Here is a 55,356-nt window from a genome sequence, read left to right on the forward strand (position 1 = left end):
GCCGGTTCGCCCGCGGGCGCCATGAGAAGGGGATGACACGGATGCGCGCCATGGTGATCGACGATTCCCGGGCGATGCGCATGATCCTCAAGCGCATCGTCACCAAGCTGAACTTCGAGGCGGTGGAGGCGGGCGACGGCAAGGAAGCGCTCGACCTGCTGACCGCGATGCCCGAGGTGCCGGAGCTGGCCCTCATCGACTGGAACATGCCCAACATGAACGGGCTCGAGTTCGTCACGCACGTCCGGGCCGACCCTCGCCTGCGCGAGATGACGCTGGTCATGGTCACCACCGAGAGCGAACAGAGCCAGATCGTCCGGGCGCTCGCCGCGGGCGCCCACGAATACGTGATCAAGCCCTTCACCGAAGGGGCCATGATCGAGAAGCTGGCCCTGCTGGGCCTCGTCCCGACCGGAGCGAACTCATGAGCGTCGAAGTCGAGGTCAACGAGAACGACCTCGCCGAGATGGTGGAACAGGTGTGGGAGTCGTACCTGGATCCGGAGGGCGTGAGCCCGCTGATGCAGACCTACGACGAGAACCAGGCCTCCGAGGTGCACTCGTCGGTCTCCATCACCGGTTCCTGGACCGGGCACGTCGTCTACGCGTCCTCGCTGCAGGCGGCCCGGCGGGCAGCCGGCGCCTTCCTGGCCATGGAGCCGGACGAGGTGAGCGAGGAGGACCTTTCCGACGTGCTCGGCGAACTCGCGAACATCATCGGCGGCAACGTCAAGGCGATGCTGCCGCCCGGGGCGCTCCTGTCGCTGCCCCAGGTGGTGCTCGCACCCGAAACGACGGCGCGCTATCCCAACACCCAGCGGATCACCGGGGTCTACGGGATGTGGGACGGCGAGCCGGTGTCAATTTCCATGTGGCAGAGCCGCGGAGACAACAAGGAGGGCGCGGAATGAAGATTCTCATCGCTGACGACAGCCGGGTGATGCGGCAGATCGTGATCCGCACCCTGCGGCAGGCCGGGTTCGGCGACCATGAGCTGATCGAGGCCACCAACGGGCGCGAGGCCGTGGACATGACCAAGTCGGAGAATCCCGACCTGGTGCTCTCGGACTGGAACATGCCCGAGATGACAGGCATCGAGGCCCTGCGCCAGCTGCGCGCGGCCGGCAACGACGTCAAGTTCGGTTTCGTGACGTCCGAGAGCACCGACGAGATGAAGGAACAGGCCGAATCGGCCGGTGCCCTGTTTTTCATCGTGAAGCCGTTCTCGGCTGAACGATTCGATGAGGTCTTCGCTCCTATTCTGGGATGATTACGACATGTCCGACGTCTCGGTTCTTCCAGGCACCCTGGCCGTGCGCAACCTCTTCGAGGACCTGCTCGGCCGAGAGGTGACCGTCAGCCCCGGTGAGCCCATCAGCGCAGATGAGATCCCCACCTCGACGGTCGCGATTTTCACCGACACCGCCCAGAACGTGTACGCCGTTCTCGGCATGGATCTCAAGCTGGCCGCCAACGCCGGCGCCGCGCTCGGCCTGCTGCCGGCCGGCGCCGCCGAGGACAGCATCGACGAGAAGCAGCTCTTCCCGAATCTCGCCGAGAACGTCGGCGAGCTCTGCAACGTGCTGACCAGCCTGCTCAACCGCGAGGGGGGCCCGCACATCAAGCTCTACCAGGTGATCTATCCGGGCGACCCGCTGCCCGGCGACGCCCGGGCCCACCTGATGGCGCTCGGCCGCCGGGTCGACCTGCTGGTCGAGGTCAACCGCTACGGCAAGGGAAAGTTCAGCCTCTCTCTGGCGCCGTGACACTCCGCTCGTACGGAACGGGTCTGCCCTGGTGGCAGGCCCGTTCCTTTTTGGTTCTAAGCAAGTTGCCGAACCGGTCGAAGCAGATTATGAGCTCGCTTACGGACGGGAGTACGTCATGACTTCGCCGCTCTCCGGATTCTCCGGCGCCAGCGCCGCCTCCTCCGTCTCCGGCGCCGACAAGGAGAAGAGCAAGAACCTCGGCGACAAGGACACGTTCATGAAGCTCTTGGTGGCCCAGCTGAAGTACCAGGACCCGAGCAAGCCGGCCGACTCGACCCAGTTCCTGGCCCAGACGGCGCAGTTCACCCAGGTCGAGAAGCTCGAAGGCATCGTCGACATGCTCAAGGGTCAGCAGCTCATCACGGCCAGCTCCCTGGTCGGCAAGTCCGTGGAATACATGGACGCGGGCGGCGCCAAGCTGACCGGCACCATCTCGGCGGCCAAGCTCAACGGCGACGCCGAACCGCTCCTTCGGATCGGGACCACGGAAGTGCCCCTGTCGAAGGTCATGGAAGTCCAGGAGAACCAACCGGGCGCGAGCGCCGCGACGCCCAAGCCGTAGTCCTCGACGAGAAGGATCCATCCATGCTGCGTTCCCTCTATTCCGGCATCAGTGGCCTGCACGCGCATCAGCAGATGATGGACGTGACCGGTAACAACATCGCGAACGTCAACACCGTCGGTTACAAGGCGAGCTCGGTCCAGTTCCAGGACACCCTCAGCCAGATGACCGCGGCCGCCGGCGCTCCTCAGAACGGCGGCGCCGGCACGAACCCGGGCCAGGTCGGCCTCGGTGTCCGCAACGCCGGCATCACCTCGAACTTCAGCCAGGGCTCGGCCCAGACCACGGGCAAGGCCGGCGACATGATGATCCAGGGTGACGGCTTCTTCATGACCCGGCGGGGCAACGAAGAGCTCTACAGCCGGGCCGGATCCTTCTTCTTCGACGCCAACGGCACGCTCGCGACGGCCACCGGCGAGCCCGTGCAGGGCTGGACGGCCGACGAGAACGGCGTGGTGAACCCGGCGGCCAAGCCGGGCGACATCAAGATGCCGCTCGGCAAGAGCATCTCGCCCGTGGCGACCAGCACGGTCGAGATGAAGGGCAACCTCACCAACGACATGCCGGAAGGCGTCACCGACCCGACGACCATCCCGGCCATCGAGATCCCGTTCAAGGCCTTCGACAAGACGGGCAACCCGATCAGCCTGTCGGCGAAGTTCACGCGGACCACCACCGATCCCACGGCCTCCGTGCAGGACTGGAAGGTGACCCTCACGAAGTCGGGTGATGCCGGGCCGAGCACGCCGGTCACGGCGACCATCCAGTTCAAGGACGGTAAGCCGGTCGCCACGCCGCCCGCGACGAAGGCGATGCTGGAGTTCACGGGGGCCACGGCGATCGACCCCAACATCAGTGACACCTTCTCGGTCGACGCCGGGGACCTGACGATGTTCCACGGCCTCACCGAGGCCCGGGTCTCCGACTCCAACGGCAACGCGGCCGGCACACTGGCCTCGCTGTCGTACACGGTCTCGGACACCGGGCAGATCATCGGCGCCTTCAGCAACGGCCAGAAGAAGGTGCTGGGGCAGGTCGCCCTGGCCACCTTCAAGAACGTCAACGGTCTCGAGAAGACCGGCGACTCGCAGTGGCGGGCCACCGTCAACTCCGGTCTGGCCCAGGTCGGCCAGCCCACCAGCGCCGGGCTCGGTCAGGTGATCAGCGGCGCGCTGGAGATGTCGAACGTCGACCTGGCCCAGGAGTTCACCAACCTGGTCGTGGCCCAGCGCGGCTTCCAGGCCAACTCCCGGATCATCACCACCTCTGACGAGATGCTTCAGGAGCTCGTCAGCATGAAGCGCTGACAGCTTTGCTCGCACGGTTAAGGGTTCGGCCGCCGGCCGGGACAGGCGCAACCGCGCCTGTCCCGGCCGGTGCCGTTTACCGCGCGGCCGGCGCGGGGCTTCTGCACCCGTACGGCGACCGGTTCGATCTCATCGGCAACCGGGATCAGGCCGAAACACATAAGGAAGGGCCACGGACGGCCCACCAGCCAGCAAGGAACACTCCACCACCCAAGGACGGATGCAAGTGATCCTCGTAACCCGCATCAACGGTGCCGTGTTCGCCCTGAACCCGGACCTGGTCGAGCGCGCGGACTGCACGCCCGACACGGTCATCACGCTGGTCGACGGCACCAAGTACATCATCGCCGAGTCCGTGCCCGAGTTCATCGAGTCAGTGCGGCACTACCGCGCCTCACTGATCGCCCAAGCAAGTCGCCTCGAGGCCGAGCCCACCAACACCCACTCCTCCGCTCCGTCGTCCGACGACGACGGCGACGCCAAGGTGCTCACGCTGCACCGGAATGGACGCTGATGGACATCTCAACCATCGTCGGTGTCGTCGCCGGCCTCATCATCATCTTCACCGTGCAGATCCTCGAGGGCGGTTCGCCGGCCTCGATCATCCTGATCCCCTCGATGCTGCTGGTGTTCGGCGGCGCGTTCGCGGCCGGTATGGCCGGTGGCGTGCTCAAGGACGCGACCGGCGCCGGCAAGATGCTCCAGAAGGCCTTCCTGGCCAAGGTGGCGCCGCCGACGCAGCTGGTCGAAGAGATCGTGAAGCTGGCCGAGCGGGCCCGCCGCGAGGGCCTGCTGGCCCTCGAGGACGCGGTCAAGACCGTCCAGCACCCGTTCCTCAAGCGCGGTCTGCAGCTCGCCATCGACGGCACCGACCCGGACGAGCTGCACGACATCCTGCACGCCGAGATCGCGGCCAAGAAGAAGGCCGACAAGGCCAGCTCGAAGCTGTTCGAGAACATGGGCGGCTACGCCCCCACGATCGGCATCATCGGCACGGTCATGGGTCTCGTGCACGTGCTCGAGAACCTCGACAAGCCGGACACGCTCGGTCACTCCATCGCCGCCGCGTTCGTCGCGACCCTGTGGGGCGTGCTCAGCGCCAACGTCATCTGGCTGCCCATCGCCGCCCGCCTGGCCCGCCTCAGCGGTGTCGAGGCCGAGGAGATGGAGCTGGTGGTGGACGGCGTCCTGGCGATCCAGGCCGGCTCCAACCCGCGTCTGGTCGCCCAGAAGCTGCGCAGCCTCCTCCCTCCGGACGAGGCCAAGAAGGCCGAGGCGGCCGCGAACACCAAGAAGGCGGCGTAAAGCATGAGTTCCGGCGGCGGCAAGCGCAAGCAGCGCCATGAGGAGCACGAGGAGCACGTCAATCACGAGCGCTGGCTCGTGTCGTACGCCGACATGCTGACCCTGCTGTTCGTCCTCTTCGTGGTTCTGTACTCGATGAGTGACGTCAACATGAAGAAGTTCGCCCAGCTGGCCTCCGGTCTGTCCTCCGGTTTCGGCGCCCAGAGCGTCGCCTTCCAGGGCCAGGCCGGCCCGATGGACGGCTCGGGCAACGCCGCCGAGATCGTGCAGATCGACCCGGGCGCCAACCCGGGCGACGGCAAGGCGGGCTCGTCCAGCCTCACCGCCGCGCAACAGCAGGCGGTCAAGGCCGCGATGGCGGCCGAGAGCCGGGCCCAGGCCTCGAAAAACGCTCAAGCGGCGACCAAAGAGGCCGAGAACCTGAAGAAGATCGAGAACAAGATCTCCGACTCCCTGGCCAAGCAGAAGCTGCTCGGCTCGGTCAAGTTCACCATCGACCGTCGTGGCCTCGTGGTCACGATCCTGACCAACGAGATCGTCTTCGCCGGCAACCGGGCCGATCTGCAGCCCGGCGGCCGCAAGATCCTCGACGCCATCGCCCCGACGCTGGTCAAGCTGCCCAACCGCATCGAGGTGGACGGCAACACCAACCAGCTCAAGGCCAAGACCACGTTCTACCCGAGCGGCTGGGAGCTCTCCGCGGCCCGCGCCTCGACCACGGTGCGTTACCTGGTCGGGCACGGCCTGGCCAAGGACCGCATGAGCGCCGTCGGCTTCTCGGACACCAAGCCGCTGATCGACCCGAAGGACCCGCGGTCGATCACCATGAACCGCCGCGTGGACGTCGTGGTGCTGACCACGCTGACCGCCGACCAGGCGGCACTGCTGCCGGCCGCGGCCGGCGCCGACGCCAAGTTGCACACCGGTGAGACATCGGTGCAAGCCGGTAAGTGACCTCAGACCGGTACCGCCACCACCGATAAACCTTGCGAAGCCAACAACAACCGAGCCACTTAGCAACGCACGACTGAGAGGAGCTTTCAGATGAGCAAGGACGAGACGACCACCGCTGCCGCCGACGCCCCGAAGAAGTCCAAGAAGATGCTGATGATCATCGTGATCGCCGCAGTCGTGCTGCTGGGCGGCGGAGGCGCCGGCGCGTTCTTCATGATGAAGGGCGACAGCGCCGAGGCCGCGCCGGTCAAGGGCACGGTGGTGGCTCTGGACGACGCGATGACGATCAACCTGGCCGACGGTCACTACCTGAAGCTGAACTTCTCGCTGCAGCAGACGGCGGACGCCGGCGCCGAGTCGGTCGACACCAGCGAGGCCCGCGAGCTGGCGATCGACGAGTACACCGGCAAGACCCTGGCCGAGCTCTCCACCGAGAAGGGCCGCGAGGAGATCAAGAAGGACCTGACGGCGAAGATCGTCAAGGCCTACACCGAGGAAGACAAGAAGATGGTGATGGGCGTCTACTACACCGCCTTCGTCACCCAGTAACTGAACAGCTAACACAGCCACGAGGGCGGGTTCACTTCGGTGAACCCGCCCTCTTCGGTCGTAAGCCCGTAAAAACGCCCCTCCCGCTCAGCCGTTCCGGAAACGAGCCGATGGGGACAACGTGACCAACGCCGCACGTACCTCAGGCCGGATCTCGCGCCGCGGCCATGGCGGCGGGCCCGCGCCGTACGACTTCCGCAAGCCCATCAAGCTCTCCCGCGAGCACGTCCGCACCTTGCAGATCGCGTTCGAGACGTACGCGCGCAGCTGCGGCACCCTGCTCACGACCCGGCTGCGGGCGGTCAGCAACGTCACGCTGGCCTCGATCGAGCAGCTGAACTACGACGAGTACGTCGCCGCCCTCAACAATCCGACGGTGCTCGCCGTGGTGGTGCTCGACCCGCTGCCCGGCTCGGCCCTGTTCGAGATCGCCACCTCGGCGTCGATGACCGCGATCGATCACATGTTGGGCGGCCCCGGCGGCCCCCAGCCGGAGCGGCCGCTGACCGAGGTCGAGATGCCCCTGCTGCGCGGCCTGCTGGAGCGGATGCTCGGCGAGCTGCGGTACGGCTTCGAGACGCTGGTCGACATGCACCCGAAGCTCAAGGAGATCGAGTACAACGCGCAGTTCCTGCGGGCCCACCAGCCCGGAGACGCCTGCGTGATCGCGTCGTTCGACATGAAGATCGGCGCCGAGGAGACCAGCCACACGATCTGCCTGCCGTTCAACACGATCCTGCCGGTGCTCTCCAAGACCGAGACGATCGTGCTGAGCCCGGCCGAGCGGGCCGCCAAGGACGCCGCGCTGAGCAACCTCACGGCCGGCCTCTCCTCGGCCCCGCTCGACGTCGCGGTGCGATTCCAGCCCATCCGGATGCGGACCGATGACATCGTGGACCTGCGGCCCGGCGATGTCGTCCCGCTCGGCCACCCGACGAGTCAGCCCCTCGAGGTGACAGTCAACGAGACCGTTTTCGCCCATGCAGTGCCCGGTAATCAGGGGGCCCGGCTCGCCTGTCTGGTCGTGCCCGCCCCCAAGGAGTCCTCGCCCAAGGAGTCTGGTCGCCCATGACCGCGCCCACCATCACCGCGCCGCAGCTGGCGCTCGCCCGTAACGCGGCCGAGGCCGCGCTGGGCGTCCTTCCCACCAGCCGGCCCCTGGTCGCTGCCGAGCCGATCGCGGCGACCGCGGACGCCCTGACCGAGGGGCAGGCGGTCACCGCCCGGTTCAGCGGCGCGGCCTCCGGCGAGGTGGTCGTGGTGGTCGGGCAGGACCTGGCGGACGCGCTCAGCCAGAGCCCGCTGGGCGAGCTCGACCTGACCGCCGCGGTCCGGCCGGCGCTCGAGGCCGCGGCCCGTGTGTTCGGGCCGGTCGTGCTCGACCCCGGCGTCGTGATGGAGCCGCAGGTGGCGCTGAGCGCGCTGGCGGCCAAGGACGACGCCGTGGCGGTTCCGCTGGTCGAGGGCAACCAGGTCCGCGCCGTGCTGGCGCTGGCCCTGAACCCGTGGCCGTCCGGCGACGGCGCGGGCGGTGGGGTGGCCCGGCGCGAGACGGCCGGTCCGCCCGCGGTGCAACTGCGCGGCGGGCTGGACATGCTGCAGGACGTCGAGATGGAGGTCTCGGCCGAGCTGGGCCGCACCCGGATGAGCGTGCGCGAGCTGCTGTCGCTCACGCCGGGGGCGATCGTCGAGCTCGACCGGGCCGCCGGCAGCCCGGCCGACCTGCTGGTCAACGGCCGGCTGATCGCCCGGGGCGAGGTCGTCGTGGTCGACGAGAACTTCGGCATCCGGGTCACCGAGATCGTCTCGCCCGGCACCGAACGGGAGTAACGGCCTTGTTCGAGCTCGTGCTGAGGGTCGGCTTCTCGCTCTTCGTCATCCTCGGCATGATGTGGGGCCTGGCGAGGCTCGTACGCCGTCCGCTGCTCGGCCGCGGGCACGGTGACCTGGTCGTGCTCAACCGCCAGCAGCTGTCCCGGGGCGCCGCGCTGGCCGTGGTCAAGGTGGCCGACCGGGCGATGATCCTGGGCGTCACCGACCAGCAGGTGAGCCTGCTCGGCGAGGCCGAGATCGAGGCCTTCGAGCACCACCCGGCCGAGCACCGCGACCACCTGGCGGTGGACGCCGAGCTGGCCGCAGAGCTTGCCAACGGTCCCGGCGACTTGCCCGGGCGGCACCCGGCGGCGCCCAAGCACGGCCGGTTGGACGGGTCGCTGCTGTCGCCGCGCACCTGGCGCTCGGCCCTGGAATTCCTGCGTGATCGGACGAGTCACCGATGATCAAGCGCGCGTTGGTGTTGTTGTTCGCGAGCTTCGGCCTCGCGCTCGTGCTGCTGCCCGGGGCGGCCGCGGCCGAGCCCCAGCGCGCGCCGGCCCCGGTGACGTACACGGTCACGACCCCGGAGCGGGCGCCGGCGCCGCCCACCCCGCCCGGGCGTCCCAGCCGGCCCAACATCAACGTCAACATCAACGGCACCAACCCGGACGGCAGCCGCCCGGCCACGTCGCTGATCGTGATGCTCGGCCTGACCGTCCTCTCGGTGGCGCCGGCGGTGCTGTTGCTCTGCACGTGCTTCACCAAGATCTTCATGGTCCTGGGCATCACCCGCAACGCGCTCGGCCTGACCACCATGCCGCCCAACCAGGTGCTGGCCGGCCTGGCCCTGTTCATCAGCCTGTTCATCATGGGACCGACCGTCTCGGCCATGAACGAGCAGGGCGTGCAGCCCTATCTGAAGGGCGACAAGACCCAGTCGCAGGCGTTCAACGACGGTGTCAAGCCGCTGCGGGACTTCATGTGGAAGACCACCCGCGACGACGAGGTGGCGCTCATGCTCCGCCTGGCCGGCGACGACAAGCCCAAGAACCGCAACGACGTCGAGCTGACCACCCTGGTGCCGGCCTTCGTGCTCTCCGAGCTGCGGCAGGCGATGATCATCGGGTTCGTCATCTTCATCCCGTTCCTGCTGATCGACATGGTGGTCTCGGCGTCGCTGATGTCCCTGGGCATGATGATGCTGCCACCGGTGACTGTTGCTTTACCCTTCAAGCTTTTGTTGTTCGTGCTGGTCAACGGGTGGGGGTTGATCCTTCAGGCGCTGGTGGCGTCGTATAGATGAACCTGAACGTCCCGATCGCCGAGATGCTCGCGCTGCTGCTCGGCGCGGCTCGCACCGGGGCGTGGATGATGCTGTGCCCGCCGTTCAACTCGCGGCTCATCCCCGGACCGGTCAAGGCGCTGCTGTCGATCGGCCTGACGCTGCCGGTCGCCCCGCAACTGCGCGGCGCGCTGCCGTCGCTGCAGACCTCGGACATCATCTTCAGCGTCGCCCTGCAGATCTTCGTGGGGGCCGGCCTGGGCTTCATCACGGCCATCCTGTTCGCGGCCCTGCAGGCGGCCGGTGACCTCATCGACCTCTTCGGCGGTTTCACGCTGGCCATGGGGTACGACCCCCTGTCGCAGAACCAGAGCTCGATCTTCGGCCGGTTCTACAACCTCGTGGCGGTCACCCTGCTCTTCGCCACCGACGGGCATCAGATGGTGCTGCGAGGCTTCCTCCAGTCGTTCAAGACGGTGCCGCTGAACTGGACGTTCTCGCCCAGCACGTTCACCGAGCTGCTGATCAAGGGGCTCGGCGAGATGTTCGTGGCCGCCCTGCAGATCGCCGGCCCGCTGATCGCCGTCCTGTTCCTCACCGACGTGGCCTTCGGCCTGCTCAACCGGGTCGCCCCCGCGCTCAACGCGTTCCAGCTGGGCTTCCCGGCCAAGATCTTCATGGTCCTGCTCATCTCCGGCATCGCGATCACGGCCCTGCCCGGCATCCTCGACGGCGTCGTGGAGCGCGCGGTCAACGCGGTGATCCAGCTCAGCGGGGGATGAGGCCACATGTCGGACAAGACCGAACAACCGACACCCCAGAAACTCAAGAAGGCCAAGCGCGAAGGGCAGATCGGCCGCAGTCAGGACATCGGCGCCTGGTTCGGCATGCTGGCCGCGAGTGTCATGCTGCCGCGCACCCTCTCCTCGGCCATGGAGCACGCCGAGAAGCTGCTGGCCCAGCTGCCCGACGTGATCGCCGACCCGCAGCCGGCCCAGGCCATGGCGCTGCTGAAGCAGGCCATGATGGGCACGATGTGGGCCGTCCTGCCGCTCTCGCTGACGATGATGGTGGTCGGCATCGCCGCGGCCGGGGCGCAGGGCGGCATCCGGGTCGCCACCAAGCTGTTCATCCCGAAGTTCAACCGGCTCAACCCCTGGCCCGGCCTCAAGCGGATGCTCGGCCCCCAGGCCCTCTGGGAGGGAACGAAGGCGCTGGTCAAGACGGGCGTGCTGGCGGGCGTGCTCTACTCGACGACCAAGGACGTGTTCCCGGCCCTGATGAGCGCCGGGCAGCTGCCCTTGGCCGCGCTGTTCGGCACTGTCGTGGACGCCGCTCTCAACCTGATCCGGGCCGCCTCGGTGGCCGGCATCGCCATGGCCGCCGCCGACTACTTCGTCGTACGCCGCCGCACCAACAAACAGCTGCGGATGACCAAGGAAGAGGTCAAGCAGGAGTACAAGAACTCCGAGGGTGACCCGCTGATCAAGGCCCAGATCCGGGCCCGGCAGATGGCGATGGCCCGCAACCGGCAGATGGCCGACGTGCCGACCGCGGATGTCGTGATGGTCAACCCGACCCACGTGGCGGTGGCACTGCGCTACGAGCCGCAGAAGGGCGCGCCGCGGGTGGTGGCCAAGGGGCAGGGTCCGCTGGCCACCAAGATCCGTGAGCTGGCGACCGAGCACCGGGTGCCCATGGTCGAGGACAAACCGCTGGCCCGGGCGCTGTACGGCGGCGTCGAGGTGGGCCACGAGATCCCGGCCGAGTTCTTCGGCACGGTGGCCAAGGTGCTGGCGTTCGTCATGAGCCTGAAGGCGAAGGGGTCGGCCGCCGGGCTGCACCGCAACCCATCCGCCTCAGAAGCCGCATAACTGAAAAGTTGGGAGATTTCCTCACATCGGTACCTCGAACGGGGGAAGATCGCCTTGTGGGTCAGCCCGTCCTCGCTCAGTGAAGGCGACGGATCGCCGAACAGAGAAACGCCAGGACGGCTACGACCGCGCAGGGATGGCTCCAACGTCCACTCCTGGAAGGTGCCGTGAAGAACCGCAACATCAGCAAACTTGCCGTACCCGTCGGGGTCATCGGCATCATCCTCATGATGGTCGTGCCGATGCCGACCTTCCTGCTGGACACGCTGATCGCGCTCAACATCACCGCGGCCTTGCTGATCCTGCTGACCAGCATGTTCGTCCAGAAACCGCTCGACTTCGCCGTCTTCCCGGCCCTGCTGCTGGTGGCCACCCTGTTCCGGCTGGCCCTCAACATCAGCGCGACCCGGCTGGTGCTGCGCGACGGCGATGCCGGCAAGGTCATTCACGCGTTCGGCAGCTTCGTCGTCGGTGGCAACCTGGTCATCGGTCTGGTCATCTTCCTGATCCTGGTCATCGTCCAGATGGTCGTGGTCACCAAGGGCGCCGAGCGGGTGGCCGAGGTCGGCGCCCGGTTCACCCTCGACGCCATGCCCGGCAAGCAGATGGCCATCGACGCCGACCTCAACGCCGGCCTGATCGACGAGGAACAGGCCAAGAAGCGGCGGGCCGAGGTCGGCGCCGAGGCCGAGTTCTACGGCGCGATGGACGGTGGCTCGAAGTTCGTCAAGGGCGACGCCATCGCGGCCGTCATCATCACGCTGATCAACCTGGTCGGCGGCTTCGCCATCGGCGTCGCCCAGCAGGGCATGGCGGCCGGCGACGCGATGAACCACTACAGCCTGCTGAGCATCGGCGACGGCCTGGTCTCGCAGATCCCCGCCCTGCTGCTGTCGGTGGCCACCGGTCTGATCGTGACCCGCTCGGCCACCTCGGGCGACATGGGATCGACGGTCACCGCCCAGCTCAGCCAGAACAAGCTCGCGCTGCGCATCGCCGGCGGCGCCGCCCTCGCCCTGTGCGTGATCCCCGGCCTGCCCAAGGTGCCCTTCCTGGTCGTCGGCGTGGCCGTCCTGGTGGCGGCTCAGCGGATCAAGGACCCGGTGCCCGAGGCCGAAGCCGCCGCCGCGGCCGCCGCGTCCGAAGAGGTCGACATGCCGCCGCCCGACTCGCCCGAGCAGCTGCTCGGCGAGATGCGGGTCGACCCCCTGGAGCTCGCGCTCTCGCCCGACCTGGTCGACCTGGTCGACGCCAGCAGCGGCGACCTGCTCGACCGGGTACGCGCGCTGCGCCGCAAGATGGCCATGGAGCTCGGCGTGATCATGCCGCCGGTGCGCACCCGGGACGACCTGGACCTGCCCCTCTCGTCGTACGCGATCCGGATCTCCGGGGTCGACGCCGGCACCGGCGAGGCCCCGCCCGGCACGGTGCTGGCCATCGGCGACGGCCTGCAGGGGCTGCCCGGCAAGGCGGGCGTCGAGCCGGTCTTCGGCCTGCCCGGCAAGTGGGTGCCGGCCGAGCTGCACTATCAGGCCGAACTCTCCGGGGCCACGGTGGTCGACCGGGCCAGCGTGATCATCACGCACCTGGCCGAGGTGGTGCGCACCAACGCCAGCCGCCTGCTCGGCCGCGAGGACGTGCGCGCGCTGACCGAGATGGTCAAGCGGACCCACCCCGTCGTCGTCGAGGAGCTCACCCCCGCGGTGCTCAGCCTCGGCCAGATCCAGAAGGTCCTCCAGGCGCTGCTCGACGAGGGCGTGCCGGTGCGGGACCTGGTGCGCATCTTCGAAGCGCTCTCTTTGCGAGCCAAGGTCACCATCGACCAGGACAGCCTGGTCGAGGCGGCCCGCGCGGCACTGGGGCCCGCCATCGCGGCCCAGTACACGACCGCCGGCCGGCTCACGGTGATCACGCTCGACCCCATGCTCGAGCAGCAACTGCTCGAATCTCTGCGGCCCAGCGAGACGGGTGCCTTCATGGCGATCGACGGCATGCGTGCCGAGTCGATCGTCAGCGAGACCGCCCGGCTCACCGAGACCGCGGAACAGCAGGGCCTGGCCCCAGTGCTGGCCTGCTCGCCACAGCTGCGGCTGCCACTGATGCGACTACTGCGCGCCGGGTCGCGCCGGGTGCAAGTGCTGTCGTACGGCGAAATCTCTGGTTCCACAGCACAGATCGAAACGATTGGGGTGGTGAACGGTGCCTACGCGGGTGCTGCTTGAGGGGCCGGCCATCGAGCCGTTGCTGGCTCAGGTACGCGATGAGTACGGCTCCCGTGTCCGGATCATCTCTGCCGACAAGGTCCGCAGTGGCGGGGTCGGTGGCTTCTTCGCGAAACAGCATTACGAGCTGTCCGTGGAGGTTCCGGACCCGAACGAGGACAGGAGTGACATGGCACAGCGCACGAAGACGGCCGACAACGGTCAGCACAGCCTGGAACGGCTCCTGGAGCGGGCCGAGTCGCAGGACCGGATGGAGGAGCCGAGCCGGGGGACCGCGCGTCCCTTCGGCACGTCCTCGCCGCGGTCGGTGACGCCGGCGACGTTCGGCATCTCACGGCCGGCCGAGACGCCGGCCCGTCCGGCGGCCGAGAACAACTTCGGGGCCGACGAGGGCCGCAGCGCGGCGCTGGGCGACACCGGGGCCGCCTTCGCCGAGCTGATGGCCGGTCTGGACGCGGGCAACACGGCCGACCGCTTCGCGTCGCGGCCCAAGCCGGCGCCGCGGGAGGACACCCCGACCGTACGGCCGTTCCGCCCGGCCGCCGCCAGCGAGTCGCCGGTCAACGCCACTCCGCGGATGCCGGCCGCGCCACCGCCGTCGGTGGCCCCACAGTCGCCGCCGCCGTTCGTCGCGGCCGCACCGGTCATCACGCCGCCGCCGACGATCGTCCCGCCGACTCCCGCGCCGGAGCCGATGGCCGCGCCGGCGATGATCGCGCCGACGTCACCCGCGCCGACCTCGCCCGCGCCCAGCCTGGCCGAGCGGATCGGCGGGCTGGCGGCCAGCGAGGTCGAGGTGGACCCGGTGCCGCCGGCCCCTGAGCCCGAGCCGGTCGCCGAGACGTACGGGTTCCGGCAGGCCGCGCCCGTTTCGGCGGTCCCGGCTCCCACGCCGGCTCCGGCCGTGCAGCCCGAGCCGGCCGTGGCCGACAACGAGCCGGTCGTCCGCAATCTCATGTCGGTCGGCATGCCCGAGTCGATGGCCCGGCAGATCACCGGCAGCGACACGTACGCCGGTGTGCTGAGCGTGCTGGCCGCCCGGCCCGCCGCGGCGGGCATCCCGGACGGCCCGGGCGAGATCCTGGTGCTGGCGGGCGACATCAACCTGGGTGTCACCATCGGCCGCCAGCTGCTCGACGAGATCGGGGTGCCGGAGAATCACCTGCTGCTGGCCGCCCAGTCGACGGCCGGAACCGGGCTGCACTCGTCCCGGCTGATCAGCACCCCGGACGCCGCCGAGCAGCGGGCCGAGAAGCTGCACAGCGCCGAGGAGCCGTGGGTCGTGGTGCTGGAGGCCCCGGTCGGCGGCACCGACCCGATCTGGATCAACGAGATGTGCGATGCGATCGGCGCCACCGCGGTCTGGGCCGTCGTCGACGCCACCCGCAAGACCGCCGACACGGCCCGCCACCTGCGGTCGCTCGGTGAGGTCGAGTCGCTGGTGGTGCACGGCGTCGAGCTCACCGCCGACCCGGGCTCGGTCCTCGGTCTCGACCTGCCGATCCACTCGCTGGACGGCAAGCCGGCCACCCCGCACGCCTGGGCCGCCATGCTCTGCGCGCGGATCGCCTCCGACGTCATGCCGGTGGCCGCGGCTCCGCGGCGGGTCACCCGCTCGGTCCGGCCGTGATCCGTCCGTCGGTCCTGCTGTTCGCGCTCCTGATGAGCGCGCCGGCGCTGTATCGCTACGTTCTCGACGAGGTCGACATCACCGAGGTGCTGATCCGGTTCGTGATCGCGGTGCCGATCGCCGCTCTGCTGCTGGCAGGGCTGCGGTTCGTCACGGCGGGTTACGGCCGGCCGGAGGGGAAGCCGGAAGGCACACCAGTGACACCGAGTCCGATGGACGAGCCGGGCAAGCCGGCCTGACGGACACGTACGAAGAGGGGTGATCGCGTGAGCGATCACCCCTCTCGGCGTTGTGGCGGAGCGTGCTAGGCGGTGGTGTCCAGGCGGCCCGAACCCGGCGCGGCCGGTCGGATGGTCGGGACGGTGAGCTCGGCCGGCGCGGCCGGTCCGGCGTCGCGGCGTCCGCCGCCGGGGAAACCGGCCGCCGAGAACTGCTGGCGGGCCTGCTCCTGCTGCGCGTTGCCCTGGCGCAGGTCGAGCGAGGTGTTGCCGAAGCCGGCCTCGTCGAGCTGGCGCCGCAGATCGTCGAGCGCGTTGCGCAGCGCGTCGTGGCCGGCGTCGGTGCTGCCGGTCAGCTGCACGTTGATGTCGCCGTTGCGGATCTCGGCCACCACCTGCACCGGACCCAGGTCGACCGGGTGCAGGTGCACGGTCAGGCGGTGGATGCCGTCAGCGTCCAGCTTCAGCGGCACGATCCGCATCGCCAGCTGGGCGGCGGGCGGCGAGAACGGCTGCGCAGCCGGCGCCGGAGCCTGGGCGCCCGCCGCGGGTGCGGCCGGAGCGGCCGCCTGCGGTCCGGTCACACCGGCCAGGCCGGCCTGGCCGAGCGCGCTGGTGGCCGCGCCGTCGGGCGCCACGCCGGGCGCGGCAACCGGGTTGACCGGGTTCGCCGTGACCGGGCCGGCCGTGGCGTCGGGCGCAGCCTGGTCGGGCGCCGGTGCGGGCTGGGGCGTCGCCGCGTCGGGCGGTGCGGGCGTTCCCGCGTCGGCCGGGGCGGGAGCGGTGGGTGCGGTGGCGGTCGTGGCATCGGTGGGCGGCGCGAGGCCGGCCGGCCGGGGTCCGGCCACCACGGGATCGCCGGGAGTGGCCGGTGCGATGAGAGCGGAGGCAGCGTCGGCCGCCGCGGCCGGCCCGGCCGGAGTCGCGGTGCCGGTCGGGTCGGTGCCGACCGCCTCTCGGGGCGCGGCGGCCGCGTTGCTCTGCGCCAGCTGGGCGGCCAGAGCCGGTGGCAGGGGCGTGCCGCCCGTCGGCGTCGCGCCGGTGGCGTTCGGGGCGCCGTCGGGCGGAGCGTCGGCGGCGGTGGGCGTGCTGGTTCCCGGTACGCCGGGTGCGGGTGGGCCGCCGGCCAGGGAAACCCCGCCGACGGGCTGATTGCCGGGCTTGGCCGCCGTCGGCGCGGCGGCATCGGCCGGTGCCGGCTGCGGGGTCGTGGCCGGCTGGACTGCCCCGGCCAGGGCCGCGGTGGTCACCGGGGTGCCGGTGGCCTGGGCTTCCACCGTCTTCGCGCCCTCGTCGGCCGGGCCGGCTTCGCCTTCGCCCTCGGTCGGCGCCGGGCGGGTGTGGTCGTCGTTTCCCGTGCGCTCGGTGCCGGCGCGATCGGCCCGGTCGGCTCGGTCGGCCCGATCGGCGCGGCGGTGGCCGGCCCGGTCCGTGCGCGACCGGTCGTTGTCGGCGCGACCGGTGGTCTCGCGGTCGCCGGTACGGTCGTCGGCCCGGTCGGCGTCGGCCCGGCGCTGGTCGGCCCGGTCGGCGGCGTTGGCGGCCCGGTCGGCGGCGGCCCGGTTCGCCGCGTCCCGCTGAAGAGCGCTGCGTCCGGCCGTGTCGGCCCGGCGGTCGGCCGCCCGGTCGGCCGTCCGCTGCTCGGCCGCCTGGTCGTTGGCCCGGTCGGCGGAGCGCTGGCCGGCCGCACGGTCCGCCGTACGCCGGTCGTCGTTGCGGGCCTGCTCGGCCGAGAGCGCGGAGCCGAACTCCTCCGCGCCCTCGCCCTTCTTGGCGGGGCGCCGGCCGACATCGGACACCGACGCGCGATCGGCCCCGCTCACGGAATTCGGCATTCTCATGCGGATCTCCTGCTCAGCTCTTCCTCAACGGTGCCCGGTCAGCCGCCCAGCGCGGCCAGGGCCTTCTGGACCTTCGGGACGTACGCCTGGGTCTCCGAGAACGGCGGGATGCCGCCGTACCGGTGCACCGCGCCGCCGCCCGCGTTGTACGCGGCCAGGGCCAGCGGCAGCGACTTGAACTCGCGCAGGTTGCGAGCCAGCAGCTTGGCGCCGCCGTTGATGGCCTGCTCGGGGTCGAAGGAGTTCTTCACGCCGAGGCCGCGGGCGGTCGACGGCATCAGCTGCATCAGGCCCTGAGCGCCGGCCTTGCTGACGGCCTGTGGGTCGTACCCGGACTCGACCTTGGCCACCGCGGCGAGCAGCTTGGGCGAGACGCCGTACCGGTTGCCCGCCTTGACGAACAGGTCGCCGTAGGGCACGCCGGCCAGCGAGGCGCTGCCCTGCAGGCTGGCCGGACGCACGGCCGCGACGCCGTTCGGGCCGGCCGCGGCGGAGAAGTCGGAGACGACGCGGCGGATGTGCGTCGGCTTCTCGTACACGCTCTGGATCTTGACGTGGTCGCCCGGCTTGGGGGCCGCGATCATCTTGTTGTCGCCGACGTAGATGGCCACGTGGTCGACGGGGGAGTCGAAGGCCAGGATGTCGCCCGGCTTGGCCTGGGCCAGGTTGGCCACCGGCTCGCCTGCCTTGGCCTGCTGGTGCGACAGCCGCGGCAACTTGATGCCCAGATCGGAGTAGGCCCGCTGGACCAGCGACGAGCAGTCGAGGCCGCGGTCCGGGTCGGTGCTGCCGAAGACGTACGGGGTGCCGAGGTACTTCTTGGCCGCGTCGACCACGTTCTGACCGGTGGCCTGGCTGTTCAGCCGCATCGCGGGCACGCCCTGACCGGTGGCGCCGGCCAGGGCCGAGGCGAAGGTCGAGCCGCCGGCGCCGGCCGCTCCCGTGGTGGCGGTGCCGGTGGTGCCCGGCGCGGGGTTGACCGGGGTGAGTCCGAGGTGCCCTTGCAACTCCTGGATGCGGTTGAGCACCCCGGAAACACCCATCATTCGGTGGCTCCCCGGGCCGCGTTGCGGGCCTTCATGGTCATCGCCAGCTCGTCCAGGTTGGCCTGGTCCTTGCGCAGGTCGTTGGCCCGCACCATCTCGGCGTGCCGCTCGGCCATCATCTCGACCGCGCGGCGGCGCTTGGCCGCGTCGGCCAGCACGGCCATCCGCTCGCGCTCGACCTCCTCGGCCTCGGTGACCATCTTCTGCGCGCTCATCAGGGCGCCGGCCAGCGACTGGCGGGCGACCAGCGAGGCGACCATGGCCCGGGCCGTGCCCTCGGTCGGAGCTTCTGAGCCGACGAGGTCGAGCTGCTTGCGGCGTACGAGGGCCTGGGCGTCCCGGATCTCCGCGCGCGACTGGATCACGGCGCCCTTGGCCGCGTCCTCCTGGGCCTTACGAGCACGAAGCACTGGCGAAAGTCGAAAGAACCGGTTCACGGTCAGCCTCCTAGCGCGGCAACGGGCGGCCCTCAGTAATCCGGTCGGCCCCGCAACCCGTTCGCTGAGTGCTTGCAACCGACCCGCAACTGAGCGCGGCCGAGGCGTTTTTCCACAGTTCCGGGTTGTCCACAGGCCAGCGACGTGATCAAGCCCAACACGACGAAAATGACCAGCGGGGGCTTCCCCCTTGGGAGGGTGGGCTTTCGATCTAGGCGGCGGCCACCAGTGCGTGCAGCTGGGCCCAGGCCTCGTCGGCCGTGACGCGCTCGTCGAGGCCCTGGCGCAGGAAAGCGTTGATGTGCGACCACACCGCCGTGGCGCGGTCGGCGTCCGGGTTGGTGCCGGGCACGTAGGCGCCGATCTCGACGAGCTCGCGAACGTCCCGGTGGGCGGCCATCAGCCGGCGCAGTTCGGTGGCGTCGGACCGCTGCTGCGGGGTCGTGATCTTGTTGGCCACCCGGGAGATCGAGTCGAGGGACTGGATCGCCGGGAAGTGCCCGGCGGTGGCCAGTTTGCGGTCCAGCACGATGTGCCCGTCCAGGATCGACCGGGCCGCGTCGGCGATCGGCTCGTTGTGGTCGTCGCCCTCGACCAGCACGGTGTACAGCCCGGTGATGCTGCCGCGCGCGCCCGGCCCGGCCCGTTCCAGCAGCGAGGCGAGCATGGCGAAGACCGACGGCGGGTATCCGCGGGTGGCCGGCGGCTCGCCGACCGACAGGCCCACCTCACGCTGGGCCATCGCGGCCCGGGTCACGCTGTCCATCATCAGCAGCACGTCGGCGCCCTCGTCGCGGTAGTACTCGGCGATGCGGGTGGCCACCGCACCGGCCCGGAGCCGCACCAGTGGCGGAGTGTCCGAGGTGGCGATCACCAGCACCGAACGGGCCAGACCCTCCGGCCCGAGGTCGTGCTCGATGAACTCGCGTACCTCACGGCCGCGCTCACCGACCAGGGCGACCACGTTCAGTTCGGCGGCGGTGCCCCGGGTGATCTGGCTCATCAGGGTCGACTTGCCGACGCCGGAGCCGGCGAAGATGCCGATCCGCTGGCCCTTGCCGCACGGGACGAGGGTGTCCAGGACCCGTACCCCCAGCGACATCTGGGCGCCGACCAACTGCCGTTCCATCGCCGACGGCGGCGCCGCGTCGATGCTGACCAGGTGTCCCTGCAGCGGCGGCCCGCCGTCCATCGGCCGGCCCAGCCCGTCCAGGATGCGCCCCTGCAGGTCGGGGCCGACCGCGACGCGCAGCGGGCCGCCCGTGCTGACCACCGGGGTGCCCGCGCCCAGACCGGCGATCGGGCCCAGCGGCAGGCAGGACAGCTTGTCGCCGTCGATCGCGGCCACCTCGGCGTAGATCGCCTCGGAACCCTCGCCCATCTGCACCAGGTCGCCCACCCGGGCGTCGACCCCGCTGACGGTCACCCGCAGACCGACCGCGCCGGTCACCTTGCCCCGGGTGAGCGGGCGCGCCGCTTCGATCGCCGCCGACATGCGGTGGCGGAACACGTCAGTCATTGTGCGACCCCTCTGTTCACAGCAGGCGCAGTGCCTCGCGGGCGCGGGCCGTGGCGGCGGCGATGGTGGCGTCCACCGTCGCCATGCCGGTCTCGGCCACCGCGTCGCCGGGCCGCAGCGTGCCGTCCGGGCGCAGGCGGACCCGGCGTCCCTCGTACTCGAAATCGGTCTCGCCGGCCTCGCCGACCAGCGTGTGGTAGTCGTCCGGGTGCAGGCTGACGAGCAGGTCGCCGGCCTCGGGAGTGGCCGCCATGGCCCGGCGCAGCGCGGCCACCGTACGGCCCTGCGGGTCGTCCAGGCTGCGCCCGACGATCGCCTCGGCCAGCTCGAAGGCGTGCGCGAGCAGCACCTCCTGCAGTTCGGCGAAGGTGGGCATGAGCTGGTTCTCGTGCTCGGTCACGGCCCGGCCGAGCGCGTTGACGGCTTGGGCCAGCGCGGTCGCCCGGCGCTGGTCGTGGGCCTGTTCGGCGGCGGCCGCCCGGGCTTGCGCGTTCTGTGCGGCCGCGGCCGCCTCGCGCTGGCCCTGAGCCCAGCCCTCGGCGTAGCCCGCGGTCCGGGCCTGCTGCCGGGCCCGGTCGAGCGAGTCGCCGTCGGTGGGCAGGCCGGTGCGCAGGTCGACGCCGAACCGGGCGGTGGTGGCCGACTCGGCCACGGTGCCCCGCAGGACGGGGCTGGTGCTCTCAGGCGATGAGCTCATCGGCCTCGCCACCGCGCTGGACCTCGATCTGACCCGAGTCCTCGAGCGAGCGGATCACCGAGACGATCTTGGCCTGGGCCTCCTCGACCATCTTGACCTTGACCGGGCCGAGCAGGTCGATCTCCTCGAGCAGGTTCTCGCGGCCGCGCTCGGAGAGGTTCTTGGTGACCTTGTCGCGGACCGGATCGGGCACGCCCTTGAGCGCGGTGGCCAGGTCGGCCGGCTCCACCTGGCGCAGCACCAGCTGGATGGCGCGGTCCTCGAGGTTGATGATGTCCTCGAACATGAACATGCGGCGCCGGATCTCCTCGGCCAGCTCAGGGCTGCGGGCGTCCAGAGCCTCCAGGATGAGCCGTTCGGTCGTCCGGTCGGCGCGGTTGATGATGTCGACCAGCGGCCCCAGACCACCGACGGTGGAGAGCTCGTCGGGCTGGAGCACTGTCGACAGCTTGCGCTGCAACGCCTGCTCGACCTGACGGATCACCTCGGGCGAGGTGCGGTCCATCACCGCGATGCGATGGGCGACGTCGGTCTGCACCTCGATCGGCAGCCCGGCCAGGATCGACGAGGCGAGGGCGGAGGGGATGTGCGCGAGCACCAGCGCGATCGTCTGCGGGTGCTCGTACTGCACGTACGACAGCAGCTGCCGGGGGTCGGCGTGGCTGAGGAAGTTGAACGGGATGTCGTTCATCGACGCTTCGAGGCGGTCGAGTATCAGCGCGGCGCGATCCTTGCCGAGCGACGCCTCGAGCAGCTCCCGGGCGTAGTCCATGCCCCCCGAGCCCGCATAGCGGGTGGTGGCCATGGCGTAGAACTCGTCCATCACGTCGTCGACCTGGGTCGGTTCCAGCTTGCCGAGCCGGGCGATCTCGGCCGAGATCATCTCGACTTCCTTCTCCGACATCTGCGACATGATGTGGGCGGACTGTTCCTTGCCGAACTGGACGAGCATGATGGCGGCCTTGCGCACGCCCGTCATCGACATGGTGGTGAGCGCCGGTTGTGTCAACGCGTACTCCTCGAACCGTCAGCGGGATACAACCAGGGCGGCCGGCCGCAGCCGGCCGCCACGAAAGGGTCAGCGCGTCGTGTCGGCGGCCAGCCAGCCGCGCAGTAGCACCGCCATCTCCTCCGGTTGATCCTTGACCATCTGGTCGATCTCGCGCTGGCGTTCCTCGCGAGCCTGCACGTTCGTGTCGTCCATGGCCATTCCGGCCTCCAGCATCTGGGCGGGAATCGCCTGGTTGAGCTCGGCCAGCCGCTGGGCCTCGAGGGCGGCCTGCATGTCCTCGAGGTGCTTGCGCTCCTCGGGGGTCAGGCCCCGGCGCTTCTTGCTCTTCCGGCTGAACCGCCAGGCCAGGAACATCAGCAGAAGCACGAGCCCGCCGAGGGCGCCGGTCTTGATCAGCGACATCTGCTTGGCCTGCGTGGCGGCGGCCGAGGAGGCGCTCAGGGCCTCCTGCGCGGCCTTGGCGGCGCTCTGGTCGAACGGCATGGCCGAGACCGCGATCGTGTCGCCGCGGGTGGCGTCGATGCCGGCCGCGGCGGTGACGAGCTGCTGCACCTGGGCCGGGTCGACGGTGCCGGCCACCGTGCTGTTCAGCAGCACGGCCACGTTGAGCCGCTTGATGCCGCCGGGCGCGTTCTTGCGGGTCTCGTTGATCTCGTTCAGCGCGTTGTTGCGGACGCTCGAGCTGTTCTCGTACTGGCCGGGCCCGTTGCTGGGGCCGGCCGGACCGGCGATGTTGTCGGGGCCGAGCACGCCGCCGGCGGAGCTCCCGTCGGCGTTGTAGGCCTCCCGGGTGTTGCTCTCGGAGAGGGCGGGCACCGACGGATCCGCGTTGTAGGTGCGGCTCTGCGTCTGGGTCTGGTCGAAGTCGAGGACGGCGTTGGTCGTCACCACGGCGTTCCCGGGACCGACCAGGCTCTCGACGATCTTCTGCAGCGAGGAGTTCATCCGGTTCTGGAAGCCGACGGTCTGCGCTTCCGTCCCGCTGTCCCCGCCCGTTCCGATGGCCGCACCACCACCGGTCGAGAGGATCCGGCCGTCGGCGCCGGCCACGGTGATCTGGGTCGGGTCGAGGCCTTCGACGCTCGACGCGACGAGGTGCACGATGGCCTGCACCTGGTCGCCGCTCAAGGGCTGGGTCGAGCTCGAGGCCACCAGCACCGAGGCGGTCGGCTTGTCCTGCTCGTCGGCGAAGACGTCCTTCTTGGGGATCACGAGGTGCACGGTGGCCGCCTCGACCCCCTCGATCGACTTGATCGTGGTGGAGAGCTCGCCCTCGAGCGCGCGCTGGTAGTTCGTCTGCTGCATGAAGTCGCTGGTGGTGATGCCCTGCTGGTCTAGCAGCGCGTAACCGGTGCCGGCGTCGCCGGGCAGCCCTTCGCTGCTCAGCGACAGCCGCAGTTCGTTCACCTGGTCCTGCGGCACCAGCACGGTCTGGCCGTCGTTGGCCAGCTCGTAGCTGGTGCCGCTCTTCTTGAGCGATTCGACGATGGCGCTGGCGTCCTTCGACGACAGGTTGTTGAACAGGATCGAGTAGGACGGCTTGGACGCCCACGTGGCGAAGAAGTAAGCGCCGATGACGAGGGCGACTACCGCCGCGATCGTGACGGCCTTCTGTCCCGGTGTGAAGGACCGGAACGTGTCCGTGACGCGGCGAACCGGAGCGGGAAGGCGGTCGGTCATCTCAGGCCTGCATCCTCATGATTTCCTGGAACGCTTCCACGGCCTTGTTGCGGACGGCGAGCGTCATCTGCAGGCCGAGCTGGGCTTCGTTGGCTGCCATGGTGTACTGCGCCGGGTCCTGCAGCGTGCCCTGCGCGACCTGGACGGCGAGGTCGTCCGCCTTGGCCTGCGAGGCCTGCACGCTTTCCAGACCGCGTGAGAGCATGCTGGCGAAGCTCTCGTGCTCGCCCTGGGCCGCAGTGACCTTCTCGCCGCCGGTGAGGGCGCCGGCGCCGCCGATGCCGCTGACCGCGTCCAGTCCGGGAACCGCGGAGAATCCACTGATGGCACTGATCGGGGAAGTCATCGCCTACCTCACTTTCCGAGGTTGATCGCGGCCGTGTAGGAGTCCTTGGCCCGGTCCACCACGGCCAGGTTGGCCTGGTAGGCACGCTGGGCCATCATCATCTGGGCCATCTGCGAGCTGAGGTCGATGTCGGCCTTGCGCACGTAGCCCTGGCTGTCAGCGAGCGGGTTGTCCGGCTCGTGCACCAGCACACCCTCGGCGCTGCCGAACGCCACGCCGCCGACCTGGGCGCCGTTGCCGTCCTGGGCCTCCTGGGCGAGCACGTAGCGGGCCTGGAAAGCCTTCTCGGACGTACGCACGGTGTTGTCCATGTTGGCGATGTTGTCCGAGACGGCGTCCAGCCATTTGCGATACACGGTCACGCCGGTGCCGGCCACGCCGATAGCGTTGAAAGTGCTCATGCTCAGGCTCCCTTGATCGCGTCGCGCAGCATCGAGTACTTGGTGTCCATCGCCCGCAGGGTGAGCTGATAGCGCATCGTGGTGTCGATGTGGGAGAGCGTCTCTTCGTCGAGGTTGACGTTGTTGCCGTTGAGTCGCGTGGGCTCCAGCGACGACCGGGTCTGCGGTGCGACCCCCAGCGGCGACATGCCCTTGGCCACGGCGCCGCGCAACGCCTCTTCGAATTCGACCTTACGGGCCCGGTAGCCGGGGGTCTCGATGTTCGCGATGTTGTTGGCGATGGCCGTCTGCCGCTGCGCCAGGCCGGTGGCCGCGACGCGCAGGGAAGCTGAGGAGACGTCGTCGAACACAGCAGCTCCTTGTGTCGTTCCAAGGTGCCGATCCGTGGCAGTCCGGTGAGCGTTCCGTCGCTCGTACCATGCAGTTCGGCGTGTTCGGTGATCCGCTGAGTGTCAGACGGTTGCCAGCCGGTTGCACGAAAAGGTCCCGGAACCCCACAGAGGGGATTCCGGGACCATGTGGCCGTCCGTTACATGGCCCGGTCGACGTACACGGGCCGTTTGACCGCTTCTCCGGTCTCGATTTTGGTGGTCATGGACATCTGCTGGCGGGTGGCGGTCATCCGGCGGGCAATCTCCTCGGCCGCCTTCAACTGCCGGGTGAGAATCTCGTCGGCCCGGGGCCGGAGCTCCAGCGGCAGCGCGCCGAGTTCGGTCGGCGGCTTCCACAGGCTGGCCGGCGGTGTCTCGGCGTGCCGGTGCTCGTCGTCGAGCATCGCCTCGATCGAGGCCACGTCGAGCTCAAGCTCGTCGAGGGCCGCGCTCCAGGCGTTCCGCCAGTCACCGCTCATGTCGCCTTCTCCGTCCGTCCCGCTCCTCCGCTCGTCAGTGAGCGACCGCCGAGGCGGCGGCCTCGCGCCAGGCGTCCCGCAGGGGCTCGACGAAACCGCGGCAGACGGCGACCCGCTCGGCGTCCTTGGCGATGTTGGCCCCGATCAGCTCGGTGATCAGGTAGCCGTACAGGTTGGCCAGCCCGGGCGCGCCCGACCAGGCCTCGACGTCCAAGCTGACCTGCAGCTCGATGAGGATCTCCTGGGCGTGCGAGATCTTCTCGTGGGCATTCTCGATCTCGCCGGCCCGGATGGCCTCCTCACCCTGCACGAGGTCGAGGACGAGGCGGTCGTACAACATCGTGAGCAGCTTGGCCGGCGAGGCAGTCTGGATCGAGTCCTGCAGGTAGCGGTTGCGGAGGTTCGGGGCGGTCACGGTCATCGGTCTCCTTGGTCAGGGCCCTGCGATGGCTGGTCGGGGCGGTGGATCAGAGGCCGGAGAGCTGGCCGGCGAGCCAGTTGGACTGGTTCTTGAGCTTGCCCAGCGAGGTCTCGAGGTCGGAGTAGGTCTTCTGCAGCGCGGTCCGCTTGGCTGCGAGCCGGATGTCCCAGCCGCTGATCTGCGTGTTGAGGCCGTCGATCTCGTTCTTGCGGCCGGTGATGACCGAGGTGATGTTGACGGTCTGGTCGCCCGCGTACTTTTCCATCTGGTCGGCGAACTCGATGCCGGCCGCCTGGATCTGCGACGGGTTCTCGTTGTAGGCGGTGGCGAACTTGGCCGAGTCGAAGGTCAGCTGGCCGGTCCGGTCCAGCGCCACACCGAACTTCGAGAGCGAGATCGAGATCTTCTCGAGGTTGGTCTTGGTGGCCGCGTCGGTCGGCTGGTTCTTGTCGTACGAGGGGTTCGTATAGGTCAGACCAAGGCTGATCTTGCTGAGCAGCGACTGCGAGATGTTGCGCACCGCGAAGTCGCCGGTCAGCGGCGAGCTCTTCTTGGTCGCCGCGTCGTACGCCGTCTGCTTGGCCACCTCGTTCAGCGTGCCGTTGGCCGCGTCCACCAGCGCCTGGATCTTGCTCGCGATGCCGCTGACGTCCTGGTCGGAGGTGACCGTGACGTCGTTCTCGAGCTTGGAGACGGTGATCGAGACACCCGGCATGAGCTTGCTGAAGGTGTTGGTGTCGCTGGTGACGGAGTAACCGCCGTTCGCGGCGTTGTCGTCGCCACCGCCGATGTCCAGCTGGGCGTTCGAGGCCGACGCCACGTTGGTCAGCGGCGAGGCGACGCCGTCGAGCCCGCTGTCGATCCGGAAGGCGTTGGCGGTGCCGGTCTTGGACCCGCTGATCTGCAGGATGTCGTTGGCGCCACCGGTGGTGACCACGGTCGCCTTGAGGCCGATGCCGGCCGCGTTGATCGCGGCGGCGACGCCCTTGGCCGACTTGTCGTCGCCCAGCGTGATCGTGTTGACCTTGTCGTTGGTGCTGCCGTCGAGCGGGCCGGTGGTGATCTGGATGGTGCCCGAGCTGATGTCGCCCGTGGTGGGCACCTTGGCCGTGGTGATCTGGTTCTTGGCCAGGCTCTTGACGTTGAACACGGTCGTGCCGGAGGCGCCGTTGGTGCCGGTCAGGGCGGTCGCCGTCACGGTGCTGGAGCTCGAGGTCGCCTTGACCGCGCGCCAGGTGCTGAGCTGACCCACGCCGTCGGCCGCGTTCTTGAGCGAGGTCAGCGCGGCGTTGACCGACTGGTAGGAGGCGACCGCGGTCTGGGCGGTGGTCACCTTCGTCTTGAGGCGGGTCTGGGGCGCGGCCTCGACCTGCATCAACGAGTTGATCATCGAGGACGTCTGAAGGCCGCTGACGAGTCCGTCTACCGAGCTGCTCACCGGAGCCTGCCTTTCACTGCTGAACGAGAGCGGGGGCAGCCGCTTTTGACGGCTACCCCCACCTATTCGGTCGCTTGCACGAGATATTCAGTTGCTGACGGTGGCAGTTCGGTTAGCGCAGCAGCGAGAGAACGTTCTGCGCCGACTGGTTGGCCTGCGACAGCATCGAGGTGCCGGCCTGGGTCAGGATCTGCGACCGGGTGAACGACACCATCTCCTGGGCCATGTCGGTGTCACGGATACGCGACTCCGACGCGGACAGGTTCTCGACGGCCACGTTCAGGTTGTTGATGGTGTGCTCGAAGCGGTTCTGCACAGCACCGAGCGTGGCGCGGCTCTCGGTGACCGACGACAGGGCCTTGTCGATCGCCTTGATGGCGGCGTCGGGGTCCTTGCTGAGGTCGAGCGACGCGGTGCCGAGCGTCTCGGAGTCGACGGCGCCGATCGAGATGCCGATCTTCTGGTTGGCGTTCGCGCCGACCTGGAATTTGCCGGTGTTGCCGCCGGTGGCCTCCTTGTTGGTGAGGTCGATCTTCGCCCCGCCCAGCACGGCGCCGGTGCCGTCGGCCACGGTGAAGTCGCCCGAGCCGGCCAGCGAGTAGGTCGTGTTGTTCTGCGCGTCGACCTTGGCCGACATGGTGAGCTCGTTGCCCTGGTAACCGGCCGCCTTGAGCGCCTTCTCGGTCGCCGAGTTCACGGCCTTGGCCAGGTCCTGAGCCGACGCGTCGGCCGGGAGGGCGCCCACGTTGACCGTGATGTCGCCACCCTTCGGAGTAGAGCCGCCCACCTTGCTGATGGTGAAGCTGAAGTCGGAGTTGGCACCGGCCGGAACGGCGGCCGCGGCGCCGCCCACGTTGGGCAGGCTGCTGGTCGCCGCGTCCGTGTACTTCGACTTCACCGTGTTGCCGAACGACCCGTCGAGCAGGTTCTGCTTGCCGAACGCGGTGCTCTTGCCGATCCGGTCGAGCTCCTGGTTCAGCTGGGCCATTTCCTTGTTGGTGGCCTCGGCGGCCGAGGAGTCGGTCGCGCCGGAGTTCGCCGCCTGCACCGACAGGTCACGCATGCGCTGCAGGATGGCGGTCGTCTCGTTGAGCGCGCCTTCAGCGGTCTGCGCGACGCTGACCCCGTCCTGCGTGTTGCGGACGGCGACCTTCAGACCGCCGACCTGCGAGCGCAGGCCCTCGGAGATGGACAGACCGGCCGCGTCGTCGGCGGCCCGGTTGATGCGGAAACCACTGGACAACTTCTCCAGCGACTTCGACATCTGGCTGTCGGTGACCGACAGGTTCCGGTAGGCGTTCTGCGCGGCGATGTTCTGATTGATGCGAAGACCCATGAGTGCTTCCTCCTTGAGGGGTCTTGGAGCGGCCCATCCATGGGGCCGTGGCTCTACGCCAGGCCGATCGGCGCGGTGCCGACGGTTCATGAGCAGTCTGCGAGATTCCCGCGGCGATTTCCGGCGAATACGAAGAAACCTGAATCCAACTCGCATGAACCCGGAATGCACCGGATCGGGGGAAATCCCTCAGCGGAGTCGCACCCGTGCCGACGTGTCCGAATGAGCGGGTTCGTTCGGGCCCGACCGAAGGCGAGACGGAGGACCAGGGTGAGTCTCACCGACCTGGCCAGCGTCCTGTGGCGTTCACGTGAGCTGCTCGAGATGCTGCTGTTCAAGCTCGAGGAGGAGCAGTTGCTCCTCGCGGCCAACCGCTCGCGCTGGCTCAGCCACGCCACCCGCGAGGTCGAGGTGGTGCTCGAACAGATCCGGCAGACCGAGGTCATCCGGGCCGCCTACGCGCAGGACGTCGCGGTCGAGCTCGGACTTCCCCCGGAGGCCTCGCTGGGCGAGCTCGCCGACGCCGCCCCCGCTCCCTGGTTCGACCTGTTGCACCAGCACCGCAAGGCGTTCCTGCTGCTGACCTCCGAGATCAGCGCGCTCGCCGACGTCAACCGAGACCTGCTCACAGCCGGCCAGCGCGCAGCTCGCGAAACCATGCTCGCGTTCGCCGAAACTGTGGAAACCTACGGACCGCAGGGCCAGACCGTTTCCGGCGGCGTGCGCCGCTCCAGCCTGGTGGATGAGGCGATCTGAGATGGCTAGCAGCTTCAGTGGAATCAACACGGCGCTCACCTCGCTCTACGCGCAGCGCCGGGGCCTGGACGTCACGGGCCAGAACATCGCCAACGCGAACACCGAGGGCTACACCAAGCAACGGGTACGCATGGCGTCCCAGACGGGCAGCCTGAACCCCGGTGTGTACGCGACGACCACGCAGGTCGGCAACGGCGTGACGGTGGCCGGCGTGGAGCGCGGCCGCAACGCGTACCTGGAGGAACGGGGTCGCACCGAACACGCGAACTCCGCCTACCTGTCGACCCAGAAGGCCACGTACAACCAGATCGAAAGCGTCCTGGCCGAGCCGAGCGACACCGCGCTGCAGGCCCGTCTGCACGACATGTGGGACGGCTGGAACGACGTCGCCAACAACTGGCAGGACCCGTCGACCCGCTCGTCACTGCTCGAGAAGAGCCGGACCGTCGCCATTACGCTGAACGACACCCGCGGCTCGCTCGCCAATCAGTTCGGCGCGAACCTGAACGAGATGAGCGCGTACGTCGACCAGGTCAACACGATGGCCGACAACATCGCGCAGATGAACAACCAGGTCGTGGTGGCCCGGGCGGCCGGTCTCGAGACCAACGAGCTGCAGGACCAGCGCGACGTGGCCATCATGAAGCTCTCGGAGCTGGTCGGCGCCACCACCGAGGCCAAGCCGAACGGCTCGGTCAACGTCTACGTCGGCACGTCCCCGCTGGTCAGCGACTTCTCGACGCGCAAGCTGGAGCTCTCGGGGCCGCCCAACCTCGACTCCTGGGACGCCGGCACGCAGGTCGCCCTGAAGTGGAAGGGCACCGACACGACGGCCGTGCCCGGCGGCACCATGGGCTCGATGCTCGACACGATGAACACCATCATCCCGGGCATCACCAAGCAGCTCGACGACGTGGCCAAGTCGCTCGCGACCAGCGTCAACGGCCTGACCACGACGGCGTACGACGTGAACGGCGACCCGGGCACCGCGTTCTTCTCGGGCACGACCGCCCGCGACATCAAGGTCGCGATCGACGACCCGGACAAGGTCGCCTTCTCGGCCGGCAACCCCAAGGCCGTGCCGCCCGCGGTCGCCGCGATCGACAACGACAAGGCCGACGAGCTGGCCGCGCTGGGCACCTCGCAGAGCGGGCCGGACGCGATCTATCAGCAGGCGATCGGCCAGCTCGGTGTGGCGTCGCAGGCCTCGGCCCGGCGCAGCGAGATCCAGGACGCCGTCCGCGACCAGGTCGACACGTCGCGCGAGGCCGAGTCGGGGGTCAACCTCGACGAGGAGATGACCAACCTGCTGACCTTCCAGCGCGGGTACGAGGCCGCCTCCCGGGTGCTGACCACGATCGACTCGATGCTCGATCAGCTGATCAACCGCACCGGCCTCGTCGGCCGATGACCGCGCGGCCGCGTCGTAGGGGGATCGCATGACCATTCCGAGCAGAGTCACCGACACCAGCATGCGGCACCGCATGCTGGGCGACCTCAACCGCAGCATGGCCCGGGGCCAGAAGCTGCAGGAGCAGATCTCCAGCGGCAAGCAGCTCAGCCGGCCGTCCGACTCTCCAACCGGGACAGTCACGTCGCTGCAGCTGCGCGGCGAGATGCGAGCCACCCAGCAGTTCGCCCGCAACGCCGACGACGGGCTGGGCTGGCTGGGCACCATTCAGGACAAGCTCGGCGACGCGTCGGGTCAGATCATCCGCGTACGCGATCTGACCGTGCAGGGTCTGAGTTCGGCCAACAACGCGTCGGCCCGTGAGGCGATCGCCGTCGAGATCGACAACATTCGCCAGTCGATGATCGGCGAGGCCAACACCAAATACCTGGGCCGGCCGGTTTTCGGCGGGACCACACCGGGCGCGGTGGCGTTCGACGACACCGGTAAGTACGTCGGGAACGACGGGCAGACCACCCGCACGGTCGGACCGAACGCCAAGGTCCGGATCGACACGACCGGCGCCGAGGCGTTCGGCGCGGAAGGAAGCGACACTCAGCTCTTCAAGGTGCTGGGTGACCTTTCCGCAGCGCTTCGCAGCAATGACGACATGGCGCTGAACACGGGCCTGAGCAACCTCGATACGGCCCACGATTTACTAAAGTCCACCCTTTCGGACGTTGGCGCCCGATATAATCGGATTACGCAGATGAAGCAGTCCGCTGATGATCATTTGCTCTCCGTGACGTCGCAGCTGTCCGACATCGAAGACGTCGACCTGCCCAAGGCGATCATGGAATTGCAGATCCAGCAGACGTCTTATCAGGCCGCCCTGGCCGCCTCGGCCAAGGTGATCCAGCCCTCGCTCATCGATTTCCTGAGGTGACCATGACTACTCGCACCGCGTCCCGAACCACTGAGGACACCATGATCGACCCGTCGCTGGGCCTGCCCACCATCACGATGGCGGTGCCCATGCCCGGCTTCCCGGCTCACCGGGAATTCGTCCTGGTGCGGCTCAACGAAGACGGCCTGCTCTACGCGTTCACGTCCACCGAGGACCCCGACCTGCGCTTCCTCGTCGCGCCGCCGGAGCCCTTCTTCCCGGACTATGCGCCCGAGCTCGAGGCCGACGTCTTCGCCGCGCTCAACACCAAGGACCCGGACCGGCTCCTGCTGCTGACCGTCATCACGGCCGGCGCCAACGAGACCACGGCCAACCTGATGGCGCCGATCGTGGTCGACCGCGACACCATGCGGGCCATGCAGGTCGTGCTGAGCGGCTCGGGTTTCCCGGTCCGCGCGGTCATGAACCCGGTCTACTGACGCTGCCTGTTCACGAAGGATCAGCCGGCGCGGTCGCGGGCTCGCGACCGCGCCCGGCTCGCGATGCTGTCCGTCCACGGATGGAGGAGGGCACCGACGATGCTCGTACTGACCCGGCGCTCCGGGGAGAGCGTGATGATCGGCGACACGGTCGTCATCACCGTGCTCGAGGCGCGTGGCGACGTGATCCGGCTGGGCATCCAGGCTCCGCGTGACGTTCAGGTGCATCGCGAAGAGGTGTACCGGGAGCTGCAGACATCCAACCGAGAGGCCGCTTCGCCCACACAGGACGAGGTGCGGGCGGTCAGTAAGATGCTGCAACCACCGACCACATCGGACTGAAGCAGTGCCGAACGCCCCGTCGCCGGTCGACGGGGCGTTCGTTTTTCCCCGGATTTGGCCAAAAGCTGATCCTGAGCGCCGAAAGAACTGAAAACTGTTCATAACCGCGCACGCGGTCAGCACCGGCGTCCAAGGGGGATCGATGTCGCGATTGGCGCACCTCGGCATTGCCAAACGGCTCGGACTGATTGTGGCGGTCGGCGCCGTCATGCTGGGCGCGCTGGCTGCCATCTCGCTCTCCGGCCAGAACCGGTTGTCCGCCCAGGGCAACAACGTCTCGCGCCTGCAGGCCTGTCAGGCCGCCATGAACCACCTCGACACCCGGCAGAGCGAGCTCAAGGTGGACGCCTACCGGTCGGCGCTCGGCCAGGACGTGAGCCAGGACGTCGTCGACGACGTGCAGTCGGCCACCGAGGCCGCGGACGCCGTGCAGGCGTGCGGACTGCCGGACGACATGGCGCAGACGTTCACCCAGGACCGGCCGGCCTTCGTCGACTTCGGACAGTTCATCTCCGACTTCGTCGGCTCCGCGGACAAGCGTAGCCGGATCGGTCAGATCGCCGAGCGCAACAACGCGACCGACGACGCGCTGGGGGCGCTGCTCGACCGGGTCACCGCCGCCGTGGACACCGAGCGGGGCGACATGGCCAGCACGATCAGCAGCACCCGGACGCTCTCGATCGTCGTCGCCGTGGCCGGGCTCGTGCTGCTGATCGGCCTGGCCATCCCGCTGGCCCGCTCGATCCTGGTGCCGGTGCGGCAGCTCGGCGCCGTCATCGAGGCGCTGGCCCGCGGCGACCTGACCAACCGCAGCGGCATCACCAGCCGCGACGAGCTGGGCCGGATGGCGGCCGGCCTGGACGGCGCCCTGGAGTCGATCCGCGACTCGCTCACCACGATCGGCCACGACGCCGATGCCCTGGCCGGCGCGGCCAGTGAGCTGTCGGCGGTGGCCGCGCAGATCGCCGAGGCGGCCCAGCGCACCGACCGGCAGTCGGCCTCGGCCTCGACCGAGGCGGACGAGATCTCCCGCAACGTGCAGACGGTGGCGGCCGGCGCCGAGGAGATGGGCCTGGCGATCCGGGAGATCTCCCGCAACACCAGCGAATCGGCCCAGATCGCGGCGGTGGCCGTGGCCGAGGCGGCCCGGGCCACCGAGACGGTCCGTCAGCTGGGCGACTCGTCGGCCGAGATCGGCAACGTCATCAAGCTGATCACCTCGATCGCCGAGCAGACCAACCTGCTGGCCCTGAACGCCACCATCGAGGCGGCCCGGGCCGGCGAGGCCGGCAAGGGCTTCGCCGTGGTCGCCAGCGAGGTCAAGGACCTGGCCCAGGAGACGGCCCGGGCGACCGAGGACATCGGCACCCGGGTCGCGGCGATCCAGCAGGACACCGGTGGGGCGGTCGAGGTCATCTCGCGGATCAGCGAGGTCATCGCCCAGATCAACGACTTCCAGACGACGATCGCCTCCGCCGTCGAGCAGCAGACGGCCACCACCGGCGAGATGAGCCGCAGCATCGCCGAGGTGGCGAACGGCTCGGCCCGCATCGCCGGCAACATCTCCGACGTCTCGACGGCCAGCGCCGAGGCCGTACGCGGCGTCGAGCAGACTCGCACCGCGTCCGACGGCGTGGCGCACACCGCCGACGAACTGCGCAGCCTGGTCAGCGCCTTCCGGCTGTGACGCCGCGCACCCGGACTGCACCGGCCCGTAACCAGGGTTGACAACACCGCGACCGCATTCTTCTTTCTCAGACGGGAAGAGCCCGTCGAGCATCAGGCTGGGAGAGACAGTGGGCGCGGAGCGGGAATCAGTCATCGGTGTCGTCGTCGACGCACTGGATCTGTCCACCGATGCCCACGTGCACACGGGCTTCGCGGCCGGCCGGGACGCGGTCGGGGTCGTCGTCTCGGCGGCCGACCGGGCCGGGCTCACCGCTGTCACCTTCGCCGACCAGGTCGGTCCCGATTCCACCTGGCTGTCCGCCTACGCCGACTCGGTGCGCCGGGCCCAGCGGCGTACGGAGATCGACCTGCGCATCGCGGCCGAGATCGAGGTCGTCCGCCCGGACGGCTGGCTCGCCCTGCCGCCGGACCTCGGCCACCTCGAGGCCGTCTCGGTCGCCGTCTCCGGCCTGCCGCTGCCGGGCGGCCCGGCCGGCCCCCGTGAGCTGCGGGAGATGCTGGCCGCCGGCGAGCTCACGGCCGATCAGGTTGCCGAGACGCTGGTGACCGCGACCGTGCGCGGGATCGACCGGGCCTCCCGCTACGCCCCGACCCAGCTCGCCCGCCCGCTCAGCCTGCTCGCCCAGGCCGGCCTGGATGACGCCGTGCTGTCGCCCGACCTGATCGACGCCCTGGCCACCGCGTGCCGCCAGACCGGAACCGTGGTCGAGATCAGCGAGGCCTGGCGGTCGCCGTCGCCCCGCGTCGTCGCGCTGCTGCGTGCGGCGGGGGTGGTCCTGGTTCCCGCGAGTGACGCCCGGTACGCGACCGAGGTCGGCCAGTGGCAGTACCTGCGCCGGGTCTGAGCGAAACAGAAGTCGCCGGGTAGTCGTCTCCGTACTCTCAGTCATGCCGAAGTCAGCACGCGAAGGCATGGGAGAGATGCGATGAGTATGGTTCAGCAGGCCATCGAGGTGAGTGCGCCGTTGCACACGGTGTACGAACAGCTCGCCGCGTTCGAGAACTACCCACAGTTCATGAGCGGCGTGCGGGAGGTCACCACGGTCGGCGACGACCGCACGCACTGGGTCATGGACGTCGAGGGCAAGCGCCGCGAGTTCGACGCCCAGATCACCGAGCGCTCGATGGACGAGCGGGTCTCGTGGGCCACCACCGACGGGCCGCTGCTCGCCGAGACGGTCACCCTGCGGCCCATGGGTGAGATGAAGACGCAGGTGGTCGCCCAGCTCGAGGCCGACGTCGCCTTCCTCATGCCGAACGACCGGCACGGCCAGGCCTCGCTGAACAAGCGCCTGAAAGCCGATCTGACCGCCTTCAAGGGCATGGTCGAAAGCGGTGCCAGTACGAAGAAACTGAGCCGCCCGGTTCCGACCCCGGCCGCGATCGCCGCCCGCGCCCGCAACCGCGCGCACCCCGGCGCCGGCTGGGGCACCAGCGCCGGTGAGCACAGCAACGCCAGCCGGGCCGACCTGCCGTTGCACGGGGTGGGCCGCACTCCGATGGCCGCCGGCGTCGACATCACCAGCGCGCCCGGCATCACCAGCGCCCACGACCTCGACGACGTGCTGGCCCCCGGTCGCCGCATCGCCACGGCCGGCCCGATCAGCGGCGGTCCGGCCGCCGGGGCCAGCGCCCGGATGGGCGGCCGCACCACCGGGCGGGACGCCTGGGGCGACGGCATGATCAACGAAGAGGACCGGGGCAGCGCCCACGACCTGTAGCTCTTACGTCAGCGGCCGGCTCTCGAAGGAGCCGGCCGCTTCCCATGTCAGAAGCATGCGGGCCCCGTGCGGGGTGGCGTGCTCGTAGCGGATCGACCCGCCGTTCGCCTCGACCAGGTGGCGAACGATGAACAGACCCAGGCCGGCGCCGCGCACGAAGCGGCCGAAAAGAGTGGGCAGCAACTCGTCGGAAATGCCCGGCCCGCTGTCTTGCACGGCCAGTTCGACCTGCTCGGCGCGGCGCTCCGCCGTCACCAGGACGGGGGTCTCGCCGTACGCGAGGGCGTTCTTGACCAGGTTTTGCAGCACGATCTGCACGTGCCCGCGGTCGGCCAGCACCGACGTGTCGTCGTCGATCTCGACCCGGACGTCGCCGGGACCTTCCGCGACGGACTCGGCGACCTCTTTCAGCGGCACGGGATTCCGCCGCGCCGTGACCGAGCCGGTGTCCAGCCGGAACAGCAGCTGCAGGTCGTTCATCATCTTGATCAGGCGCTGCGTGTTCTTGTCGATCTTGGTGGCCAGCTCGAGCCGGATGTCGTCGGGCAGGTCGTCCCAGTCCGCGCGCAGCAGCTCGGCCAGGCTCGCGATCGAGCTGATGGGCTGGGCGACGTCGTGGGTCAGCATCGACGTGAGGTCGTTCTTGAAGGTGAGCGCGGTCTCGAGGTTCTTGTGCGCCTCGCGCAGCCGGGCTGCTTCCCGGGCCGATTCCGCGCTCTCGGCGCGCAGCTTGGCTGTCTCGGCCCGTTCCTTCTCTTCTTTCTCGCGCAGCTGTGCCGCTTCGGCTCGGTCCTGTTCGCGCAGCTGTGCTGCTTCGGCCCGGTCCTGTTCGCGCAGCTGTGCTGCTTCGGCCCGTTCCTTTTCGCGTAGCTGCACTGCTGCGGCGAGGGCGGCGCGCAGGTCGCCGGTGATCCGGCGCTGCTTCATCGCGGCCCAGGCGAGGGCGAACCCGGCCGGAACGAGAACGACCGCCGGTACGGCGAAATAGCCGTCCGGCGGATCGTTTTCGAGTGACATGAGCACGGCCGCGACGCCGGCGAGGGCGATCGCGGCGCCGGCGAACCCGGCGATCAGCCGGGGTGGCCTGCCCAGATCACGCGCCGCATCCTGCACGTAATCCCCTCAATAACTGAGGAAGTGAGCATAACGCGACGCAAGCGTGTCAAGCGGTCACTTTCCGGCCCACTCGAAGCCGTCCTCGAGGACGATGCGCTCGCCCACGCGGACGATGTCGTCGCTGTGGCGGTTGGCGTGGTGGCCGCAGAACGCCAGCTCGCCGCCGCTGGTCAGCGTGACCACCAGCTTGGCGGCGGCACTGCAACGGTCGCAGCGCTCGGTCAGCGAAGCAACGGTGGTGATCTCGGGCGACAGCAGGCTGGACATATCGCACTCCTTGCTCAGTGGCGGTGTGTAGCGGTACTCCGTGTTGATCGGCTCCGCACTACTCCGCTTTAGCTGTTCTCTTCGATCTTCCAGGCCCCTGACGCGGCCCCGGAGGCGTTGCAACCCAGGTGCAACCGGGCCACTCCACAACTTCCCCAACTCATTGCGGGCATGCGTATTCCGGCGCGTGAGGTTGCTGACAGCCCGCGCTCGCGAACGGTGATGGGCAAAGGCCGGACCGTGCAACCTGCTGACGCTAGCGTGAGAGCGCGAGCCGGCACGGAAAGTGACATCAGAACCACCGGGAGGATCCATGTCGCAGGCGCCCGCACCCGAGACGCGGCCCACGGTCCTGGTCGTCGACGACGAGGAGGACCTGCGCGACATCATGCGCCGGATGCTCGAGCGCCGCGGCTTCGCCACCCTGATCGCCGGCGACTCCCAGCAGGCCATCACCGCCTGCCGCGAACACCCGGGCGACATCGACATCCTGGTCACCGACCTGGGACTGCCCGGCGTCTCGGGCGGGGAGCTGTCCCGCTCGGCCACCCAGCTGCGGCCCGAGATGAGCGTCGTCTACATCTCGGGGCTGCCCAAAGAGATCGCCGTGGCCGACGGGCTGATCGGCGAGGACGCGTTGCTCGTGAAGAAGCCGTTCAGCAGCGAGGTGCTGGTGCAGACCCTGCGGTCCGTGCTCGGCGAGTAGGACCGCAACCGAGGCGCACCGGACGACCCACCCCCGCGGCACCTGTCACCCAGCAATCTGGGTGACAGACATTAATCGCCCCCCTGGAGCCGGGTCGATCCGCTGCGGAGGATCGGCCCGGCTTCGACTTCTTTCCGGGTCACGCCGGCCACGGCACGGTGATCTCGCCCAGCCGCCACCGCGCCGGGCCGTCGAGCACCGGCCAGCCCTCCTCGCGCATCCGCCGGCAGGTCGCCAGCCAGCGTTGCCGCGGCCCGAACGGGGTCGCCTCGGTCTCCCAGGCACGACCCAGCGCCCGCAGCAACTCGTGCACGGGCTCGCCCGGCACGTTGTGGTGGATCAGCGCCTTGGGCAGCCGCTCGGCGAACGTCGCCGGATGATCCAGATCGGGCAACCGGGCCGACAGCGTGAGCGTGCTCGGGGCGCCCGCCTCGACCACGGCCCACGTGGCTATCCGGCCCAGCTCGTCGCAGGTGCCCTCGACCAGCACGGCGCCGGTCGCGGTCATCGCCGCCCAGGCCGCGGCCACCTCTTCCTCGGCGTACTGCCGCAGCACGTTGAAGGCGCGCACCACGGTGGGCCGCAGGCCGGCGAGCTCAAAACCGCCACGGCGGAACTCCAGCAGTGGGGGCGCCGCATGCGGCTGGGCGGCGGTCACGCGTACGGGATCAATTTCGAGACCCACCACGGCGACGTCGGCCCGAACGGCTGCCGCCAGCCGGGCTCGCAGTTCGACCGCCGTGACCGGAGTGGCGCCGTACCCGAGGTCGATCACCAGGGGCTCGGCGGCCGCCCGCAGAAGATCGCCGCAGCGGTAGGCCACGTAATTGTCGACACGGCGCAGTCGGTTGGGATTGGTCGTCCCCCGGGTGATGGCGCCGACCGGCCGCACGACTACTTCTCCCGGTGGACCTTGTGCTGGGCGGCCTGGGCGATCGGGCGCACCACGATGCGGTCGAGGTTGACGTGGTGAGGCCGGGTGGCGGCGAACGCGATGATGTCGGCGATGTCGTCGGCCACCAGCGGCTCCTTCACCCCGTCGTAGATCGCGTCGGCCCTGGCCTGATCGCCGCCGAAGCGCTTGAGCGAGAACTCGTCGGTGCGCACCATTCCGGGGTCGACCTCGACAACGCGTACGGGCTGGCCCGACAGCTCCAGCCGCAGCGTGCCGACCAGGGCGTTCTGCGCGTGCTTGGCCGCCGTGTAACCGCCGCCGCCCTCGTACACCGTGAAGGCCGCGGTCGAGCCGACCGTCACGATCGTCCCGTTGCCGCTCGTGACCAGGGCCGGCAGCAGCGCCTGGGTGACCCGCAGGGTGCCGAGCACGTTGACGTCGTACATGGCCTGCCAATCCGCGGCCGAGCCGGACGCGACCGGATCGAGGCCGAACGCCCCGCCCGCGTTGTTGACCAGGAGCGTCACCGGCCCGCCGAGCGCCTCGACCGCCGCCGCGAGCGACGCGACCGACTCGTCGGACGTGACGTCACACTCCACCGCGGTCGCGGCCGGGCCGATCTCAGCGATCAGCTCGGCCAGCCGGTCGGCCCGCCGGGCCGCCGCCACGACGTGGAATCCCTCGGTGGCGAGCCGGCGTGCGGTGGCCGCCCCGATTCCGCTCGACGCGCCAGTGACCACTGCGATGTTCTGCATGCCCCCATCCTTCCCGATGACATGAGTCACCCCAGGGTGACGAGATTGTGGTTCGAACCACCTGGCCGGGGAAGATAAGTGACTGAGCAACAATCCCCGTGTCATAGGCCCAGGAGGAACAATCGTGGCAGAATGGCCGACCCCCCGGCGCATCGCCACCCTCTCGGTTCACACGTCCCCGCTCGAACAGCCGGGCACCGGCGACGCCGGTGGCATGAACGTGTACATCGTCGAGGTCAGCAAGCGGCTCGCCCGCCTCGGCGTCGAGGTCGAGATCTTCACCCGCGCCACCCGCGGCGACCTGCCCCCGGTCGTCGAGATGGCGCCCGGCGTCACCGTCCGGCACGTCACCTCGGGGCCGTTCGAGGGCCTGTCCAAGGAAGAGCTGCCGGCCCAGCTGTGCGCGTTCACCAACGGCGTGCTGCGGGCCGAGGCGGCGCACCCGCCGGGCCGCTACGACCTGATCCACTCGCACTACTGGCTCTCCGGTCAAGTCGGCTGGCTGGCTCGCGAGCGGTGGGGCGTCCCGCACGTGCACACCGCGCACACCCTGGCCAAGGTCAAGAACCGGCTGATCGCGGCGGGCGACCGGCCCGAGCCCAAGGCCCGGGTGATCGGCGAGGAGCAGGTGATCGCCGAGTCCGACCGGCTGGTCACCAACACCCGGTTCGAGGCGCAGGATCTGGTCGGCTACTACGACGCCGATCCGGCCCGGGTCACCGTGGTCCAGCCCGGTGTCGACCTCGACCGGTTCCGTCCCGGGCGTTCCGATCGGCGGCGGTTCGGGCTGCCCGAGCACGGCCGGGTCGTCGCCTTCGTGGGCCGCATCCAGCCGCTCAAGGCGCCCGACGTGCTGATCTCGGCGCTGGCCGCGATGAGCACGTCCGACACCACGCTGGTCATCTGCGGCGGGCCGAGCGGCAGCGGGCTCGAACGGCCGTCCGCGCTCATCGAGCTGGCCGAATCCCTCGGCGTCAGCGACTCCGTGGTCTTTCTGCCGCCCCAGGACTCCGACGGGCTGGCCGCGCTCTACCGCAGCGCCGACCTGGTGGCCGTGCCGTCCTACAACGAGTCGTTCGGTCTGGTGGCGCTTGAGGCACAGGCCTGCGGCACGCCGGTCGTGGCGGCCGCGGTGGGCGGGCTCGTGACCGCCGTACGCGATGGGTTGAGCGGTGTTCTGGTCGACGGGCACGATCCGCGCGAATGGGCCCGGGTCCTCGACAGCCTGCTCGCTGCGCCTTCGCTGCGGCGGAAGTTGTCGGACGGGGCGGTGTCGCACGCGGCCGGCTTCTCGTGGGACCGCACAGCCGAAAATCTGGTTCAGGTCTACCGTGAGGCGGTGACCGAGCACCGCGCGTTGATCGCGAAGCGCCTGGAGGCGTACGCATGGTGACCGACCTGATCGAGAAGGCGCTCACCGACCGTGAACTCGAGTGGGAAGTCACCGGCCCCGGCTCGTACGTGGTGACCCTGCCCGGCACGCACAAGCTCAAGACGGCGTGCAACCTGATCGTCGGCGAGCACGCGCTGCGCATCGAGGCGTTCGTGATGCGCCGCCCCGACGAGCGGCACGAAGAGCTGTGGGCCTGGCTGCTGCGGCGCAACGCCCGCATGTACGGGGTGTCGTTCTCGATCGATGCGGCCGGCGACGTCTATCTGACCGGGCGGGTGTCGCTCACCGGGCTGGACGAGGACGAGCTCGACCGGTTGCTGGGCGCGGTTCTCACGTACGCCGACGAGTCGTTCGACACCATGCTCGAGATCGGCTTCGGCTCGTCGATCAAGCGCGAGTGGGAGTGGCGCGTCAAGCGCGGCGAGTCGGTGGCCAATCTGCAGGCGTTCAAACATCTCGCGCCGCCGGAGGAATCGTCCTCTTAGGCCGTGTCGGCGATCCGGAACCGGGTAGTAAATCGGTGCAGAGGAAATTGCCGATGAATGAGAGGTGAATAGGCGTGGCCGCGACGAAGACTGCTGCTGCCAAGAAGCGGGCGAGCCGGAACGACACTCCGAACACCCCGGACGTGAGCGAGAGCAAGATCGCCCGGATGAAGGTGGACGAGCTGCGCCGGAAACTCGAGAATCGCGGCGTCAAGGGCACGGACGGGCTGAAGAAGCCGGAACTGGTCAAGAAAATGATCAAGGCCGAGCTCAAGGAGGCTCGCGGCGGCGGGAAGAAGAACCCGACCAGCCGCAACGACACCCCGGACACCCCCGAGGTGAGCGAGAGCAAGATCGCCCGGATGAAGGCGGCCGACCTGCGTACCCGGCTGAACAAGCTCGGGGTCAAGGGCACCGACGACATGAAGAAGGCCGAGCTGGTCGAGCGGTACGTGAAGGCCGAGCTCAAGGCCGCCCGCTCGTCTTCGTCCTCGTCCTCCAAGCGCGGCGCTGCCTCCGGCTCGAAGGGCGGTTCGGCTTCGAAGGCCGGCTCGACCGCTAAGGGCAGCTCGGCTTCGAAGGCCGGCTCGACCGCTAAGGGCAGCTCGGCTGCGAAGGGCGGCTCGACCGCAAAGAGCAGCTCGGCTGCGAAGGGCGGCTCGACCGCGAAGAAGAGCGCGGCCTCGTCGGACGGCGGCAAGCGGACCGGCAAGAAGGCGTCGAAGTCGCTCGACTACTCGCAAGAAATCAAGTCGACCACCGACAAGCCCGAGCGCAACGGCCGCAGCCTGGTCACCACCGACCACGAGGTGATCCGCCAGTGGGCCAAATCGCGCCGCGCCGTTCCGTCGACGGTGGCCGGCACCCAGCACGACGGGCACCTGGGCGTGCTGCGCTTCGACTTCCCCGGATACTCCGGCGACCGGCTCGTCGAGGTGAGCTGGGCCGAGTGGTTCGAGGCCTTCGACAAGCGCCGGCTCAACTTCATCTACCAGGAGCGGCGTTCGGGTGGCGAGCGGAGCAACTTCTTCCAGCTCGAGAACCCCGACGAATGACCACAGTCCGGACTGTCGCTTTTGTCCGGCCCAATTGTGGGACAGGTCATCCGCCGATCGGCTAATAGTGGGTAACTGTGATGGTGCAGACAGATGGCGGACAGCCAGTTGGCTTGTCTGCCTTGACTGCCCCAACTAGCGTAATCAATGGACGTCGGACCGTTAGTTCGGGGAACTGGTTGATCGGCAACGATCGCCGCGGCCGGCGTTTGGGGACGGGTGGCATATGCCGTTGGGGGACGGCGCGACCCGAGACCGGCGGTTAGTGCGGGCGACGCCTATGGGGATGGGCGTCGTCCGCCGCCGCCGGTGCCAACGGACGGTCTTCGGGCCGTCCTTTTTTCATGCCCGGAATCAGGCCACGTTTGCGGTGGCGGATGTCTCGGAGCGGATCGCTGCCACCCGTCGTTCCCGTGGTGGGCCGGCCATCAGGTGCAGGGCGGCCGCGGCGGCGCCGAGAGCGCCGATGACCAGCCAGTGCGCGTTGCCGAGGTATTGCAGGCCGGCGCCGCCCAGCGAGGGGGCCAGGAAAGACGCGGCGGGGAAGGTCAGGAAGAACACCGCCTGGTAGCGGCCGCGCAGGGCCAAGGGGGCGAGCTCTGAGTTGATCTCGGCGTTCGGGGGTGCGGCCAGCATGCTGCCGAGCGTCCAGATCACGGCCGCGGTCAGATAGAGAGCCAGATGGTCGGCGATGGCCAGCGCGGCGAAGCCGGCGCCATTCAGCAGCAGGGCCAGCGCCAGCACTCGGGCTTTGCGGCGGCCGTCGATCAGGCGGGGGATGAACAGTTGGCCGACGACGATCAGGGCGCCGCCCAGGGCCACCACTGCGCCGTAGGCCGACGGGCTCAGGCCGTCCGCGTGCATGGCCAGCGGCACGATCGTGCTCGCCTGGGTGTAGATGAGCGCCTGGATCAGCGTGAGGCCCACGAAGACCAGGAAGATCCGGTCGGTGAGCACGGTTCCCAGCCCGCCGGGTGAGGTCGCCGGCTTGCGTGTCCCGGCCGGCGTGCCGTCTGATGCCGAGGAAAAGCTGGCCGGTGGGTCCGTCGATGCCGTGGAGAAGGCGGACGGGGTCGGCGAGAACATGGCGGGGCGGAGCGTTTCCGGGACCTTCCACGCGATCAAGACGCCGGTGGCCAGGGTGCAGGCGGCGTCGATCAGGAACAGGCCCTGGTAGCTCCACTGAGCCAGCAGTCCGGCCAGCAGCGAGGCGCCCGCCAGGCCGAGATTGAGCGCCCAGAACTGCAGGTTGAAGGCGCGCGACCGCTTCTCGGCGGGAGTCACGTCGATGATCGCGGCGACGAACGCGGGCGCGGCCATCGACTGGGCGATACCCAGCAAAGCGCACAGAGCCGCGATCGCGGGAAGCGGCGTGGTGAAGGCGAGCAGGGCCAGGGCGGCCACCGTGGCGAAGTGGGAGACGAGCAGCGTACGGCGCCGGCCCCAGCGGTCGGTGAGAACGCCGCCGGCCAGGGTGCCGAGCAGACCCCCGATGCCGTACGTGCCGACGATCAACCCGGCCTGGGCGGTGCCCGCGCCGCGCTGCGAGGTCAGGTACAGCGAGAGGAAAAGCACCGCGAAGCCGCCGACCTTGTTGATCAGCAGGCCCGTCCAGAGATACCAGTACGTGGCGGACAGCCCGCCGGCCGTGTCGCGAAGCCATGCCCGCACGGGCCGCACTCCCTGTAGTAAACCGTCTTTACAGATCGACCCTAGCGCGGCATCGGTTCGGCGGTCGCGGGCACGTCAGGCAGGGGCTCGGGTGCGACCGGCGCGGTGACCCCGAGGGAAGCGATCCGCCGGCGACGGCTCGGTCCGGCGAGGATGTGCCCGAGGGCGACCAGCGCGCACACCAGGAAGCAGCCGATCCACAGGGCCGTGTTACCGAGGTGCTGCTGTGTGAAGCCGCCCGCGATCGGAGCCAGGGCGGTGCCGGCCGACCACGAGAGCGAGTTCAGCCCCTGGTAGCGCCCGCGCAGGCTGGCGGGGGAGAGCGCCGCCACCGTGGTCGCGTTGCTGGGCGACTGGATCATCTCGCCCAGCGTCCAGATGATCACGCTGAGCGCGAAGAACCAGGACGCGTGGGCCAGCGCGTTGAGCCCGAAGCCGACCCCGATGATCAGCGAGCCCAGCGCCAGCACCCGGGCGGGATCGCGTCCCTCGATCAGCTTGGGGACGAACAACTGCCCGACCACGATGAGCACGCCGTTGACCGCGATGACCCAGCCGTACGTCGCCGCCGACAACCCCTCGGACGTCATGGCGATCGGCAGCGTCGACAGGTGCTGCATCATGACGACGATGCCGCCCACCGAGACCAGCAGGTACGTGATGAAGACGCGGTCGCGGAGCACGGTGATCATGCCGCCCGCCTCACCACGGGGCACCCGGACCGCCGTACGGGACGGATGGGTCTCTCGGATGAAGATCAGGCAGATGAGAGCGGTGACCAGGGTGGTGCCCGCGTCGACCACGAACAGCAGCAGGTAGTCGACCTTGGCGGCCAGGCCGGCGCCCACCGCGGCCAGCGCGAAGCCGAGGTTGATGGCCCAGTAGTTCAGCGAGAACGCCCGCACCCGGTCCCGGTCGGGCACGACGTCGACCATCATGGCCGAGAACGCCGGTCGCACCGCCTCGCTGAAGAAGCCGAGCAGGAAGGTGACGGCCAGGATCTCGCCGTAGTGGTGGGCGAAGCCGAGCCCGAGCATCAGCGCCGCCGCGCCGAACTGCGCGGTCAGCATCGTGGGCTTGCGGCCCCAGCGGTCGGCCAGCACGCCGCCGACCGTGGTGCCGAGCGCGCCGCCGACCCCGTACAGGCCGATGACCAGGCCGGCCTGGCTCTGCGAGAAGTGCCGCTCGCCGGTCAGGTAGATGGCCAGGAAGATCACCACGAACGAGCCCAGCCGGTTGATCAGCGTGCCCGTCCAGAGCAGCCAGAACTGCCTTGGCAAACCGCCGACGGCCTGGTCGAACCAACTCCGCACGCTGTCCCCCGTAATGACTGATCAAGCTTTGTTCCCTTACAACCTAAGAGGTCGGGCAACTCGTTTTCAACGGGGTCGGCGCTCGCTGTTCAGGTGGCTGCGGCAGGATGGTGTTCATGACAGGGACTTTGGTGCTGCTGCGACACGGCAACAGCGAGTGGAACGCCAAGAACCTCTTCACCGGCTGGGTCGACGTCGACCTCGACGCCAAGGGGGAGGCCGAGGCCCGCCGCGGTGGCGAGCTGCTGAAGGAAAGCGGCGTACTGCCGGACGTGGTGCACACCAGCGTCCTGCGCCGCGCCATCCGGACGAGCGAGATCGCGCTGCACATCACCGACCGCCACTGGATCCCGGTGAAGCGGTCGTGGCGGCTCAACGAGCGTCACTACGGCGCCCTGCAGGGCAAGGACAAGAAGCAGACCCTCGAGCAGTACGGCGAGGAGCAGTTCATGCTCTGGCGGCGCTCGTACGACGTGCCCCCGCCCCCGATCGAGGCCGGCTCCGAGTTTGCGCAGTTCGACGACCCGCGATACGCGCTGCTGCCGTCCGAGGCCAAGCCGAAGGCCGAGTGCCTGAAGGACGTGCTGGTGCGGGCCCTGCCCTACTGGTACGACGAGATCGTGCCGGATCTGCGGGCCGGCAAGACCGTGCTGGTCGCCGCGCACGGCAACTCGCTGCGCGCCTTCGTGAAGCACCTCGACAGCATCTCGGACGAGGCGATCTCGAAGCTGAACATTCCGACCGGCATCCCGCTGCGCTACGACCTCGACGACGACCTGCGCCCGCTCAAGCCGGGCGGCGAGTACCTCGACCCCGAGGCCGCGAAGGAAGCGGCGGCCGCGGTCGCCAACCAGGGCCGCTGAGCCTTTCCGGCGCTGAACAGCAAGAGGCCGGGACGCCCCCGTGGCGTCCCGGCCTCCGCGCGACCAGGCGAGCGTCAGCTCAGCTCTGGTCGCCCACCGGCTCTCCGGTGATCAGGTACACGAGCTGCTCGCCCACGTTGACGGCGTGGTCGGCGTACCGCTCGTAGAAGCGGCCCAGCAGCGCGCCGTCGATCGCGGTCTCCGCGCCGTACGGCCAGTCGTCGTCCAGCATGATTTTAAAGAGCTGACGCTCCAGCTCGTCGATCTCGTCGTCCTCGTGCTCGAGCTTGGCCGCCAGCTCGGCGTTCGGCTTGGCCAGCAGGTTGGCGATGCTCTCGGCCATCTGGTCGGCCACCTCGGCCATGCCCTTGAAGACCGGGCGCAGCTCGGCCGGCACGGCCGGCGACGGGTGCCGCCGCTGGGCCGTCTTGGCCACGTGCTCGGCCAGGTCGCCCATGCGCTCGAGGTCGGCCGAGATGTGCAGAGCCGTGATGACCATGCGCAGGTCGGAGGCGACCGGCGCCTGGCGGGCGATGGTGTCGGCCACCTTGGCCTCGACCTGGCTGTAGATCTCGTCGACCTCGTGGTCGCGCTCGATGACCGCCTGGGCGGCCTTCAGGTCGGCGGTGAGCAGGGCGATCGTCGACTTGCGCATCGCCTCGCGCACGGCCTCCGCCATTGTCACCAGCAGGCGGCTGACCTCGTTGAGGTCCGACTGGAACTCCTCGCGCATGTCCTCGTCCCGGGGTTTCGGTGGGGCCGTCCCGTTGCGCAGGGCACGACCGTGGTTGGCCTTCAAACTATGCGGGCCCGGCGGCGGTCGCGTGAACGGCGATGAACGACGCCGGGCGCAGTGGTGAACATTATTCGACGCGTGCCCGATATGTCCGGCTGATACTAGTAGCCAGGTAAACAATGACCCTACGATCGCAGCGTGGACCTGGCCTACGGCATCCCCTTGATCATTGTCGCGCTTGTCGCCGGCGTGGTCGCGGGAGGGCTGTTGATGCGGGTTCGCATGTCTCCGGGTAGGGCAACCGGCGACCGGCTGCACAAGGGGGGAAGCGCCATCGACACGGAGGAGCCGGAGTCCGGCAAGCACGGCATGAAGGGGCTGGGTCGCAAGAGCCTCGATTCGCTGCGTGTCGGCGTGGTGGTCCTCGACGCCGATGACCACCCGGTGCTGGTCAACCCGGCCGCCCGCGCGATGGGCCTGCTGCGGTCCGGCGGCGCGCCCGGCACGATCGCCGCCCACCCCATACTTCGTACGCTGGCCGGGCAGGTCCGCCGCACCGGTGTCCGCCGCGAGGTCGAGCTCGACTTGCCCCGCGGCCGGGCCGGCGCCGCCGCCGCGCCGCTCGGCCTGCACCTGCGCGCCGTCGCGCTCAACTCCTCGCACGTCGCGATCGAGGCGGCCGACGTCACCGAATCGCACCGGCTGGCCCGCGTCCGGCGCGACTTCGTGGCCAACGTCAGCCACGAGCTCAAGACTCCCATCGGCGCCCTCCAGCTGCTGGCCGAGGCGCTGCTCGACGCGACCGAGCTGCCGGCCGCCGACCCCGACGAGGAACAGTCGGAAGACCTGCTCGCCGCCCGCCGGTTCGCCGAGCGCATCCACCACGAGTCGGCCCGCATGGGCCGGCTGGTCAGCGAACTGCTCGAACTGACCCGGCTGCAGGGCGCCGAGCCGCTGCCCACGCCCGAGCCGGTCTCGGTCGACTGGGTGATCGCCGAGGTCATCGACCGCACGCGCACCACCGCCTCGGCCAAGAGCATCGAAGTCGTCTACAGCGGCCCCAAGGGCGCCACCGTCTACGGCAGCGACAGTCAGGTCGCTACCGCGGTGACCAACCTGGTCGAGAACGCGATCGCCTACTCGGGCGACGACACCAAGGTCGAGCTAACTCTGCGCCACGGCGACGACTGGGTCGAGATCGACGTGGCCGACCAGGGCATCGGCATCGCGCCGCACGACGTTGACCGTATTTTCGAGCGCTTCTACCGCGCCGACCAGGCCCGTTCCCGGTCCACCGGCGGCACCGGCCTGGGCCTGGCGATCGTCAAGCACATCGCGACCAACCACGGGGGCCGGGTCGACGTGACCAGCACCCTGGGCGACGGTTCGACGTTCACCCTGCGCCTACCGGCGCGACCCCCCGAAGCCCCCTTGCCGTTACCGACGGCAATTGAGATCGAGTCCGGTACGGCCGGAAGATGATGGCCGGCAGCCGGAAGATGGAAGGAACCACATTGGCCCGCGTGCTCGTGGTCGAAGATGAGGAGTCGTTCTCCGACGCCCTGTCGTACATGCTGCGCAAGGAGGGCTTCGAGGTGTCGGTCGCCCCGACCGGGACCTCGGCGCTGACGCAGTTCGACCGGACCGGTGCCGACATCGTGCTGCTCGACCTCATGCTTCCCGAGATGTCCGGCACCGAGGTCTGCCGCCAGCTGCGGCAGCGCTCCGCCGTTCCGATCATCATGGTCACCGCGCGTGACAGCGAGATCGACAAGGTTGTCGGGCTCGAGATCGGCGCCGACGACTACGTGACCAAGCCGTACTCCCCGCGGGAACTGGTCGCCCGCATCCGCGCCGTGCTGCGCCGCCAGGGCACCGAGGCGGCCGAGGTCACGACCCCGACGCTGGCCGCCGGCCCGGTCCGCATGGACGTCGAGCGGCACGTCGTCACGGTCGACGGCGCCGGCGTGCAGCTTCCGCTCAAAGAGTTCGAGCTGCTCGAACTGCTGCTGCGCAACGCGGGGCGGGTGCTCACCCGCGGCCAGCTGATCGACCGGGTCTGGGGCGCCGACTACGTGGGCGACACCAAGACCCTGGACGTGCACGTCAAGCGGCTGCGGTCCAAGGTGGAGCCCGAGCCGTCGGCGCCGCGCTACATCGTCACGGTCCGCGGCCTGGGCTACAAGTTCGAGCCCTAAGCTCAGCCTTCAGGAATTCGGGGGTGCGGCGGGCTCACGTCCGCCGCGCTTCTTCGGCGCCGCGGTCTTGGCGGCGGCCACCGTGGCCGGGTGCACGGCAACCAGGCCCGACTTGATCCGGGCGTCGCACAGTTCGGCCAGTCGCTCGTAGGCGCCCTTGCCGATCAGGGCGGTCAGTTCCGGCGCGTACGAGATGTACATCGGATCGCTGCCGACGTGGGCGTCCGGCGATGACGTGCACCACCAGTCCAGGTCGTGCCCGCCGGGACCCCAGCCGCGCCGGTCGAACTCGGTCAGCGTCGACTGCAGCAGCTTCGTGCCGTCCGGCCGCTTGATCCAGTCCTGCTCGCGGCGGACCGGCAACTGCCAGCACACGTCCGGCTTGTATTCAAGCGGGTGGACGCCGTCGCGCAACGCCTGGGCGTGCAGGGCGCAGCCACCGCCGCCGGCGAAGTTCGCGTCGTTGAGGAAGACGCACGGACCGTCCTCGGACTGGATGGCCGTACGCCGGGCCGGCTTCGCGCCGTCGATGGTGTCCATCTCGGTGTAGTTCTTGAAGCCCTTGCGGTAGTGCTGCCACGTCTCGGGCGTCAGCTTGGCCGCGGCCGCCTTGACCCGGTTCTCGTCGTCGGCGTCGGTGAAGAACGCCCCGTGCGAGCAGCAGCCGTCCTGCGCGCGGCCGGCCACGATGCCGTGGCAGGCCGAGCCGAAGACGCAGGTCCACCGGGACAGCAGCCAGGTCAGGTCGGCTCGCACGAGGTGCTTCTCGTCGTCGGGGTCGAGGAATTCGATCCACTCACGAGGAAAGTCGAGGTCGACCTCGGCCGCGCGGGCGGCTGCCGCGGGGTCCAGGGTGATGCGGATCGGTTCACGGCGGCTCACCTGCGACAGCGTACGCGCGCGGACCGGTTGTCCCCGAGCCGACGCCCGGTATGGCCGCATATACCCGGTCGAGGAGAAGGCGTACGCGACAAACGGGTCTACCCTTGACCTCGTGAGTTCCCGCGTCCCCGTGCTTCTGTCCAGCTCGTCGGTCTTCCCCGAGCCGACGGCCGCCGCGTTCGAACTGGCCGCCACGACCGGTTACGACGGCCTCGAGGTCATGGTGTGGACCGACCGCGTCAGCCAGGATGCCGGTGCGCTGCAGGGTCTGTCCGACCATTACAACCTGCCGGTGCTGTCGGTGCACGCCCCCTGCCTGCTGGTCACGCAGCGGGTGTGGAGCCCCGACCCGTGGGAGAGGCTGACCCGGGCCGCCCAGCTGGCCGAGACGCTTGGCGCCCCCACCGTCGTGGTGCACCCGCCGTTCAGCTGGCAGCGCGACTACGCCAAGAACTTCGCGTCCGGCCTGGCCAAGATCCAGGCACGCTTCCCCGACCTCGACTTCGCGATCGAGAACATGTTCCCGGTCAAGATGGCCGGCCGCTGGTTCGTGCCCTACACCCCGGGCTGGGACCCGACCGAGACCGGCTTCGACGCCTACACGCTCGACCTGTCGCACTGCGCGGCGTCGCGCATCAACGCGCTCGGCATGGCCGACAAGATGGGCGCCGGCCTCAAGCACGTGCACCTGGGCGACGGCACCGGCGAGGGCCGCGACGAGCACCTGGTGCCCGGCCGTGGCAATCAGCCCTGCGCCGAGCTGTTGCGGTCGCTCTCGGCCCGCGGCTTCAAGGGCTCGGTGGCGCTCGAGGTCTCGACCCGCAAGGCGGCCAGCCGCGCGGTCCGCGAGGCCGACCTGCGCGAGTCGCTGGAGTTCGCCCGCAAGCACCTCGCGCCGGCCGAGTCGGCTACTCCCGCTATTACGCGGGCGTAAGGCTCTGGGCCCTCTTGCGGGCTCGATGCGCGGCCACGTGTGAGCGGGTGGCGCAGCGCTCCGAGCAGAAGCGGCGGCAGTTGTTGGACGACGTGTCGAGATAGACGTTGCCGCAGCGCTCGTCGGCGCAGATGCCGAAGCGGGCGCTGCCGTACTCGCACAGCCACACCGACAGGCCCCAGGCCGCGCCGGCCAGGTATTCCGCGCTGACCGACGAGCCGCGGCTGGTGACGTGCATGTGCCAGTCGGCGGCGTCGTGGCCGGAGATGCGCGGCTGCACCGGGAACACCTCGAGCAAGGCGTTCAGCTCTTTGACGGCCTCGGCGTCGCGACCGGACGTGCCGTACTCGAAGACGTCGCGCAGGCGGCGCTGAGCGCGGCGGAACACGGCCACGTCTTTGTCGACGACCTCGTCGCGCATCCAGCCCTGCTCGTCGGCGAACAGGGCCCGCAGCCCGGCCAGATCGCCCAAGTCCGCGTTGACGAGGTCGACCGCGGTACGGGCGTACGCATCGAAGTTCACCCGACAAAGGTAGCCGCAGGACAGCGCGGGGAACATAAGCGTTGCGGCTGACTACGCCGGTGACACTCCCGCGATACCGGGTGTTCCGGACGATACGCTCGGGTCATGCTCCGTCACCTGCTCCTGGCCGCCGCCGGTTCGGACCGTCTCGGGCGGCTCGCCGCCGCCGCGCCCTTCGGCAAGAACGCCGCCCGCCGGTTCGTCGCCGGCGCCGACATCGACGCGGCGCTGCAAGCCGGCCGGGTTCTGGCCGACGACGGTCTGGCCGTCACCTTCGAGCACTTGTCGGCCGAGACCCGCAGCGCGGAGCAGGCGGTGGCGGTCCGCGACGAGTACCGCTCCCTGCTGGGCCGGCTCAAGGGCGCCGGGCTGGTGCCCGCGGCTGAGGTGAGTGTCAAGCTGTCGGCTCTGGGCCAGCGACTCGACGAGAAACTGGCCTACGAGCACGCGCAGGCGGTCTGTGCGGCCGCGTCCGAGGCCGGCACCACGGTGACCCTGGACGCGGAGGACCACACCCTCACCGACTCCACGCTCGAGATCCTGACCGAGCTGCGGAAGGACCACCCGGGCACGGGCGCCGTACTGCAGGCCCACCTGCGCCGCACCGAGGGCGACTGCCGCGAGCTCGCCACGGCCGGCTCACGGGTGCGGCTCTGCAAGGGCGCGTACGCGGAACCGGAGTCGGTGGCCTTCCAGTCGGCGCTCGACATCGACAAGTCGTTCGTGCGCTGCCTCAACATCCTCATGTCGGGCGACGGCTACCCGATGGTGGCCACCCACGACCCCCGGCTGATCGCCATCGCGGAGGACCGGGCGCGCTGGTTCGACCGTACGGCCGACGAGTACGAGTTCCAGATGCTGCACGGCGTGCGGACCGAGGAGCAGGCCCGGCTGGCGGCCGGCGGCAACGTCGTGCGCGTTTATCTGCCGTACGGCGAGCAGTGGTACGGCTATCTGGTGCGCCGCCTGGCCGAGCGGCCGGGCAATGTGACCGCCGTCGGACGTGGTCTGGTCGGGCGGTAGCCGCCTCACGGGCAACAATTCGGTCTATAACCCACCAGATCCGGCGTGTCGGCCTTGACTTTTCCGGCCATTTTCACGGAACGCATCGCCTTGGTCACAGAGGTATCGATACCGTTCTGATGACACGTACGTTCTCCGCCGCGTCGCTGACCATTCCCGGTCACCGCGGCCTGTGCCCGGAGAAAGGATCGGTGCGACGACATGACAGGTCCAGCCCAGACCGAGGAGCGGCTCTCGGAGGTGCGGTTCCTGACCGTGGCCGAGGTGGCCGCCCTGATGCGGGTTTCCAAGATGACGGTCTATCGGCTGGTCCACGGGGGCGACCTCACAGCCGTACGGGTCGGGCGGTCCTTCCGGGTGCCTGAGCACGCCGTCCACGAGTACCTGCGCGGCGCCTTCTCCCAGACGGCCTAGGGCCCGCACCGGGGTCGTTTTGGCTCGACCCCGCAGGGGCCGGTACGCTGGTGCGGTTGGCTCCCGGCTGTGGTAGCGCCGGGGGCTGTCGATTCAGATCGGAATCGGGCCGCCGCACCCGGCGTGCCCGCTCCGAGCCACCAGGTTTCGAGAGGCTTTTCGTATGGGCTCCGTGGTCAAGAAGCGCCGCAAGCGTATGGCGAAGAAGAAGCACCGCAAGCTGCTGCGCAAGACCCGCGTCCAGCGTCGCAAACTCGGCAAGTAACCTGCGGTTGGGTCTCCACCCAACCGGGCAGGTTCTTGCCGTGAGCACCCGCACGCATCGGAAGGTGCGCCCGACGTGACCTCTCCGCCCCGCGTCGTCGTGGTCACCGGAGTCAGCCGATATCTCGGCGCCCGCGTGGCCGCTCGTCTCGCCGCTGATTCCCGGGTCGACCGTGTCGTCGGCCTGGATCCGCACGAACCGCCCACAGCTCTGCGTGAGCTGCTGGCCGATGTCGAGCTGATCCGGGCCGACGCCCGCGCGGCGTCGGGCGCCCTGGCCGACCTGGGCGCCGAGGCCGTCGTGCATCTCGCGGTGACCAGCGCGCCCGACCAGCACGGCCGGGCGGCGATGAAAGAGCAGAACGTCATCGGCACGATGCAGCTGCTCGCGGCCGCCCAGGCCGCACCCCGGTTGCGCAAGCTCGTGGTGCGTTCCTCGACGGCCGCCTACGGTGCTTCCTTCCGCGACCCCGGCGTCTTCACCGAGGACACCGAGCCGCGGGCCGTGCCGCGTGGCTCGTTCGCCCGCGACATCCTCGACATCGAGGGCTACGTGCGTGGCTTCCGCCGCCGCCGGCCCGAGGTGTCGGCCACCGTGCTGCGGTTCGCGCCGTTCATCAGCTCCACCGCCGACACGACCCTGACGCGCTACTTCGCGCAGCCGGTCGTGCCGACCGTGCTCGGGCGCGACGCCCGGCTGCAGTTCGTCCACGTCGACGACGCCCTCGAGATCCTGCACCGCTCGGTCATCGAGGAGCATCCGGGCACTTTCAACGTGGCCGGCGCCGGCATTCTCGCGCTGTCCCAGGCCATCCGCCGGGCCGGTCGCATCTCGGTGCCGCTGCCCGAGGGCACGCTGTCGACCCTGGCCGGCGTGGCCCGCAACGTGGGCATCGGCCAGATCGGCTTCGACCAGATCGACCTGTTCGTGCACGGCCGCGTGGTCGACACGAGCCGGCTGGTGGCCGAGTTCGGCTTCACGCCGCGCACCACGGCCGAGTCCTTCGACGACTTCATCCGGGGCCACGCCAACGGCTCCTCGATCACCGCCGACCGGCTGGCCGCGGCCGAGCAGGCGATCCTCGACGGCGTCCGCCGGGTACGGGCCGGCGCGGCAGCCGGAGGTGACCGGCGTTGAGCCAGGACGAATTCCGGGGCATGCTGCCTGGGCAGGCCGAATTCACCCTGCCCCGGCCGGCCGAGCCGGCCCGGGTCAACGGCCGACGCCCGATCCCGGAGGTGCCGTCGATGAACGGGGGACCCCACTCCGCCCCGGAGGAGCGACCGGACCCCATCGACGTGTGGGATCAGCGTGTCGCCCGCGGCCTCGCCTTCCTGCGCCGCCGTTTCACCGGCAACTACGAGGTCGACGAGTTCGGCTTCGACCCGGAACTCAACGACGCCGTGTTCCAGCCGCTGCTGCGGGTGCTCTACCACGACTGGTTCCGCACTGAGGTGTACGGCATCGAGAACGTGCCCGCCAAGGGCGGCGCGCTCGTGGTGGCCAACCACTCGGGCACGCTGGCGCTCGACGCGCTCATGCTGGGCGTGGCCATCCGCGACCAGCACCCGGAAGAGCGGCACCTGCGCCTGCTCGGCGCCGACCTGGTCTTCCGCATGCCGGTGGTGAGCGAGCTGGCCCGCAAGTCGGGCGCGACGGTGGCCTGCAACCCGGACGCCGAGCGGCTGATGAGCACGGGCGAGCTGGTCGGCGTCTTCCCCGAGGGGTTCAAGGGCATCGGCAAGCGCTTCGCCGACCGCTACAAGCTGCAGCGCTTCGGACGCGGCGGCTTCGTCTCGGCCGCGCTGCGCACCGGCACCCCGATCGTCCCGGTGGCGATCGTCGGGGCCGAAGAGATCTATCCGATCCTCACCGACGTCAAGCCGCTGGCCCGCCTGCTCGGTGTGCCGTACTTCCCGGTCACCCCGACGTTCCCGTGGCTGGGCCCGCTGGGCCTGGTGCCGCTGCCCAGCAAGTGGCTGATCCAGTTCTGCCCGCCGATCCCCACCGAGCACCTGACCGAGCTGGCCGACGATCCGATGGTCGTCTACAACCTGGCCGACCAGGT

At 69.5% G+C, this 55,356-nt stretch carries 63 protein-coding genes (1 of these 63 only partly in view); 40 read left to right on the top strand and 23 right to left on the bottom strand.

All coding sequences use genetic code 11. The features are described 5' to 3' along the window. The 19 genes from OWR29_RS42765 to OWR29_RS42855 all read left to right on the top strand — a co-directional run. Window positions 1–428, top strand: a 428-nt coding sequence (locus tag OWR29_RS42765) for a response regulator (RefSeq protein ID WP_324291309.1), incomplete at its 5' end; no start/stop codon positions are given. Further along, window positions 425–910, top strand: a complete 486-nt coding sequence (locus OWR29_RS42770) for a chemotaxis protein CheX (RefSeq protein WP_267569359.1) — start codon at window positions 425–427, stop codon at window positions 908–910. The genes OWR29_RS42765 and OWR29_RS42770, both read left to right, overlap by 4 nt. Further along, the gene (locus tag OWR29_RS42775; protein WP_267569360.1) at window positions 907–1,269 is read left to right on the top strand and encodes a response regulator; all 363 of its coding nucleotides are present in this window, start codon (window positions 907–909) and stop codon (window positions 1,267–1,269) included. Before OWR29_RS42770 ends, OWR29_RS42775 begins: the two co-directional genes overlap by 4 nt. 7 nt (window positions 1,270–1,276) lie before the next feature. Continuing rightward, window positions 1,277–1,765, top strand: coding sequence for a hypothetical protein (locus tag OWR29_RS42780; protein WP_267569361.1), 489 nt, complete (start codon window positions 1,277–1,279; stop codon window positions 1,763–1,765). 118 nt (window positions 1,766–1,883) lie between these two features. After that, on the top strand, window positions 1,884–2,330 hold the full coding sequence (locus tag OWR29_RS42785) for a flagellar hook assembly protein FlgD (protein ID WP_267569362.1): 447 nt from the start codon (window positions 1,884–1,886) through the stop codon (window positions 2,328–2,330). A gap of 23 nt (window positions 2,331–2,353) precedes the next feature. After that, entirely contained in the window at window positions 2,354–3,637 is a 1,284-nt protein-coding gene (locus tag OWR29_RS42790; protein ID WP_267569363.1) for a flagellar hook protein FlgE, read from the top strand. A gap of 220 nt (window positions 3,638–3,857) precedes the next feature. Beyond that, entirely contained in the window at window positions 3,858–4,151 is a 294-nt protein-coding gene (locus OWR29_RS42795) for a flagellar FlbD family protein (protein WP_267569364.1), read from the top strand. Then, the gene (locus OWR29_RS42800; protein WP_267569365.1) at window positions 4,151–4,942 is read left to right on the top strand and encodes a flagellar motor protein; all 792 of its coding nucleotides are present in this window, start codon (window positions 4,151–4,153) and stop codon (window positions 4,940–4,942) included. The genes OWR29_RS42795 and OWR29_RS42800 overlap by 1 nt, the downstream gene beginning before the upstream one ends. Window positions 4,943–4,945: 3 nt before the next feature. After that, on the top strand, window positions 4,946–5,896 hold the full coding sequence (locus OWR29_RS42805) for a flagellar motor protein MotB (RefSeq protein WP_267569366.1): 951 nt from the start codon (window positions 4,946–4,948) through the stop codon (window positions 5,894–5,896). Between the two features lie 90 nt (window positions 5,897–5,986). Next, the gene (locus tag OWR29_RS42810) at window positions 5,987–6,445 is read left to right on the top strand and encodes a flagellar basal body-associated FliL family protein (protein WP_267569367.1); all 459 of its coding nucleotides are present in this window, start codon (window positions 5,987–5,989) and stop codon (window positions 6,443–6,445) included. Between the two features lie 121 nt (window positions 6,446–6,566). After that, window positions 6,567–7,517 carry a flagellar motor switch protein FliM gene (locus OWR29_RS42815; protein ID WP_267569368.1) on the top strand — a complete coding sequence of 317 codons (951 nt, stop codon included), beginning with the start codon at window positions 6,567–6,569 and terminating at the stop codon, window positions 7,515–7,517. Further along, complete coding sequence (gene fliN / locus OWR29_RS42820) at window positions 7,514–8,275, top strand: flagellar motor switch protein FliN (protein ID WP_267569369.1); 762 nt, start codon at window positions 7,514–7,516, stop codon at window positions 8,273–8,275. The genes OWR29_RS42815 and fliN overlap by 4 nt, the downstream gene beginning before the upstream one ends. Window positions 8,276–8,280: 5 nt before the next feature. Next, complete coding sequence (locus OWR29_RS42825) at window positions 8,281–8,724, top strand: FliO/MopB family protein (protein WP_267569370.1); 444 nt, start codon at window positions 8,281–8,283, stop codon at window positions 8,722–8,724. Next, complete coding sequence (gene fliP, locus OWR29_RS42830) at window positions 8,721–9,563, top strand: flagellar type III secretion system pore protein FliP (RefSeq protein ID WP_267569371.1); 843 nt, start codon at window positions 8,721–8,723, stop codon at window positions 9,561–9,563. The genes OWR29_RS42825 and fliP overlap by 4 nt, the downstream gene beginning before the upstream one ends. Then, on the top strand, window positions 9,560–10,324 hold the full coding sequence (gene fliR / locus OWR29_RS42835; protein ID WP_267569372.1) for a flagellar biosynthetic protein FliR: 765 nt from the start codon (window positions 9,560–9,562) through the stop codon (window positions 10,322–10,324). The genes fliP and fliR overlap by 4 nt, the downstream gene beginning before the upstream one ends. A 6-nt stretch (window positions 10,325–10,330) precedes the next feature. Continuing rightward, window positions 10,331–11,416, top strand: a complete 1,086-nt coding sequence (locus tag OWR29_RS42840) for an EscU/YscU/HrcU family type III secretion system export apparatus switch protein (protein ID WP_267569373.1) — start codon at window positions 10,331–10,333, stop codon at window positions 11,414–11,416. A gap of 167 nt (window positions 11,417–11,583) precedes the next feature. Then, window positions 11,584–13,638, top strand: coding sequence for a flagellar biosynthesis protein FlhA (gene flhA, locus OWR29_RS42845; RefSeq protein ID WP_267569374.1), 2,055 nt, complete (start codon window positions 11,584–11,586; stop codon window positions 13,636–13,638). Next, on the top strand, window positions 13,616–15,268 hold the full coding sequence (locus OWR29_RS42850) for a hypothetical protein (protein WP_267569375.1): 1,653 nt from the start codon (window positions 13,616–13,618) through the stop codon (window positions 15,266–15,268). Before flhA ends, OWR29_RS42850 begins: the two co-directional genes overlap by 23 nt. Further along, a complete protein-coding gene (locus OWR29_RS42855) occupies window positions 15,265–15,507 on the top strand; it encodes a hypothetical protein (protein ID WP_267569376.1) in 243 nt (80 codons plus the stop codon). The genes OWR29_RS42850 and OWR29_RS42855 overlap by 4 nt, the downstream gene beginning before the upstream one ends. 65 nt (window positions 15,508–15,572) lie before the next feature. On the opposite strand, the gene OWR29_RS42860 is transcribed toward OWR29_RS42855, so the two are convergent. The 14 genes from OWR29_RS42860 to OWR29_RS42925 form a co-directional block, all read right to left on the bottom strand. Next, window positions 15,573–17,327, bottom strand: coding sequence for a flagellar hook-length control protein FliK (locus OWR29_RS42860; RefSeq protein WP_267569377.1), 1,755 nt, complete (start codon window positions 17,325–17,327; stop codon window positions 15,573–15,575). A gap of 38 nt (window positions 17,328–17,365) precedes the next feature. Further along, a complete protein-coding gene (locus tag OWR29_RS42865; protein ID WP_267569378.1) occupies window positions 17,366–18,373 on the bottom strand; it encodes a transglycosylase SLT domain-containing protein in 1,008 nt (335 codons plus the stop codon). Next, on the bottom strand, window positions 18,370–18,783 hold the full coding sequence (locus OWR29_RS42870; protein ID WP_267569379.1) for a flagellar FliJ family protein: 414 nt from the start codon (window positions 18,781–18,783) through the stop codon (window positions 18,370–18,372). The genes OWR29_RS42865 and OWR29_RS42870 overlap by 4 nt, the downstream gene beginning before the upstream one ends. A gap of 238 nt (window positions 18,784–19,021) precedes the next feature. Further along, entirely contained in the window at window positions 19,022–20,329 is a 1,308-nt protein-coding gene (locus OWR29_RS42875) for a FliI/YscN family ATPase (RefSeq protein ID WP_267569380.1), read from the bottom strand. Window positions 20,330–20,345: 16 nt separating this feature from the next. Beyond that, window positions 20,346–21,026, bottom strand: a complete 681-nt coding sequence (locus tag OWR29_RS42880) for a FliH/SctL family protein (protein ID WP_267569381.1) — start codon at window positions 21,024–21,026, stop codon at window positions 20,346–20,348. Then, entirely contained in the window at window positions 21,010–22,035 is a 1,026-nt protein-coding gene (fliG, locus tag OWR29_RS42885) for a flagellar motor switch protein FliG (protein ID WP_267569383.1), read from the bottom strand. Before fliG ends, OWR29_RS42880 begins: the two co-directional genes overlap by 17 nt. 69 nt (window positions 22,036–22,104) lie before the next feature. Then, window positions 22,105–23,718, bottom strand: coding sequence for a flagellar basal-body MS-ring/collar protein FliF (gene fliF / locus OWR29_RS42890; RefSeq protein WP_267569384.1), 1,614 nt, complete (start codon window positions 23,716–23,718; stop codon window positions 22,105–22,107). 1 nt (window position 23,719) lies between these two features. Beyond that, window positions 23,720–24,064, bottom strand: coding sequence for a flagellar hook-basal body complex protein FliE (gene fliE, locus OWR29_RS42895; protein WP_267569385.1), 345 nt, complete (start codon window positions 24,062–24,064; stop codon window positions 23,720–23,722). A gap of 8 nt (window positions 24,065–24,072) precedes the next feature. Next, on the bottom strand, window positions 24,073–24,465 hold the full coding sequence (locus OWR29_RS42900; RefSeq protein WP_267569386.1) for a flagellar basal body rod protein FlgC: 393 nt from the start codon (window positions 24,463–24,465) through the stop codon (window positions 24,073–24,075). 2 nt (window positions 24,466–24,467) lie between these two features. Beyond that, window positions 24,468–24,815, bottom strand: a complete 348-nt coding sequence (locus OWR29_RS42905; RefSeq protein WP_253238693.1) for a flagellar basal body rod protein FlgB — start codon at window positions 24,813–24,815, stop codon at window positions 24,468–24,470. 179 nt (window positions 24,816–24,994) lie between these two features. Then, window positions 24,995–25,315, bottom strand: coding sequence for a hypothetical protein (locus OWR29_RS42910; protein WP_267569388.1), 321 nt, complete (start codon window positions 25,313–25,315; stop codon window positions 24,995–24,997). 34 nt (window positions 25,316–25,349) lie between these two features. Beyond that, the gene (fliS, locus tag OWR29_RS42915) at window positions 25,350–25,736 is read right to left on the bottom strand and encodes a flagellar export chaperone FliS (RefSeq protein WP_267569389.1); all 387 of its coding nucleotides are present in this window, start codon (window positions 25,734–25,736) and stop codon (window positions 25,350–25,352) included. 46 nt (window positions 25,737–25,782) lie between these two features. Then, the gene (fliD, locus tag OWR29_RS42920) at window positions 25,783–27,174 is read right to left on the bottom strand and encodes a flagellar filament capping protein FliD (protein WP_267569391.1); all 1,392 of its coding nucleotides are present in this window, start codon (window positions 27,172–27,174) and stop codon (window positions 25,783–25,785) included. A gap of 112 nt (window positions 27,175–27,286) precedes the next feature. Next, window positions 27,287–28,510, bottom strand: a complete 1,224-nt coding sequence (locus tag OWR29_RS42925; protein ID WP_267569392.1) for a flagellin N-terminal helical domain-containing protein — start codon at window positions 28,508–28,510, stop codon at window positions 27,287–27,289. Between the two features lie 270 nt (window positions 28,511–28,780). On the opposite strand from OWR29_RS42925, the gene OWR29_RS42930 reads away from it, so the two are divergent. From OWR29_RS42930 to OWR29_RS42965, 8 genes are all read left to right on the top strand, one after another. Beyond that, the gene (locus OWR29_RS42930; protein ID WP_267569393.1) at window positions 28,781–29,266 is read left to right on the top strand and encodes a flagellar protein FlgN; all 486 of its coding nucleotides are present in this window, start codon (window positions 28,781–28,783) and stop codon (window positions 29,264–29,266) included. 1 nt (window position 29,267) lies between these two features. Then, window positions 29,268–30,677: a flagellar hook-associated protein FlgK gene (gene flgK, locus OWR29_RS42935; RefSeq protein ID WP_267569394.1), complete on the top strand. Its 1,410-nt coding sequence runs from the start codon at window positions 29,268–29,270 to the stop codon at window positions 30,675–30,677. A 28-nt stretch (window positions 30,678–30,705) separates the two neighbouring features. Continuing rightward, window positions 30,706–31,602 carry a flagellar hook-associated protein FlgL gene (flgL, locus tag OWR29_RS42940; RefSeq protein WP_267569395.1) on the top strand — a complete coding sequence of 299 codons (897 nt, stop codon included), beginning with the start codon at window positions 30,706–30,708 and terminating at the stop codon, window positions 31,600–31,602. A gap of 2 nt (window positions 31,603–31,604) precedes the next feature. Beyond that, the gene (gene fliW / locus OWR29_RS42945) at window positions 31,605–32,042 is read left to right on the top strand and encodes a flagellar assembly protein FliW (RefSeq protein ID WP_267569397.1); all 438 of its coding nucleotides are present in this window, start codon (window positions 31,605–31,607) and stop codon (window positions 32,040–32,042) included. Window positions 32,043–32,141: 99 nt separating this feature from the next. After that, a complete protein-coding gene (gene csrA, locus OWR29_RS42950) occupies window positions 32,142–32,384 on the top strand; it encodes a carbon storage regulator CsrA (RefSeq protein WP_267569398.1) in 243 nt (80 codons plus the stop codon). 142 nt (window positions 32,385–32,526) lie between these two features. Beyond that, window positions 32,527–34,071, top strand: a complete 1,545-nt coding sequence (locus OWR29_RS42955) for a methyl-accepting chemotaxis protein (protein ID WP_267569399.1) — start codon at window positions 32,527–32,529, stop codon at window positions 34,069–34,071. Between the two features lie 109 nt (window positions 34,072–34,180). Then, window positions 34,181–34,918, top strand: coding sequence for a hydrolase (locus OWR29_RS42960; protein WP_267569400.1), 738 nt, complete (start codon window positions 34,181–34,183; stop codon window positions 34,916–34,918). An 81-nt stretch (window positions 34,919–34,999) separates the two neighbouring features. Further along, window positions 35,000–35,794 carry an SRPBCC family protein gene (locus OWR29_RS42965; RefSeq protein WP_267569401.1) on the top strand — a complete coding sequence of 265 codons (795 nt, stop codon included), beginning with the start codon at window positions 35,000–35,002 and terminating at the stop codon, window positions 35,792–35,794. A gap of 3 nt (window positions 35,795–35,797) precedes the next feature. Here the strand turns inward: OWR29_RS42965 and OWR29_RS42970 are convergent, their stop codons facing one another. Next, window positions 35,798–36,907, bottom strand: a complete 1,110-nt coding sequence (locus OWR29_RS42970; protein ID WP_267569403.1) for a sensor histidine kinase — start codon at window positions 36,905–36,907, stop codon at window positions 35,798–35,800. Window positions 36,908–36,964: 57 nt separating this feature from the next. Continuing rightward, window positions 36,965–37,177, bottom strand: a complete 213-nt coding sequence (locus OWR29_RS42975; RefSeq protein ID WP_267569404.1) for a DUF7455 domain-containing protein — start codon at window positions 37,175–37,177, stop codon at window positions 36,965–36,967. Window positions 37,178–37,490: 313 nt separating this feature from the next. On the opposite strand from OWR29_RS42975, the gene OWR29_RS42980 reads away from it, so the two are divergent. Continuing rightward, window positions 37,491–37,883: a response regulator gene (locus OWR29_RS42980; RefSeq protein WP_267569405.1), complete on the top strand. Its 393-nt coding sequence runs from the start codon at window positions 37,491–37,493 to the stop codon at window positions 37,881–37,883. 139 nt (window positions 37,884–38,022) lie between these two features. On the opposite strand, the gene OWR29_RS42985 is transcribed toward OWR29_RS42980, so the two are convergent. Together OWR29_RS42985 and OWR29_RS42990 are read right to left on the bottom strand one after the other, a co-directional pair. Next, on the bottom strand, window positions 38,023–38,775 hold the full coding sequence (locus tag OWR29_RS42985; RefSeq protein WP_267569406.1) for a class I SAM-dependent methyltransferase: 753 nt from the start codon (window positions 38,773–38,775) through the stop codon (window positions 38,023–38,025). Between the two features lie 2 nt (window positions 38,776–38,777). Beyond that, on the bottom strand, window positions 38,778–39,533 hold the full coding sequence (locus tag OWR29_RS42990; protein ID WP_267569408.1) for an SDR family oxidoreductase: 756 nt from the start codon (window positions 39,531–39,533) through the stop codon (window positions 38,778–38,780). Between the two features lie 124 nt (window positions 39,534–39,657). On the opposite strand from OWR29_RS42990, the gene mshA reads away from it, so the two are divergent. The 3 genes from mshA to OWR29_RS43005 all read left to right on the top strand — a co-directional run bounded on the left by mshA (window position 39,658) and on the right by OWR29_RS43005 (window position 42,466). Then, window positions 39,658–40,926, top strand: a complete 1,269-nt coding sequence (mshA, locus tag OWR29_RS42995) for a D-inositol-3-phosphate glycosyltransferase (protein WP_267569409.1) — start codon at window positions 39,658–39,660, stop codon at window positions 40,924–40,926. Further along, on the top strand, window positions 40,920–41,411 hold the full coding sequence (locus tag OWR29_RS43000; protein WP_267569410.1) for a type III secretion system chaperone family protein: 492 nt from the start codon (window positions 40,920–40,922) through the stop codon (window positions 41,409–41,411). Before mshA ends, OWR29_RS43000 begins: the two co-directional genes overlap by 7 nt. A 74-nt stretch (window positions 41,412–41,485) precedes the next feature. After that, complete coding sequence (locus tag OWR29_RS43005) at window positions 41,486–42,466, top strand: hypothetical protein (RefSeq protein ID WP_267569411.1); 981 nt, start codon at window positions 41,486–41,488, stop codon at window positions 42,464–42,466. 354 nt (window positions 42,467–42,820) lie between these two features. Here OWR29_RS43005 and OWR29_RS43010 read toward each other — a convergent pair whose 3' ends face one another. Together OWR29_RS43010 and OWR29_RS43015 are read right to left on the bottom strand one after the other, a co-directional pair. Then, complete coding sequence (locus OWR29_RS43010; protein ID WP_438872725.1) at window positions 42,821–44,146, bottom strand: MFS transporter; 1,326 nt, start codon at window positions 44,144–44,146, stop codon at window positions 42,821–42,823. A gap of 32 nt (window positions 44,147–44,178) precedes the next feature. Next, entirely contained in the window at window positions 44,179–45,450 is a 1,272-nt protein-coding gene (locus OWR29_RS43015) for an MDR family MFS transporter (protein ID WP_267569413.1), read from the bottom strand. Between the two features lie 116 nt (window positions 45,451–45,566). Between OWR29_RS43015 and OWR29_RS43020 the strand changes: the two genes are divergently transcribed. Then, window positions 45,567–46,313, top strand: coding sequence for a phosphoglyceromutase (locus OWR29_RS43020; protein WP_267569414.1), 747 nt, complete (start codon window positions 45,567–45,569; stop codon window positions 46,311–46,313). Between the two features lie 79 nt (window positions 46,314–46,392). Here the strand turns inward: OWR29_RS43020 and phoU are convergent, their stop codons facing one another. After that, window positions 46,393–47,046, bottom strand: a complete 654-nt coding sequence (phoU, locus tag OWR29_RS43025) for a phosphate signaling complex protein PhoU (protein WP_267569416.1) — start codon at window positions 47,044–47,046, stop codon at window positions 46,393–46,395. 273 nt (window positions 47,047–47,319) lie between these two features. On the opposite strand from phoU, the gene OWR29_RS43030 reads away from it, so the two are divergent. Beyond that, window positions 47,320–48,531, top strand: coding sequence for a sensor histidine kinase (locus OWR29_RS43030; protein WP_267569541.1), 1,212 nt, complete (start codon window positions 47,320–47,322; stop codon window positions 48,529–48,531). Window positions 48,532–48,563: 32 nt separating this feature from the next. Further along, window positions 48,564–49,247, top strand: coding sequence for a response regulator (locus OWR29_RS43035; RefSeq protein ID WP_267569542.1), 684 nt, complete (start codon window positions 48,564–48,566; stop codon window positions 49,245–49,247). Between the two features lie 9 nt (window positions 49,248–49,256). Here the strand turns inward: OWR29_RS43035 and OWR29_RS43040 are convergent, their stop codons facing one another. Next, complete coding sequence (locus OWR29_RS43040; RefSeq protein ID WP_267569417.1) at window positions 49,257–50,129, bottom strand: DUF3109 family protein; 873 nt, start codon at window positions 50,127–50,129, stop codon at window positions 49,257–49,259. 112 nt (window positions 50,130–50,241) lie between these two features. On the opposite strand from OWR29_RS43040, the gene OWR29_RS43045 reads away from it, so the two are divergent. Continuing rightward, a complete protein-coding gene (locus OWR29_RS43045) occupies window positions 50,242–51,063 on the top strand; it encodes a sugar phosphate isomerase/epimerase family protein (protein WP_267569418.1) in 822 nt (273 codons plus the stop codon). On the opposite strand, the gene OWR29_RS43050 is transcribed toward OWR29_RS43045, so the two are convergent. Next, the gene (locus OWR29_RS43050) at window positions 51,050–51,586 is read right to left on the bottom strand and encodes a CGNR zinc finger domain-containing protein (RefSeq protein WP_267569419.1); all 537 of its coding nucleotides are present in this window, start codon (window positions 51,584–51,586) and stop codon (window positions 51,050–51,052) included. The genes OWR29_RS43045 and OWR29_RS43050 overlap by 14 nt on opposite strands. A 105-nt stretch (window positions 51,587–51,691) precedes the next feature. Between OWR29_RS43050 and OWR29_RS43055 the strand changes: the two genes are divergently transcribed. The 5 genes from OWR29_RS43055 to OWR29_RS43075 form a co-directional block, all read left to right on the top strand. Further along, the gene (locus tag OWR29_RS43055; protein WP_267569420.1) at window positions 51,692–52,609 is read left to right on the top strand and encodes a proline dehydrogenase family protein; all 918 of its coding nucleotides are present in this window, start codon (window positions 51,692–51,694) and stop codon (window positions 52,607–52,609) included. A 201-nt stretch (window positions 52,610–52,810) separates the two neighbouring features. Continuing rightward, window positions 52,811–53,023 (top strand): helix-turn-helix domain-containing protein, encoded by a 213-nt coding sequence (locus OWR29_RS43060; RefSeq protein WP_203784881.1) that lies wholly within the window; start codon window positions 52,811–52,813, stop codon window positions 53,021–53,023. Window positions 53,024–53,186: 163 nt separating this feature from the next. Beyond that, complete coding sequence (locus OWR29_RS43065; RefSeq protein ID WP_020520584.1) at window positions 53,187–53,288, top strand: 30S ribosomal protein bS22; 102 nt, start codon at window positions 53,187–53,189, stop codon at window positions 53,286–53,288. Window positions 53,289–53,363: 75 nt separating this feature from the next. Then, the gene (locus tag OWR29_RS43070) at window positions 53,364–54,425 is read left to right on the top strand and encodes an NAD-dependent epimerase/dehydratase family protein (protein WP_267569421.1); all 1,062 of its coding nucleotides are present in this window, start codon (window positions 53,364–53,366) and stop codon (window positions 54,423–54,425) included. Continuing rightward, a protein-coding gene (locus OWR29_RS43075; protein ID WP_267569422.1) for a lysophospholipid acyltransferase family protein crosses the window boundary here: on the top strand, window positions 54,422–55,356 show its 5' portion. Its footprint extends 67 nt past the window's final position; 935 of the gene's 1,002 nt are visible here — the first part of the coding sequence; its start codon is at window positions 54,422–54,424; its stop codon lies off the right edge, out of view. Before OWR29_RS43070 ends, OWR29_RS43075 begins: the two co-directional genes overlap by 4 nt.

It is taken from the genome of Paractinoplanes pyxinae (assembly GCF_026626335.1).
GTDB lineage: Bacteria > Actinomycetota > Actinomycetes > Mycobacteriales > Micromonosporaceae > Actinoplanes > Actinoplanes pyxinae.

What these genes read in the sequence shown, in the direction of transcription:
- OWR29_RS43060 (WP_203784881.1), top strand. Translation starts at nt 52,811, where the DNA reads ATGACAGGTCCAGCCCAGACCGAGGAGCGGCTCTCGGAGGTGCGGTTC.
- OWR29_RS42925 (WP_267569392.1), bottom strand. Translation starts at nt 28,510, where the DNA reads ATGGGTCTTCGCATCAATCAGAACATCGCCGCGCAGAACGCCTACCGG.
- OWR29_RS42775 (WP_267569360.1), top strand. Translation starts at nt 907, where the DNA reads ATGAAGATTCTCATCGCTGACGACAGCCGGGTGATGCGGCAGATCGTG.
- OWR29_RS42800 (WP_267569365.1), top strand. Translation starts at nt 4,151, where the DNA reads ATGGACATCTCAACCATCGTCGGTGTCGTCGCCGGCCTCATCATCATC.
- OWR29_RS42900 (WP_267569386.1), bottom strand. Translation starts at nt 24,465, where the DNA reads ATGAGCACTTTCAACGCTATCGGCGTGGCCGGCACCGGCGTGACCGTG.
- OWR29_RS42955 (WP_267569399.1), top strand. Translation starts at nt 32,527, where the DNA reads ATGTCGCGATTGGCGCACCTCGGCATTGCCAAACGGCTCGGACTGATT.
- OWR29_RS42790 (WP_267569363.1), top strand. Translation starts at nt 2,354, where the DNA reads ATGCTGCGTTCCCTCTATTCCGGCATCAGTGGCCTGCACGCGCATCAG.
- OWR29_RS42875 (WP_267569380.1), bottom strand. Translation starts at nt 20,329, where the DNA reads ATGACTGACGTGTTCCGCCACCGCATGTCGGCGGCGATCGAAGCGGCG.
- fliW (WP_267569397.1), top strand. Translation starts at nt 31,605, where the DNA reads ATGACTACTCGCACCGCGTCCCGAACCACTGAGGACACCATGATCGAC.
- fliR (WP_267569372.1), top strand. Translation starts at nt 9,560, where the DNA reads ATGAACCTGAACGTCCCGATCGCCGAGATGCTCGCGCTGCTGCTCGGC.
- OWR29_RS42980 (WP_267569405.1), top strand. Translation starts at nt 37,491, where the DNA reads ATGTCGCAGGCGCCCGCACCCGAGACGCGGCCCACGGTCCTGGTCGTC.
- flgK (WP_267569394.1), top strand. Translation starts at nt 29,268, where the DNA reads ATGGCTAGCAGCTTCAGTGGAATCAACACGGCGCTCACCTCGCTCTAC.
- OWR29_RS42860 (WP_267569377.1), bottom strand. Translation starts at nt 17,327, where the DNA reads ATGAGAATGCCGAATTCCGTGAGCGGGGCCGATCGCGCGTCGGTGTCC.
- OWR29_RS42785 (WP_267569362.1), top strand. Translation starts at nt 1,884, where the DNA reads ATGACTTCGCCGCTCTCCGGATTCTCCGGCGCCAGCGCCGCCTCCTCC.
- OWR29_RS42780 (WP_267569361.1), top strand. Translation starts at nt 1,277, where the DNA reads ATGTCCGACGTCTCGGTTCTTCCAGGCACCCTGGCCGTGCGCAACCTC.
- OWR29_RS42770 (WP_267569359.1), top strand. Translation starts at nt 425, where the DNA reads ATGAGCGTCGAAGTCGAGGTCAACGAGAACGACCTCGCCGAGATGGTG.
- csrA (WP_267569398.1), top strand. Translation starts at nt 32,142, where the DNA reads ATGCTCGTACTGACCCGGCGCTCCGGGGAGAGCGTGATGATCGGCGAC.
- OWR29_RS42795 (WP_267569364.1), top strand. Translation starts at nt 3,858, where the DNA reads ATGCAAGTGATCCTCGTAACCCGCATCAACGGTGCCGTGTTCGCCCTG.
- OWR29_RS42805 (WP_267569366.1), top strand. Translation starts at nt 4,946, where the DNA reads ATGAGTTCCGGCGGCGGCAAGCGCAAGCAGCGCCATGAGGAGCACGAG.
- flgL (WP_267569395.1), top strand. Translation starts at nt 30,706, where the DNA reads ATGACCATTCCGAGCAGAGTCACCGACACCAGCATGCGGCACCGCATG.
- OWR29_RS42865 (WP_267569378.1), bottom strand. Translation starts at nt 18,373, where the DNA reads ATGATGGGTGTTTCCGGGGTGCTCAACCGCATCCAGGAGTTGCAAGGG.
- fliF (WP_267569384.1), bottom strand. Translation starts at nt 23,718, where the DNA reads ATGACCGACCGCCTTCCCGCTCCGGTTCGCCGCGTCACGGACACGTTC.
- OWR29_RS43065 (WP_020520584.1), top strand. Translation starts at nt 53,187, where the DNA reads ATGGGCTCCGTGGTCAAGAAGCGCCGCAAGCGTATGGCGAAGAAGAAG.
- OWR29_RS43030 (WP_267569541.1), top strand. Translation starts at nt 47,320, where the DNA reads ATGCGGGTTCGCATGTCTCCGGGTAGGGCAACCGGCGACCGGCTGCAC.
- OWR29_RS42990 (WP_267569408.1), bottom strand. Translation starts at nt 39,533, where the DNA reads ATGCAGAACATCGCAGTGGTCACTGGCGCGTCGAGCGGAATCGGGGCG.
- phoU (WP_267569416.1), bottom strand. Translation starts at nt 47,046, where the DNA reads ATGCGCGAGGAGTTCCAGTCGGACCTCAACGAGGTCAGCCGCCTGCTG.
- OWR29_RS42880 (WP_267569381.1), bottom strand. Translation starts at nt 21,026, where the DNA reads ATGAGCTCATCGCCTGAGAGCACCAGCCCCGTCCTGCGGGGCACCGTG.
- OWR29_RS43000 (WP_267569410.1), top strand. Translation starts at nt 40,920, where the DNA reads ATGGTGACCGACCTGATCGAGAAGGCGCTCACCGACCGTGAACTCGAG.
- OWR29_RS42975 (WP_267569404.1), bottom strand. Translation starts at nt 37,177, where the DNA reads ATGTCCAGCCTGCTGTCGCCCGAGATCACCACCGTTGCTTCGCTGACC.
- fliE (WP_267569385.1), bottom strand. Translation starts at nt 24,064, where the DNA reads ATGACTTCCCCGATCAGTGCCATCAGTGGATTCTCCGCGGTTCCCGGA.
- OWR29_RS43020 (WP_267569414.1), top strand. Translation starts at nt 45,567, where the DNA reads ATGACAGGGACTTTGGTGCTGCTGCGACACGGCAACAGCGAGTGGAAC.
- fliS (WP_267569389.1), bottom strand. Translation starts at nt 25,736, where the DNA reads ATGACCGTGACCGCCCCGAACCTCCGCAACCGCTACCTGCAGGACTCG.
- fliN (WP_267569369.1), top strand. Translation starts at nt 7,514, where the DNA reads ATGACCGCGCCCACCATCACCGCGCCGCAGCTGGCGCTCGCCCGTAAC.
- OWR29_RS43055 (WP_267569420.1), top strand. Translation starts at nt 51,692, where the DNA reads ATGCTCCGTCACCTGCTCCTGGCCGCCGCCGGTTCGGACCGTCTCGGG.
- OWR29_RS42965 (WP_267569401.1), top strand. Translation starts at nt 35,000, where the DNA reads ATGAGTATGGTTCAGCAGGCCATCGAGGTGAGTGCGCCGTTGCACACG.
- OWR29_RS42840 (WP_267569373.1), top strand. Translation starts at nt 10,331, where the DNA reads ATGTCGGACAAGACCGAACAACCGACACCCCAGAAACTCAAGAAGGCC.
- OWR29_RS42810 (WP_267569367.1), top strand. Translation starts at nt 5,987, where the DNA reads ATGAGCAAGGACGAGACGACCACCGCTGCCGCCGACGCCCCGAAGAAG.
- fliP (WP_267569371.1), top strand. Translation starts at nt 8,721, where the DNA reads ATGATCAAGCGCGCGTTGGTGTTGTTGTTCGCGAGCTTCGGCCTCGCG.
- OWR29_RS42910 (WP_267569388.1), bottom strand. Translation starts at nt 25,315, where the DNA reads ATGAGCGGTGACTGGCGGAACGCCTGGAGCGCGGCCCTCGACGAGCTT.